Origin of the sequence: Corynebacterium sp. c25Ua_47 (assembly GCF_039907205.1) — a bacterium.
GTDB classification, from domain to species: Bacteria; Actinomycetota; Actinomycetes; order Mycobacteriales; family Mycobacteriaceae; genus Corynebacterium; species Corynebacterium hiratae.
Genome location: NZ_JASBOH010000009.1, coordinates 1 through 57,671, shown reverse-complemented (window position 1 = coordinate 57,671; position 57,671 = coordinate 1). Strand labels below are relative to the sequence as shown.

At 60.4% G+C, this 57,671-nt stretch carries 43 protein-coding genes and 2 pseudogenes (1 of these 45 running past the window's edge); 26 read left to right on the top strand and 19 right to left on the bottom strand.

The window, feature by feature from the left end:
• Positions 1-1,311, top strand: the 3' portion of a protein-coding gene (locus QKE52_RS09420; RefSeq protein WP_347948662.1) for an NAD-dependent succinate-semialdehyde dehydrogenase. The gene continues 66 nt to the left of window position 1, outside the view; 1,311 of the gene's 1,377 nt are visible here — the last part of the coding sequence; its start codon lies beyond the left edge, outside the window; it ends in the stop codon at positions 1,309-1,311.
• A 9-nt stretch (positions 1,312-1,320) separates the two neighbouring features.
• Positions 1,321-2,094, top strand: coding sequence for a nuclear transport factor 2 family protein (locus QKE52_RS09415; RefSeq protein ID WP_046647723.1), 774 nt, complete (start codon positions 1,321-1,323; stop codon positions 2,092-2,094).
• 224 nt (positions 2,095-2,318) lie between these two features.
• Here the strand turns inward: QKE52_RS09415 and QKE52_RS09410 are convergent, their stop codons facing one another.
• Positions 2,319-3,530, bottom strand: coding sequence for an amino acid permease (locus QKE52_RS09410; protein WP_328287802.1), 1,212 nt, complete (start codon positions 3,528-3,530; stop codon positions 2,319-2,321).
• Positions 3,531-3,621: 91 nt separating this feature from the next.
• A complete protein-coding gene (gene gabT, locus QKE52_RS09405; RefSeq protein WP_158397423.1) occupies positions 3,622-4,950 on the bottom strand; it encodes a 4-aminobutyrate--2-oxoglutarate transaminase in 1,329 nt (442 codons plus the stop codon).
• Between the two features lie 117 nt (positions 4,951-5,067).
• Between gabT (QKE52_RS09405) and QKE52_RS09400 the strand changes: the two genes are divergently transcribed.
• Complete coding sequence (locus tag QKE52_RS09400) at positions 5,068-6,513, top strand: PucR family transcriptional regulator (protein ID WP_347948661.1); 1,446 nt, start codon at positions 5,068-5,070, stop codon at positions 6,511-6,513.
• Positions 6,514-6,517: 4 nt separating this feature from the next.
• On the opposite strand, the gene QKE52_RS09395 is transcribed toward QKE52_RS09400, so the two are convergent.
• Positions 6,518-7,990 (bottom strand): PucR family transcriptional regulator ligand-binding domain-containing protein, encoded by a 1,473-nt coding sequence (locus QKE52_RS09395; RefSeq protein WP_347948660.1) that lies wholly within the window; start codon positions 7,988-7,990, stop codon positions 6,518-6,520.
• Positions 7,991-8,155: 165 nt separating this feature from the next.
• Here QKE52_RS09395 and gabT (QKE52_RS09390) point away from each other — a divergent pair, with 165 nt between their 5' ends.
• The 8 genes from gabT (QKE52_RS09390) to QKE52_RS09355 all read left to right on the top strand — a co-directional run bounded on the left by gabT (QKE52_RS09390) (position 8,156) and on the right by QKE52_RS09355 (position 19,294).
• Entirely contained in the window at positions 8,156-9,481 is a 1,326-nt protein-coding gene (gene gabT / locus QKE52_RS09390) for a 4-aminobutyrate--2-oxoglutarate transaminase (RefSeq protein ID WP_144013109.1), read from the top strand.
• A 36-nt stretch (positions 9,482-9,517) separates the two neighbouring features.
• On the top strand, positions 9,518-10,966 hold the full coding sequence (locus tag QKE52_RS09385) for an NAD(P)/FAD-dependent oxidoreductase (protein ID WP_070446241.1): 1,449 nt from the start codon (positions 9,518-9,520) through the stop codon (positions 10,964-10,966).
• Between the two features lie 13 nt (positions 10,967-10,979).
• Positions 10,980-11,960: an alpha/beta hydrolase gene (locus QKE52_RS09380; RefSeq protein ID WP_347948659.1), complete on the top strand. Its 981-nt coding sequence runs from the start codon at positions 10,980-10,982 to the stop codon at positions 11,958-11,960.
• A gap of 98 nt (positions 11,961-12,058) precedes the next feature.
• Entirely contained in the window at positions 12,059-13,369 is a 1,311-nt protein-coding gene (locus QKE52_RS09375) for a hypothetical protein (RefSeq protein ID WP_347948658.1), read from the top strand.
• A gap of 12 nt (positions 13,370-13,381) precedes the next feature.
• Positions 13,382-15,100: a GAF domain-containing protein gene (locus QKE52_RS09370; RefSeq protein WP_347948656.1), complete on the top strand. Its 1,719-nt coding sequence runs from the start codon at positions 13,382-13,384 to the stop codon at positions 15,098-15,100.
• A gap of 118 nt (positions 15,101-15,218) precedes the next feature.
• A complete protein-coding gene (locus QKE52_RS09365) occupies positions 15,219-16,337 on the top strand; it encodes an alcohol dehydrogenase catalytic domain-containing protein (protein ID WP_070517817.1) in 1,119 nt (372 codons plus the stop codon).
• Between the two features lie 306 nt (positions 16,338-16,643).
• Positions 16,644-17,750 carry an alcohol dehydrogenase catalytic domain-containing protein gene (locus QKE52_RS09360; protein WP_347948655.1) on the top strand — a complete coding sequence of 369 codons (1,107 nt, stop codon included), beginning with the start codon at positions 16,644-16,646 and terminating at the stop codon, positions 17,748-17,750.
• A gap of 47 nt (positions 17,751-17,797) precedes the next feature.
• A complete protein-coding gene (locus QKE52_RS09355; protein ID WP_347948654.1) occupies positions 17,798-19,294 on the top strand; it encodes a hypothetical protein in 1,497 nt (498 codons plus the stop codon).
• Between the two features lie 210 nt (positions 19,295-19,504).
• On the opposite strand, the gene QKE52_RS09350 is transcribed toward QKE52_RS09355, so the two are convergent.
• Complete coding sequence (locus tag QKE52_RS09350) at positions 19,505-20,686, bottom strand: acyl-CoA dehydrogenase family protein (RefSeq protein WP_347948653.1); 1,182 nt, start codon at positions 20,684-20,686, stop codon at positions 19,505-19,507.
• Between the two features lie 87 nt (positions 20,687-20,773).
• Between QKE52_RS09350 and QKE52_RS09345 the strand changes: the two genes are divergently transcribed.
• The 4 genes and pseudogenes from QKE52_RS09345 to QKE52_RS09330 all read left to right on the top strand — a co-directional run bounded on the left by QKE52_RS09345 (position 20,774) and on the right by QKE52_RS09330 (position 23,644).
• Complete coding sequence (locus tag QKE52_RS09345) at positions 20,774-21,184, top strand: thioesterase family protein (RefSeq protein ID WP_347948652.1); 411 nt, start codon at positions 20,774-20,776, stop codon at positions 21,182-21,184.
• A 48-nt stretch (positions 21,185-21,232) separates the two neighbouring features.
• Positions 21,233-22,219 (top strand): annotated as a pseudogene (locus QKE52_RS09340) (nitronate monooxygenase); the annotation flags it as partial.
• Positions 22,220-22,222: 3 nt separating this feature from the next.
• The gene (locus QKE52_RS09335) at positions 22,223-23,023 is read left to right on the top strand and encodes an enoyl-CoA hydratase-related protein (RefSeq protein ID WP_347948651.1); all 801 of its coding nucleotides are present in this window, start codon (positions 22,223-22,225) and stop codon (positions 23,021-23,023) included.
• Positions 23,024-23,254: 231 nt separating this feature from the next.
• Complete coding sequence (locus QKE52_RS09330; protein WP_070545262.1) at positions 23,255-23,644, top strand: MmcQ/YjbR family DNA-binding protein; 390 nt, start codon at positions 23,255-23,257, stop codon at positions 23,642-23,644.
• A gap of 342 nt (positions 23,645-23,986) precedes the next feature.
• Here QKE52_RS09330 and QKE52_RS09325 read toward each other — a convergent pair whose 3' ends face one another.
• The gene (locus QKE52_RS09325; RefSeq protein WP_347948650.1) at positions 23,987-24,676 is read right to left on the bottom strand and encodes a hypothetical protein; all 690 of its coding nucleotides are present in this window, start codon (positions 24,674-24,676) and stop codon (positions 23,987-23,989) included.
• A 325-nt stretch (positions 24,677-25,001) separates the two neighbouring features.
• On the opposite strand from QKE52_RS09325, the gene QKE52_RS09320 reads away from it, so the two are divergent.
• A complete protein-coding gene (locus tag QKE52_RS09320) occupies positions 25,002-25,448 on the top strand; it encodes a MarR family transcriptional regulator (protein WP_049156188.1) in 447 nt (148 codons plus the stop codon).
• A gap of 45 nt (positions 25,449-25,493) precedes the next feature.
• Here the strand turns inward: QKE52_RS09320 and QKE52_RS09315 are convergent, their stop codons facing one another.
• Both QKE52_RS09315 and QKE52_RS09310 read right to left on the bottom strand, forming a co-directional pair.
• Positions 25,494-26,729, bottom strand: coding sequence for a M20 family metallo-hydrolase (locus QKE52_RS09315; RefSeq protein ID WP_347948649.1), 1,236 nt, complete (start codon positions 26,727-26,729; stop codon positions 25,494-25,496).
• Between the two features lie 9 nt (positions 26,730-26,738).
• The gene (locus QKE52_RS09310; protein ID WP_347948648.1) at positions 26,739-28,331 is read right to left on the bottom strand and encodes an amidohydrolase; all 1,593 of its coding nucleotides are present in this window, start codon (positions 28,329-28,331) and stop codon (positions 26,739-26,741) included.
• A 131-nt stretch (positions 28,332-28,462) separates the two neighbouring features.
• On the opposite strand from QKE52_RS09310, the gene QKE52_RS09305 reads away from it, so the two are divergent.
• The 6 genes from QKE52_RS09305 (at position 28,463) to QKE52_RS09280 (ending at position 36,391) form a co-directional block, all read left to right on the top strand.
• On the top strand, positions 28,463-29,602 hold the full coding sequence (locus QKE52_RS09305; RefSeq protein ID WP_347948647.1) for a helix-turn-helix domain-containing protein: 1,140 nt from the start codon (positions 28,463-28,465) through the stop codon (positions 29,600-29,602).
• Positions 29,603-29,740: 138 nt separating this feature from the next.
• A complete protein-coding gene (locus QKE52_RS09300; protein ID WP_144013096.1) occupies positions 29,741-31,093 on the top strand; it encodes an MFS transporter in 1,353 nt (450 codons plus the stop codon).
• A gap of 65 nt (positions 31,094-31,158) precedes the next feature.
• Positions 31,159-31,767, top strand: coding sequence for a cation transporter (locus QKE52_RS09295; protein ID WP_046647695.1), 609 nt, complete (start codon positions 31,159-31,161; stop codon positions 31,765-31,767).
• Between the two features lie 411 nt (positions 31,768-32,178).
• Entirely contained in the window at positions 32,179-33,561 is a 1,383-nt protein-coding gene (locus tag QKE52_RS09290) for a hypothetical protein (protein ID WP_347948646.1), read from the top strand.
• 208 nt (positions 33,562-33,769) lie between these two features.
• Positions 33,770-34,945, top strand: coding sequence for an alpha/beta hydrolase family protein (locus QKE52_RS09285; protein WP_347948645.1), 1,176 nt, complete (start codon positions 33,770-33,772; stop codon positions 34,943-34,945).
• 51 nt (positions 34,946-34,996) lie between these two features.
• Positions 34,997-36,391 (top strand): GntP family permease, encoded by a 1,395-nt coding sequence (locus tag QKE52_RS09280; protein WP_347948694.1) that lies wholly within the window; start codon positions 34,997-34,999, stop codon positions 36,389-36,391.
• On the opposite strand, the gene QKE52_RS09275 is transcribed toward QKE52_RS09280, so the two are convergent.
• The 3 genes from QKE52_RS09275 to mmuM all read right to left on the bottom strand — a co-directional run bounded on the left by QKE52_RS09275 (position 36,388) and on the right by mmuM (position 38,328).
• Entirely contained in the window at positions 36,388-36,879 is a 492-nt protein-coding gene (locus QKE52_RS09275; RefSeq protein ID WP_347948644.1) for a gluconokinase, read from the bottom strand. The two genes, QKE52_RS09280 and QKE52_RS09275, sit on opposite strands and share 4 nt — an antisense overlap.
• A gap of 75 nt (positions 36,880-36,954) precedes the next feature.
• The gene (locus QKE52_RS09270; RefSeq protein ID WP_049155956.1) at positions 36,955-37,341 is read right to left on the bottom strand and encodes a hypothetical protein; all 387 of its coding nucleotides are present in this window, start codon (positions 37,339-37,341) and stop codon (positions 36,955-36,957) included.
• Between the two features lie 48 nt (positions 37,342-37,389).
• Positions 37,390-38,328, bottom strand: coding sequence for a homocysteine S-methyltransferase (gene mmuM, locus QKE52_RS09265; RefSeq protein WP_347948643.1), 939 nt, complete (start codon positions 38,326-38,328; stop codon positions 37,390-37,392).
• Positions 38,329-38,836: 508 nt separating this feature from the next.
• On the opposite strand from mmuM, the gene QKE52_RS09260 reads away from it, so the two are divergent.
• The 3 genes from QKE52_RS09260 to QKE52_RS09250 all read left to right on the top strand — a co-directional run bounded on the left by QKE52_RS09260 (position 38,837) and on the right by QKE52_RS09250 (position 41,274).
• Positions 38,837-39,391 (top strand): CAP domain-containing protein, encoded by a 555-nt coding sequence (locus QKE52_RS09260; RefSeq protein WP_070680778.1) that lies wholly within the window; start codon positions 38,837-38,839, stop codon positions 39,389-39,391.
• Positions 39,392-40,114: 723 nt separating this feature from the next.
• A complete protein-coding gene (locus tag QKE52_RS09255) occupies positions 40,115-40,783 on the top strand; it encodes an ImmA/IrrE family metallo-endopeptidase (protein WP_158013225.1) in 669 nt (222 codons plus the stop codon).
• Positions 40,780-41,274 (top strand): DUF4411 family protein, encoded by a 495-nt coding sequence (locus QKE52_RS09250; RefSeq protein WP_049155947.1) that lies wholly within the window; start codon positions 40,780-40,782, stop codon positions 41,272-41,274. Before QKE52_RS09255 ends, QKE52_RS09250 begins: the two co-directional genes overlap by 4 nt.
• Before the next feature lie 418 nt (positions 41,275-41,692).
• On the opposite strand, the gene QKE52_RS09245 is transcribed toward QKE52_RS09250, so the two are convergent.
• From QKE52_RS09245 to QKE52_RS09235, 3 genes are all read right to left on the bottom strand, one after another.
• Positions 41,693-42,124, bottom strand: coding sequence for a hypothetical protein (locus QKE52_RS09245; protein ID WP_070517245.1), 432 nt, complete (start codon positions 42,122-42,124; stop codon positions 41,693-41,695).
• A 27-nt stretch (positions 42,125-42,151) separates the two neighbouring features.
• On the bottom strand, positions 42,152-42,583 hold the full coding sequence (locus tag QKE52_RS09240) for a hypothetical protein (RefSeq protein ID WP_070517242.1): 432 nt from the start codon (positions 42,581-42,583) through the stop codon (positions 42,152-42,154).
• A gap of 66 nt (positions 42,584-42,649) precedes the next feature.
• On the bottom strand, positions 42,650-44,173 hold the full coding sequence (locus QKE52_RS09235) for a sodium:solute symporter (RefSeq protein WP_347948641.1): 1,524 nt from the start codon (positions 44,171-44,173) through the stop codon (positions 42,650-42,652).
• A 238-nt stretch (positions 44,174-44,411) separates the two neighbouring features.
• Here QKE52_RS09235 and QKE52_RS09230 point away from each other — a divergent pair, with 238 nt between their 5' ends.
• Positions 44,412-45,128: a FadR/GntR family transcriptional regulator gene (locus tag QKE52_RS09230; protein ID WP_347948640.1), complete on the top strand. Its 717-nt coding sequence runs from the start codon at positions 44,412-44,414 to the stop codon at positions 45,126-45,128.
• A gap of 9 nt (positions 45,129-45,137) precedes the next feature.
• Here QKE52_RS09230 and QKE52_RS09225 read toward each other — a convergent pair whose 3' ends face one another.
• From QKE52_RS09225 to QKE52_RS09200, 6 genes and pseudogenes are all read right to left on the bottom strand, one after another.
• Positions 45,138-45,848, bottom strand: coding sequence for an N-acetylmannosamine-6-phosphate 2-epimerase (locus QKE52_RS09225; protein WP_347948639.1), 711 nt, complete (start codon positions 45,846-45,848; stop codon positions 45,138-45,140).
• 41 nt (positions 45,849-45,889) lie between these two features.
• Positions 45,890-46,831, bottom strand: coding sequence for an ROK family protein (locus tag QKE52_RS09220; RefSeq protein WP_347948638.1), 942 nt, complete (start codon positions 46,829-46,831; stop codon positions 45,890-45,892).
• 31 nt (positions 46,832-46,862) lie between these two features.
• Positions 46,863-47,807 carry a dihydrodipicolinate synthase family protein gene (locus QKE52_RS09215; RefSeq protein ID WP_070754081.1) on the bottom strand — a complete coding sequence of 315 codons (945 nt, stop codon included), beginning with the start codon at positions 47,805-47,807 and terminating at the stop codon, positions 46,863-46,865.
• A 113-nt stretch (positions 47,808-47,920) separates the two neighbouring features.
• The gene (locus QKE52_RS09210; protein WP_347948637.1) at positions 47,921-50,269 is read right to left on the bottom strand and encodes a 3'-5' exonuclease; all 2,349 of its coding nucleotides are present in this window, start codon (positions 50,267-50,269) and stop codon (positions 47,921-47,923) included.
• Between the two features lie 28 nt (positions 50,270-50,297).
• Complete coding sequence (locus QKE52_RS09205; protein ID WP_347948636.1) at positions 50,298-57,047, bottom strand: DEAD/DEAH box helicase; 6,750 nt, start codon at positions 57,045-57,047, stop codon at positions 50,298-50,300.
• A 52-nt stretch (positions 57,048-57,099) separates the two neighbouring features.
• Positions 57,100-57,671 (bottom strand): annotated as a pseudogene (locus QKE52_RS09200) (class I SAM-dependent DNA methyltransferase); the annotation flags it as partial.

Genomic DNA, 57,671 nt, shown 5'->3' with positions numbered 1-57,671 from the left:
GACCAGGAGGTCCTAACCGCCGTCGACTCCGCGCACGAGGCATTCCTCAGCTGGCGCGAGACCCCGATCGAGGAGCGCGCAAAGGTAGTCACGCGCGTTGCCGAGCTCTTCGAAGAGCGCAAGGATGAGCTCGCAGAGATCATCGCTACCGAAATGGGCAAGCCGATCTCCGAGGGCGTCGAGGAGGCTGAGTTCAGCGGCGCTATCTTTAGCTACTACGCCGACAACGGCCCGAAGTTCGCCGCCGACGAGGAAATCCCCGTCGAGATGGACGGCAAGGGCTACATTCAGCGCCGCCCCATCGGCGCTCTGCTGGGCATCATGCCGTGGAACTTCCCCTACTACCAGGTCGCGCGCTTCGCCGCCCCGAATCTGATGCTCGGCAACACCATCGTCTTGAAGCACGCCACCATCTGCCCGCGCTCCGCGCTTGCCATCCAAAAGATCATGGATGATGCCGGTGTTCCCAAGGGCGTCTACACCAACGTCTTCGCTACTCACGAGCAGGCAGAGAAGATCATCGAGCACAAGGAGCTGCGCGGTGTGTCCCTCACCGGCTCCGAGCGCGCTGGTGCTGCGGTGGGCTCTCTGGCTGCGAAGAACCTCAAGAAGGCAGTTCTCGAGCTCGGTGGCTCCGACCCGTACGTCATCCTCGACACCGATGACGTCAAGCAGGCAGCCAAGGACGCGTGGGAGACCCGCATGTACAACACCGGCCAGGCGTGTAACTCCAACAAGCGCCTGATCGTGATGGACGATATCTACGACGAGTTCGTCGCTGAGCTGGTCGAGCTCGCAAAGGCTATGAAGCCTGGTACCCCGCAGGAGGCTTCCGAAACCGTCTACACCCCGTTGTCTTCGCGCAGCGCGGCAGAAAACCTCAAGGATCAGCTCGACCGCATCGTGGCCGCCGGCGCCACCCTGCACGTCGGCGGTGAGCTGGCGGATGAGAAGTCTTCCTACTTCAGCCCCGCCGTGCTGACCGATGTCCCGGTTGGCTCTGATGTCTACTACGAAGAACTCTTCGGCCCCGTGGCGACCGTGTTCAAGGTCAGCAGCGACGACGAGGCTCTCGAGCTGGCCAACGACACCCAGTACGGCCTGGGCGGTTGCGTCTTCTCCAAGGACGTCGAGCGCGCTGAGAAGATTGCCCAGCGCCTGGAGGTCGGCATGTCCAACGTCAACACCTACGCGGCGGAGGGCGCCGAGGTCCCCTTCGGTGGTGTGAAGAACTCCGGTTACGGCCGCGAGCTGGGCCCCTACGGCATGGATGAGTTTGTCAACAAGCGCACCTACTTCGTGGCCAACTAAGGAGATCCCATGACGTCACTAGGAAACTTCGTTCTCGAGGTCCACACCGCGCTTTTCGACGGCCACGATACCTCCGTCCTGGACAAGCACTTCGCCGACAACTTCGTGGAGCACTCTCCCCTCATCGCTAATGATGCAGAAGGTCTCAAGAAGTTTGTCACGGATCTGGGCGAGGGGCTGAAGTACACCAACGCCCGGGTGATTGCCGACGAAGCCAACGGCCTCGTCGCTTTACATGGTCGCTTCGACGGCATCGAGGATGAGCCGTTCGTTGGTTTCGATATCTACCGCGTCGAGGGCGACAAGATTGTCGAGCACTGGGACAACCTCGTTCCCCTTGCGGAACCGAACGCAAGCGGCCGCACGCAGCTCGATGGCGCTACCGAGATCGGTGATGAGAGCCTCACCGAGCAGAACCGAGAGTTCGTCATCGAGTTCTTCACCCGCTCGCTCATCGGCGCCGATTACTCCGGCTTCATCGACAACACCCGTGATGATCAGTTTGCCCAGCACTCCCCTGATATCGCCGATGGCGCCCAGAACTGCGTCGATTTCCTCACCAAGCTGCAGGAAGACGGCGAGGGGCTGGAGTATGAGCGCATCCACCGCACGGTTGCACAAGGACAGTTCGTTCTAACCCATTCCGAAGGCAGCATCGCTGGTGCGCGCCATTCCTATTGCGAGCTGTGGCGCGTCGAGGACGGCAAGCTCGTCGAAATGTGGGATGCCATTTCTGAGGTCCCGTCCGACGACGAGGCGCTTCATAAGCACGGCATCTTCTAGGCCATAGCCTCGGTTGCAAACCTAGGCAGCATGCCGAAAGGCTGGGCCGCTCCTTGATACGGGGAGCAGCCCAGCCTTTTCGTGTTTTCGGCGCGATCTGGAACCAGGTCCGGGCCGAAACTGCCCGTTCTGCCAAAACCCTCGCTCCTGACTCAAGATCTGGCCCGAACTTTGGCAACTAGGCGAGTTCGTCGCGTCTAAAAGTGCCGCATCTAAAGCTGGCTCTAAGCCCAGCCTGCCGGCACCAACCCGAGGATGGAAATGATCGAGTAGATGAAGGCCAAGACATAAACCACGATGATGGTTCCTTGGATTACCGGGTGAGCGAGTCCGCCCACGTTCCAACCCGGGTCGCGGTCGCCCTTCTTCCGGGAGGCGTGCAACAGCATCACCGGGATGACGGACATGATGGCACCCGCGAAACCACCGGCATAGGACAGCGCCGCAACGAAGCCACCGAGACCAGCAATGGAAATCACCAGTGGCGGAACAACCGTCAGCGCCACCGCCACGATGCGCTGTCCCTTCACACCTTCCCAGTGGAAGATGTCCAAGACGTTGCGCATGGTGGTAAAACCAATCGCCAAGAACGACGTCAGCATGGCCGCCAGCGCAAAGATATTGGCCAAGTAGTAGGCCACCGGGCCCAGTGCCTCACCCCAGGCAATGGTCACCACCTCGGTGACCTCCATGCCAAGCAGACCAAGGGCGGCAAAAGGAACCAACGCCAAGGTAAAGCCCGTCACCACCATGCCGAGCACAATTGCCCGCGCGGTCTGCTGTGGCTTGGCCGGGTCCATACCTTGCACCAGTTCCGGGACCACGTACTGCGCCAAGAAGGAGAAGACCGCGAGGTTCAGAATCGGGACGATGAAGAAGGGATGAAGAACCAGCAGGTTCTCAGCCTTGATACCCGGCCCCAGGATTGTCCATCCACACAGCACCGCGATAATGATCGCCATACCGGCAGTAATCGCTCCCTCAGCTGCACCCGTGGTGTGCAGGCCGCGGTACATCACCCACGAACCGAAGCCGAAGAAGATCAACGTGCCAAGAAGCGGCGGCAACCCGAAGATGTTGTTGATCAAGTCACCCGAACCAGCAGCATAGGCAATCAGCGCACCGATGCCGTTGACGATGATGGCCACGAAAACCAACCAGCGGCCCCACTGCCCCAGGTAATGCTCCGCCAATCCGGAAACCTGCAGCGGCGCCTTGGTGCGCATGGCTGTCTCCGCCACGTACAGCATGGAAATGGTCGTGAGGGTGCCTGCTATCAGCAAAGCGATAACGAGTGCGAGGAACCCTCCGTTGCGGGCAGCATAAGGAATAGAGAGGACTCCAGCACCGATGTTGGTGCCGAAGATAAGGGCGATGCCCTGCACGAAGGACAGCGCGGGTTTGAACTCCGCCGTGGACTCATCCTTCTGCGGCACAGAAAATTTGTTGGACAAAGACTTCTCCGATAACTAAGGACTAATAAAACAGGAGCTCACCCGGAAAGAACCGGGTGAGCGAAAGAGCGAACTACTTGTACTCGTTGAACTGCTTGACGACGACCTGCAGCGCCTCACGCCACAAGTCTTCCGGGATGGCCAGGGAGGGCAGGAAGCGGATGACGTTGTGGTCGAGGCCGCAGGTGAGGATGAGCACGCCCTCGGCCTTGGCGGCGTCGGCAATCTTGTGCACTAGCTCGGAATCCGGCTCGCCCTCAGCGGTGACGAATTCGAGGGCGAGCATGGCGCCGCGGCCGCGGAACTCTGCTACGCGCTCATCGCCCAGGATGGGTTCCAGCTCCTCGCGGGCAATCTTCTCCAGGTTCTGGGCACGTGCCCCGAAGTCCTTCTCCTCGAATTCCTTGAAGGTTGCCAGCGCAGCAGCACAAGCCACCGGGTTACCCGTGTAGGTACCGCCCAGGCCACCCGGCTGCGGAGCATCCATGATTTCTGCACGGCCGGTCACTGCGGACAGCGGCATGCCGGAGGCAATACCCTTCGCAATGGTCACCATGTCCGGAACGATGCCTTCATGGTCGGAGGCGAACCAGGTACCGGTGCGCATCATGCCTGCCTGGATCTCGTCGACGATGAAGACCACGTCGTTGTCGTTGCACCACTTCTGGATTGCTGCGAGGTAGCCCTCGGCCGGGACGACGAAGCCGCCCTCGCCCTGGATCGGCTCAGCGACAACGCAGGCCAGGTTGGCTGCGCCGACTTCCTGCTCAATCATGGTGATGGTCTTCTTGGCAGCCTCGGCGCCGCTCAGGCCGTCACGCAGCGGGTAGGACATCGATGCACGGTAAATCTCCGGCGCGAAGGGACCGAAGCCATTCTTGTAGGGCGACTGCTTGGCGGTCATCGCCATGGTCAGGTTGGTGCGTCCATGGAAGGCACGGTCCATGACGACAACACCGCGCTTGCCGGTGTAGTTACGGGCAATCTTCACGGCGTTCTCAACGGCCTCCGCACCGGAGTTAAACAGCGCGGTCTTCTTCGGGTGATCACCCGGGGTGACCTCGTTGAGTTTTTCTGCCACGGCCACGTAGGACTCGTACGGGGAAATGGTGAAGGAGGTGTGGGTGAAGTGCGCGACGGCTTCCTGCACCGCGGCCACGACGGCCGGGTTAGAAGCGCCGGCAGAAGTCACGGCGATACCGGAAGCGAGATCGATGAAGCGGTTGCCGTCGGCGTCGGCAAGAATGCCGCCATCCGCATCCACCACGTAGCCCGGTAGCGAGGGCGCCATGCCCGCGGGAAGGGCATTCTTGCGACGCTCATCCAGGGCGGCGCTCTTCGGACCCGGGACCTGCTGGCCCAGGTGGCGGGACTGCTCAATGTGGTACTGAAGTTCCTGCATGGTCTTCCTTTTGTGTTGGGATGAATAGGATGCCACTTAGTGTGGCCCCTACCACCCTTGCGGCACTATCGACAGGGTGTATAAATCTTGAGCCCACAACTGTGTAGCCTGTCCAGCATGAGTGAGATTTCCTTCCGCTGGCTCACCAACCAGCACTCGCTGAACCTGCGCCCACTCGTTGAGGGCAAACCCGCGTTCAGCACCATCCATGCGTCAGAGCTCGCGGACCCCACCGAGTTCACCTCCCCCGGCGCGCTCATGCTCACTCTGGGGCTCGTTTTCCGCGACGATCCGGAAGGCTTCGAGCACTATGCCGCCGCCCTCGCCGCAGCCGGGGTACACGGCATTGGTTTCGGTACCGGACTCGCCTTCGCCGAGGTACCACCCGTACTGACCCGTGCTTGTTCCCAGCACCACCTCACCCTTTTTGAGATCCCGCGCGCCACCCGCTTCGTGTCCATCACTACTGCGGTAGCCCAGGAACAAGCGCGCCTCGAAAACAATGCGCACTTCACCTTCCACCGCCAACAAGAGCGCCTCAATCACGCAGCTGTGTCGGGCATCCAAGCGCTCATCGATGAGGCGAGCAATCAACTCAGCGCCGCTGTAGCGGTAGCTAGTTCCTCCGGAGCGGTGCTCAGCCAGAGAGATGCGGAGCAGCTCAGCGCAGCCAGCGCCGCAGTGGAGGCCGCGGAGCAGACGGGGCGGGGCACGGGGACGTCGACAAGCACAGGTGCCACCATCACCAGCACCTTCGGCTCCGCGGGCCGGCGTTGGGCCGTCGCCGCCAGGCGCTCGGAGAAGTTCGATTCCTATTCGCGCGCGCTCATCCGGCATCTATCGGGTCTGGCCAGCCTGCTGCTTGATCACCCCGATGGCAACAACCACGCTATTCTCGGGGCGCTAGCGCTTGATGCCCAGCTCGCCGGCGTTGACTCCCCCGCCCTGCACGCGGCCTTTCACTTGATTGATAGCCACGATCTCGTGGATGTTCTCTATGTCACGGCCTCGACCCCGTCGCGCCTCGCGCGCACAGTGAGTGAGATCGGCAAGGCCGAGCCGCACAGCTTCGTCCGCCTGGAACAGGATTCTGCACTTCTCATGCTTCCTCCGGGAACCGCAACCTCACACCTGTTCAAGAAACAGTCGCGCTACCTTCGCGTCTCCGCCCTTCGGGGTGTTGCGTGGCAGGAGCTGAGCCCAGCACTGCTGTCTTCTCTTCAAAGCCATGCGCGCAGCCTGCCCCTTGGCACCGTAGCAGCCTTTGATTCTGCTGCGCCTACCTGGCTGGCGGAACCCGGCGTCTCGGAGGCCCTCGGCGCCCGGCGCGCGGCCACGGTCAGCCGCCTGGCCGCCCACGACGTGCAGCACAACACCGAGCTGGTCGCTACCTTGCGCGCCTTCCTCGTGGGCAACGCCAACTTGGCCACCGCTGCGGCGGAGCTGGGCGTTCACCGCCACACGGTGCGCGCCCGGCTAGACAAGGTAGAAAACCTCTGCGGGGTGGACCTGAGCAATCCCGTCACCCGTGCGGAACTCCTCTTACTCAGCATCGACTCTTAGGGCTTCAGTCCGTAACACTCACTCCGAGAATCAGTAGCTCCGCCGCCACGAGCGGGTCCTTGAGGTCCACCTCGAGGAGATCCTCCAAGTCCGCGATGCGCTTGCGCACGGTGTGCCGGTGTGATTGAAGCTCCTCAGCGGTTCGGCTCACGTGCCCGCCCGCACGCAGGTAGACCTCCAGGGTTTCCGCCAACTCGGTACCGTGCTCCGCGTCGTATGCGCGTACCTTGCCCCAGGTTTCTTCGGCGCGGTTGTGCACCGCGCCCTTGACCCTGGGATCCCTAGTCCAGCTCAACGTCCGCGATTCTGGCCCCGCCAACATCCCGGGCTGAAGCCCGAAGGCGAAGGACTCCAGTTCGCGGACAATGCCCACGCCCAGCTCGGCCCACGGCATGGGCTGGCCCACGACGATGCGCTTGCTACCGCGGATATCGCGCAACAAGTCCTGCAGGTTCTTCATCGTGCGGCTTCCTCTGAAAAGCAAGAGGCTGGAGGATTTATCCAGCGTGTATTCGAAAAGCAAGCGCCCGTGGTCCTGCAGGCGGGCGTCCAAGGCGTGGAGGAAGCGCTGGTGGGCACGCTCCCCCTCCGATTTCACCAAGACCGGACGCACGCGGCCCTGTGCATCGCCCACGAGCCGGAAGATGCGGCGCATGGGATCCTCCGGCTGGTCCATACCCAACTGAATGGCCATCGCCATGGAGTTGAGTTCGTTTTGGGTGCGCCGCAGCTCCTGCGGGCGCTTCACGGTGAGCTCCGCCAGGCCGGCGGCCTGTTTGAGCAGCGCACGCTCGTTCACACCGAAACTCTCACGCGCCACCGCCAGCAGCCCGAAGGAGCGCGCACCGTGGTCGGCCAAGCGCTGGGCCAAGACATTCCACCCGCCCACGCGGCGAGCGGCATAGAAGTTCTGGGCGCGGGTATCGGCAATCACCGGTGCCCACTCCACCGGCGGGAGCCCGGGGTGGCTCGACTGCGCGAAGACCCGCCCATCCTTATCTACGAGGCAGGTATGCGCGCCCAACAGTCGGCTGGTTTTGTCCACGAGGGCGTCGAGGCCGGACACGGCGGCGTCGTTGAGCGCGCCCTGCTGAGCAATGAAGAGCTCCAAGCCTTCCTCACGCTGGCGCTGCAACTCGTCGTGCAAACGCGCGAGCACGGAGACGAAAGGCACGCGCCGCGCCACCGTGAAGAGTGAAATATCGCAGTCCCGGGCGGCCTCCACCATGCCGGGTGGAACCTCAGCGAAGGCTAAACCAACGCCGAAGCCCACCCCCGTCACTCCCCCCGCGGCCACCCTGCGAACGTACTCCACCAGCTGATCGGGTTGCCCCTCAAAGGCCATACCAGTGAGCAGGATGACGGCCCCCGAGCCCACAAACTCGCGGGGATCGCGCAGCTCACATGGGTGCATCACAGAAAACGGCCGCTCGCAATCGTGCAGCACGTCAATCCCCAGATCGGGTTGGCTAGCCAACCATCTGAGAGAAACGTTTCCTTCTTCTAGTCCGGCAGCTACCCCCTTATCCAATGTGGACAATTTCTCACCATTCTTTCACCAGATTGTCTATGGCCCTTCTGAAGTCTAGCCGTCAGAATGACCTACGTCATAAAAAATCCCGAGTATTAAGGAGCAGACAGCATGCAGGATCTCAAGCACCGCCTCCCCCAGGAGCGGAATGTCTCCACCGCAATCCCTGGCCCCCGCAGCCAGGAGCTGAATGCCGCCCGTGAAGCCGACGTCGCCGCTGGCGTCATCCCGGGCTACCCCTCCTATATCACCGACGGTGACGGTGGCGTGCTTGTCGACGTCGACGGCAACACCATCGTCGACTTCGCTTCCGGTATCGCCGTGACTTCCGTGGGCGCCTCCAACCAGCGCGTTGCCAAGGCTGTCGCCGAGGCGGCCAGCCACCTCACCCACACCTGCTTCCTGAACGCTCCGTACCAGGGCTTCGTTGATGTCTGCAAGAAGCTCAACGAGCTGACCCCGGGCACCCACGAGAAGAAGACCTGTCTCTTCTCCACCGGTGCGGAGGCAGTGGAGAATGCCATCAAGATCGCTCGCCGCTACACCGGCAAGAACCGCGTTGTCGTCTTCGACGGCGCCTTCCACGGCCGCACCAACCTGACCATGACCATGACCGCCAAGAACAAGCCCTACAAGCAGGGTTTTGGCACCCTGGCCGCTGATATCTACCGCGCTCCGATGTCCTACCCGCTGCGCGACGGCCTCGACGGCAAGCAGGCTGCAGCGCGCACCCTGCGCTACATCGAGCAGTACGTCGGCACCGAAGAGCTGGCTGCCGTCATCATCGAGCCGGTTCAAGGCGAGGGCGGCTTCGTCGAGCCGGCCAAGGGCTTCCTCCCGGCACTGCAGGAATGGTGCACCGACAACGGCGTTGTCTTCATCGCCGATGAGATCCAGGCCGGCATCTGCCGCACCGGATCCTGGTTCGCCTGCGATGACGAGGGCATCATCCCGGACCTCATCACCACCGCCAAGGGTGTCGGTGGCGGCATGCCGCTGTCCGCTGTCACCGGCCGCGCCGAGATCATGGATGCCCCGGACCCGGGCTCCCTGGGCGGCACCTACGCCGGCAACCCGGTGGCCTGTGCTGCTTCGCTGGCAGCTTTCGAGGAGATGGAGGAGCTGGATCTGGCTTCCCGCGCCCGCGAGATCGAGGCCATCATCCGCGAGGAGCTAGAGCCGCTGCTCGAGCTCACCACCGTTGCCGAGGTCCGCGGCCGCGGCGCCATGATCGCCATCGAGCTGGTTGACGACAACAACCAGCCCAATGCTGACCTCACCGCCAAGGTGGCCAAGACCTGCCGCGAGCAGGGCGTACTCATCCTCACCTGTGGCCTCGACGGCAACGTCATCCGCCTCTTGCCGCCGCTGGTCATCAACGAGTCCACCCTGCGTGACGGCCTCCAGGTCCTGGCTGAAGCCATCCGCGCGAACTAACCCGAACCACCAACGTCTTAAAGGAGATACACCACTATGAAGATCTACGATTGCATCATCCTCGGCACCGGCTACGGCGGACTGGGCATGGGCGCCCAGCTGGTCCGCGACGAGCAGAAGGACTTCCTCATCCTCGAGGCTGCCGACGAGGTCGGCGGCGTCTGGCGCGACAACACCTACCCGGGCGCTGCCTGCGATACCCAGGCTCTGATCTACTGCTACTCCTACTTCCTCAACCTCGGCGTCTCCCGCATGTTCGCCGGCCAGGACGAGATGCAGGGCTACCTCAAGGCTCTTGCCGAGGAGTTCAACCTCTACGACCACATCAAGTTCAACCACCGCATCACCAACGCCGAGTGGAAGGAAGACCTCAAGGCATGGGAGATCGAGGCTAACGGCGAGACCTACTACGGCCGCGTCTTCGTCGGTGCCTGGGGCCAGCTCTCCAAGCCGAAGGTTCCGAACTTCCCGAACCGCGAGGCATTCCAGGGCGTACAGTTCCACTCCGCCGAGTGGAACCACGACGTTGATCTGGCCGGCAAGAAGGTCGCCGTCATCGGCAACGCCGCTTCTGCAGTTCAGCTGGTTCCGGAGGTAGCAAAGGTTGCGGAGAAGCTCTCCGTGTTCCAGCGCTCCGCAAACTACATCCTGCCGCGCAACCAGGTCATCTTCACCGATGAAGAGCTCAAGGAGTTCCAGGAGAACCCGGATTCCTACCGCGCTATCCGCCAGGAGATCCACGAGGTTCGCGAGGAGGGCTTCGACCGCACCCGCAAGGGCACCGATTCCGCTGCCGAGGGTGTCGAGCAGGCCATGGAGCACCTGCGCTCCCAGGTCAACGACCCGGAGCTGGTGGAGAAGCTCACCCCGACCTTCGCCTTCGGCTGCAAGCGCATTCTGCGCTCCGATGACTTCTACCCCACCTTCAACCGTGACAACGTAGAGCTCATCACCGCTGGCATCGAGAAGTTCACCGAGACCGGCATCCGCACCGATGACGGAGCAGAGCACGACTTCGACGTGGTCATCTACGCCACCGGCTTCCACTCCCAGGAGTTCCAGGGTGATTTGCCGATTGCTGGCCGCGATGGCGTCGACCTGCGCGAACGCTGGGGTAACTCCCCGGAGGCGTACCTGGGCATGACCGTGGACGGCTTCCCGAACTTCTTCATGCTCTATGGCCCGAACACCAACCTCAACCACCACTCCGTGGTGGCCATGCTCGAGGCACAGGACCGCTACATCTCCCAGGCCGTTGCTTACCTGCGCGAGAACCCGGAGGCAGCCCTCGACGTGAAGAAGAACGTCATCGACGAGTTCAACACCAAGATCCAGAAGGAGCTCGAGGCATCTGCGTTCTCCGCTGACTGCTCCTCCTGGTACAAGAACGAAGAAGGCCGCGTCATCAACAACTGGTCCGGCAACGTCGCTGAGTACTACGAGCTGACCGACAAGCTCGAGCTCAACGACTACGAGCTGGTCTAGGAGGTAGTTCACAATGCACACTCTGCACGACGATTTTTCCGGGCGTCCCGTCGCTGAGGATGCGTGGAAGGCGCTGAAACCTTTCCGCGATGGTGGGGCGAAGTCCTTCCATAACTTCCCCATCCCGCAGGTGCGTGAGAACTACGTAGCCTCGGCCCACGCCAACCCGCTCCACGACGAGAAGGAACCCGCGACCACGGATTTCCAGGTTGACCAGTTCCAAGTTCGCCTCTACGACCCCCGCCCGGAGGCGGAGCGCGGCCAGGAGACCCCAGCGGTGCTCTACATGCACGGCGGCGGCTGGCTCATGGGCAACCTGGAGACCCACCACTCCTCGGTACGCCGTATCGCGGTGCTGACCGGTCTCCCGGTCGTTGCGGTGGACTATCGCCTTGCCCCGGAGCACACCTACCCGGCGGCTATCGACGATTGCCGCGCTGCCTACCGCTGGTTGTCCAACCCTGAGGCCGAGCACGGGCTGACCGTGACCTCCATCGCGGTAGCGGGTGACTCGGCCGGCGGCCAGCTCGCCGCTACCCTGGCGAACGAGTTCGTGGGCGAAGAAGACGTCGCCAAGCTCAGCTGCCAGATCCTGCTCTACCCCATCACGGATTGCTCCCGCGAGCGAACCGAGAACGGTGCCTCCTACAAGCGCTTGGAGGAAGGCTTCCCGCTGGCATCTGACACCATGCGCTGGTTCATCGATACCTTCGTCACGGAGGAGGCACAGCGCACGGCAACGGATCTCTCCCCGCTGTTGCTAGAAGAGCTCCCGGAGGGCCTGCCCCCGTCACTCGTGATCACGGTGGATAACGATCCGCTCGCGGACGAGGGCATCGAGTACGCCGGCAAGCTGGCGAAGGCGGGCGTCGACGTCACGCACAAGCACCTTCTGGGCCACCACCACGGGCTGTTTACCTCAGCTGCGGTCATTGACCGTGGCGAGGAGGAGCTCGCTGGCATCGCCGAGTTCATCAAGGCGGCAGCGAACTAGAAGCTTCCGCTCCATCACGCACGGGGCAGGCACCTTCAAAGGCAGCCTGCCCCGTTTGCATAAGTAGAGATTTCTATCCACCTAAAGTTAGGTTCACCATGCTTAAACGCTCATTCGGCATCGCGATGGCCTTCATCGGCGTGCTCGCGGGTGCCTCCTTCGCGTCCGGCCGCGAGGCCCTCCAATACTTCGTTGCCTTCGGAAACATGGGCATCGTCGGCGCCATCGTTACTGCACTGGCCATGACCATCTCCGGTATCACTATTCTCCAACTAGGTTCTTATCACCGTGCCAAGGAGCACACTTCCGTGTTCAACGCGGTGTCCACCCCCATCGTGTCGAAGATCCTCGACTTCGCCACGCTGACCTGTCTCTTCTGCATCGGCTTCGCCATGTTTGCCGGTGCCGGCGCCAACCTTAACCAGCAGTGGGGCTGGCCGGTATGGATCGGCGCGGTCCTCATGCTCGTGCTCACCCTGCTAACCGGCCTGCTCGATGTGGACAAGGTGACCATCGCCATTGGAGTCATCACCCCGTTCATCATCATTCTGCTGACCATCGGCACCGTCTACACCGTGCTCACGGCCAACCCCGATTGGTCGCACCTCAACGAGCAAGCACAGCAGCTGCCGACGACGCTGCCCAACTGGTGGGTCTCCGCCATCAATAACCTGGGGCTGAACGTCATCGTGGTGGTCTCCATGATGATCGTCATCGGCGGTAACTTCCTCGATGCCAAGGAGGTGGGCTACGGCGGCATTCTCGGAGGCGTATGCTTCCTCTTCCTGCTGGCGGTCCTGGTCGGCGGCCTCTACGTCTCCGTGGGACCGATCACCGAGGCTGAAATGCCAACGCTGGCCATGATTGAGCAGATCCACCCATGGCTTGGTATCGCCATGTCCATTGCCATCTACGGCATGATTTATAACACCGCGATTGGTATGTTCTATGCCTTTGCCAAGCGCCTGACCCGCGGCAAGCCGCAGCACTTCTACAAGGTCTATGTCATCTCCGTGCTCATCGGCTTTGTCCTCTCCTTCATTGGCTTCTCCAACCTCATCGGTTGGGTCTACCCGATTCTGGGCTACATGGGCATCGCCATCATGTTCATCATCGGCTTCGCCTGGTTGAAGAACCGCGGGGAACTGCAGTCCGAGGCGGACCTGCGCCGCCGCGCACGCGAGCTCCTCAAGAAGCGTTTTGAGAATGACAACCACCTCTCCGATGAGGAGATGCGTGAACTCGTGGCCATTGCTCGCAACTCCTCCATCCCGGAGTCTGACTTCATCGAGGAGATCATGACCGAAGTCGATTCCGACGACCTACCCGAGGATATGCAGATCGGTGATGGCAAGCTCCACGCGCTCATTACCGGCAAGCCCATCCCGCGCACCAAGAAGAAGGTCTAATAAGCTAAGGCCATGTCTCTCCTCGGACCCGTCCTCTCCCACCTCGCCAGCGGCACCCGCGTCCCCGACGAGCTGCGAGAGAAACTGGCTGCCGAGGAGCTCAGCGCTCTTCGGGCCATCGAGGAAACCATGCGCGCCAACCACACGTGGCGGGTGATGTCGACCAAACTGCTCGATGTGTCCCACATGCTCAACTCGGGCCGCGAATCCACTGATATTTTCCGGGCCATCGTGCGCCACGCGCGCTCCACCATCGGCACCGACGTGGGCTATCTCAGCCTCAACGATGAGGACACCGGCTTTACCAAGGTGTTGGCCACCAGCGGTGTCGTGACGGAGGAATTCCGCACCATCAACATGCCGATGGGCTCCGGAGTCCTCGGCATCGTGGCCGCCACCAACCGCCCAGCGTGGACCTATGACCACTCCGTCGATCCCAACGTCACGCACGTGGATTACGTGGACCGTGCGGTAGAAGCCGAAGGAATCCGCGGGATCCTCGGCGCCCCGATCCGCATTTCTGGGCGCACCATCGGCGCGCTTCTCGTGGGGGATCGCCACCCGCGTCACTACACGCACGAGGAGATCGCCGCGCTCGAGGTGCTCGGCTCTATTACCTCCGTGGCGCTGGAGAATGCCCAAGTCATTGAGAGTCAGGGCGAATCCGTCGCGGAGCTTACCCGCTCCCAAATTGCGCTCAGCCGCCACGTAGACGAATTGCAGTGGCTCAATGACGTCAACACGCAGCTGCTCCACGTGCTGATGAACAATCCCAGCTTCGAAGAGCTCGAACGCGTGCTGGCTAAGAGCCTCGATGCGCCGGTCACGCTGTGGACCGCGGAGGATGCCCCGGACACTCCCCCAACCAGCACGTTCCCCGTGGAGTTTAACGGGCGGGCGCTGGGCACGATTGGTGTGGACAAGGAGCTCAGCGACGCCGAACTGCGCGTCATCAGCCACGCCTCCGCAGCCTTTACAGCGATTGCGCTTTTTGCTGAGGCGCTTGTCGACGCCACCGCGCGCAAAGTCGACGACCTCGTCTACGCCGTAGCACTAGGCAACGCCGGGCGCGAGGAGATCGCCCGCCTGCGCCACCTCACAGGCATCAGCCTGAACTCTTCGGCACAGCTGTATTTCGTAGGCCTGCACTCGGCCAAGAACTTGCCCACCCGCCCGCAGCTGGAGCATCTCCTGCCGGGTAACGCCGCCATTACGCACCACGACCAGCATGTGTGCGTGCTGTACCAACCGGATCGGGATATCGATAAGGCGCTGGCCCCACTGCTGTCTGAATTCCCTGAGTTGACGGTCTCTGCCATCGGCTTCGACGGCCTGAGCTCCGCGCGCAGCGCCCACGATTCCGCCATGGCCTACCTGGATTCAGCACTCGCTTTGGGCTTGCGCGGCCAGCTCGTCACCGAGGACTCCCTGGGCACGGTGGGCCTCATCCTGGGTGCGGACCCGCAGGCACTGAACGCGCTGTCTACGCGCACCATCGGCCCGCTGGTGCACTACGACGAGGAACACTCCACCGAGTTGACTGCTACCGCGCACCACTACTTGCTCTCCGGGCACAGCATCCCGCAGACCGCCCGGGCGATGTTCATCCACCCCAATACGGTGCGCCAGCGGCTCGACCGGATCGCGGAGCTCATGGGTGATGAGTGGGCGGTCGGCCAGCGCGGGCTCGATGTCTTCGTGGCGCTGCGCGCCCACACGCTCAGCAAGTAGAGAATTCCCCATCCATATAACGATCCGGTGTAGTTTTTCCTATACCGTTCCGGCCCTCCTTTACGCCCGGCGGCGTACATTGCGATGCATTAACCCCATCCGATGTCTGGAGGTATCCATGTCTGACACGATTACCATTCGAGGTGCCGTCCTGGAGCGTTCCGGCGACGAGCGCCCCTACGCCGATTCTCAGCCCATCACCGTGAGCGAGCTCGAGCTCTCCGCTCCTGGCGAGGGCGAGATCCTGGTCAAGATCACCGCTGCTGGCCTGTGCCACTCTGACCTTTCCGTGGTCAACAACAACCGCCCCCGTCCGCTGCCGATGCTGCTGGGCCACGAGTCCGCCGGCATCGTCGAAGAGATCGGCCCGGGTGTTACCAACGTCAAGGTCGGCGACCACGTGGTCATGACCTTCCTCCCGCGCTGCGGTGAGTGCGCCGGCTGCAAGACCGACGGCAAGATGCCGTGTGAGGTTGGCTCCAAGACCAACAACGAGGGCACCCTCATCCGCGGCACCCGCCACCTCACTCGCAACGGTGAGACGATCCAGCACCATCTTGGTGTCTCCGGCTTCGCCACCCACGCCGTGGTCTCCGAGCTCTCCGTCGTACCGGTGGGCTCCGATGTCCCGGCCGATATCGCCGCCATCCTCGGCTGCGCCATCCTCACTGGTGGCGGCGCCGTGCTCAACGAGATCGATCCAAAGCCGGAGGACAGCATCGCCGTCGTCGGCCTCGGTGGCGTGGGCATGGCCGCCATCATCACCGCCGCTGCGCTCGGCGTGAAGGAGATCGTGGGCATCGACATGCAGAAGGACAAGTGCGAGAAAGCCATCGAAATCGGTGCCACCTCCGCGATGACCCCACAGGAAGCTGAGGAGTCCGGCAAGAAGTTCACCGCTGTCGTAGAGGCCGCCGGCCATCCGAAGGCACTGGAAACCGCCTACAAGGTCACCGCACCGGGCGGCCTGACCGTCACCGTCGGCCTGCCGGCACCGGGCTCCACCATCACCATCGACCCGCTCGTAATGACCGCCGAAGCACGCCGCGTCCACGGCTGCTACCTGGGTTCCTCCGTCCCGTCGAAGGACATCCCGAAGTACGAGCAGCTGTGGCGCGAGGGCAAGCTCAACGCTGAGGCCCTCATCTCCGACCACATCAAGCTCGAGGACATCAACACCGCCATGGACCGCCTGTCCGACGGTGTAGCACTGCGCCAGATCATCGAGTTCGACTAACCAAGGTTCGACTAAACCTCAAGCACTAAACCTCAACGAACCTCTCACCTTTCCTCACCAAGCCCCGCGTCACTCAAGCGCGGGGCTTCACGCGTTTTCCTACAAGTAGCAATCGCCGCACAGGAGACACCTACCCCAATCTCGTCACCCGTCGAAATGGTTAAACATCTACTTCAAGAGTCACAATATAGAACTTTTTACATATTGTTACACATATCACGATATGGCAAAATGGTAACTTAGGCCTCACTCTGCCGGAGTGTGGAGTATTGCTCGCTGTTATACCCCCTGAGAGAGAGGCTCACCATGAAGATCAGAGGTGCTGTACTTGAACGACTAGGCGCGCCACGCCCCTACGCAAAATCACAGCCACTCACGGTCCAAGAGTTGGAACTTGATCCGCCTGGACCTGGCGAAGTTCTTGTCCGAATTACTGCTGCTGGTGTTTGTCATTCCGATTTGTCCGTGGTTAATAACAACCGTCCACGTCCTGTCCCGATGCTCTTGGGCCACGAGTCCGCCGGCATAGTCGAGCAGATCGGTGAGGGCGTGAATGACTTAGAGGTTGGGCAGCAAGTCGTATTCACTTTCCTCCCGCGCTGTGGAAAGTGCAAACAGTGCCAAACCAACGGCATGATGCCTTGCTCGGTCGGTTCTCAAACAAACGAAGAAGGAACACTCCTGGGCGGAACTCGACGACTGCATCGCGGCGACGAGATTGTCCAACACCATGTCGGTGTTTCGTGCTTCGCAACCCATGCTGTTGCAGCAAGAGAAACGCTCGTTCCCATCGGAAACGACGTTCCCTCAGATATCGCAGCGGTTTTCGGTTGCGCAATCCTAACCGGTGGTGGCGCCATCCTAAACGAGCTGAAGCCGTCCCCAGATACCACCGTTGCCGTAGTTGGAATCGGTGGCGTTGGAATGGCTGCAGTCATTACGGCCCTCGCCCTCGATGTAAAAAAAGTCGTCGGTATCGATATGCAGGCATCGAAACGCCAAGCTGCTCTCGATCTCGGCGCACACGAGGCATATTCACCTCAAGAGGCGGAAGACATGGGCCTCAAATTCGATGGTGTCGTCGAGGCAGCCGGTCACCCAAAGGCACTAGAAACCGCCTTTAAAGTAACGGCTCCCGGAGGAACGACAGTCACTGTCGGTCTTCCTGCACCAAACAGCTCGATCACCCTAGACCCGCTCACAATTACTGCTGAGGCCCGAAGAATACACGGAAGCTACCTTGGTTCCTCAGTTCCAAGCGTAGACATTCCCAAGTATGAGCAGCTTTGGAGAGACGGGAAACTCAAGGCAGAAGGACTGATTTCCTCCCATATCAAGCTTGATGAAATCAACGAGGCCATGGACTCCCTATCCGATGGAACTGTGCTTCGACAAATCATCACATTTGACTAACCCTTACCTCAAGAAATGACTTTGGAATTCGAGAAAGGGCCGTAAACATGACTACGACCACCCCTGGAATTGATGAAGGAATTGGTACTCCGACACCCAGTTGGAAACTTGGCCCCTTCGACGTCCGCATCCCTTTTCTTCACTATCGCTTTGAGTTCGCAGACTTCTCTCAAGGCTTGATTATGTGTGCAGTCGATCTAGCTGCAATTCCCCTTATTACCGAAGCCGTAGGAATGCCTTTTGAGATGGCGATTGCCATCGTCCTGATGAACGGCTTCCTCTACCTCCTACATGCGCTTCTTGGCGATCCCGTTGTTCCCGGTTGGATTACGCCTGCGATCCCTCTACTGCTCGTTTACCTCCACAGCTTTCCCGAGGATGAGCGCGTGTGGGCTCTCGTTGCCTTCCAGCTCCTCTTAGGCTTGTTCTCGATGACACTAGGCATAACAGGCTGGGCATCTAAGGTTGTACATTTTGTTCCCGGGTCGATTAGGGCCGGCGTTATCATGGGTGCCGGGCTGGCTGCAGTTATTCAGGTATTCGGCGAGGATGGCAAGTTCCACAGCTTCCCAATCACCATTTCAATACTCCTAGCCGTGGCCTTCTTTATCATGTATTCGAAGGCATTCGCCATGCTACGAGCCAAAAGAAAAGGCTGGCGCATAGTTGGGTCCCTGGGCATTATCCCTGCTATCTTCTTGGCTGTTATTGTTGCACCTCTTGTTGGCGAGTCCCCTTGGCCCAAGCTTGAATTTGGATTCTCCAGTCCAGACTTTATTGGTTTGTGGCAGAACTACACTGTTTTTGGTCTTGGATTCCCGCCATTGAGCATGTTCATTACAGCAATTCCTACGGTTCTCGCTGCATATATCGTTGTCTTTGGCGATGTCCTTCAAGCCAAGGCAGTCCTCCACGAAGCAGACCATGTGAGAACCGATGAGGCTGTCGTTTATGACCCGAACCGTGCCCACATGCTTTTCGGAGTTCGAAACACCATCATGAGTATCATCGGCCCTGATGCTTGCATGTGTGGACCACTATGGGCTGCAATGCACGTCGTGATGGTCGAGCGCTTCAAACAAGGCCGGAAGGCAATGCAGTCGATTTTTGGAGGAACCTTCTCGTTCCGAATTGGTTGCCAAACCGGCATCATGCTTCTCCCGATTGTGACACTAGTACAACCGATCTTGCCTGTAGCGCTAGCACTCACTCTCGTCATCCAAGGTTTCGTCAGTGTACGCGTCGGCATCATGGAAGCGAAGAATCAGCGAGACTTGGGAATTGCAGGTGTAGTCGCTGCAATTCTCGCCATTCAAGGAGCAACCTGGGGCTTCGCAGCCGGAATTATCCTCGTTGCAGTTATCTACGGACGGGATTTCTTCAAGGAACAGCGAGATGGAACCCTGCGTCAATTCGATGAGATCCCCGAGGAAGAGGCACGAGCACACCACCTTGCTTCCTCCCGCGTCAGTTTCTCATTCGAGGAGAAGAACCGAAATGATTCAATGATTGATTCGGATGAAGCGTCTCCTGATTCGAAATAGGATTTCTAGCTCAAGCTCTGTCCTATCCTCCGTTTGCTGGTGACTACACAGCGACTCTAGATGGTCTCCTTATTCAATTCCTTTACCAGAGCAAGGGGACCATCTTTTTCTGAGTTTTCGGCACGCAAATGGTCCCTGATCTGGGATGGAGGACCATCTACCGAATCCACGGGACCAGCTGCATGAGTTTAATAACTCTGGTCTGCGCGATTAGCTAAACGCCTGCTCCCCCGTCAGCACACGTCCCAGAATCAGCGTGTGGATCTCATCGGTGCCCTCATAGGTGCGCACTGATTCCAGGTTTGCGGCGTGGCGCAGCGGCGAGTAGTCCGCAGTGATACCGTTGCCGCCTAGGATGGTGCGCGCCTGGCGGCAAATGTCGATGGCGGTTCGGCAGTTGGCCAGCTTGCCCACCGAGATTTGGTAGGGCTCCAGCGTGCCCGCATCCTTGGCACGACCCAGGTTCAGCGCCAGCAGCTGCCCCTTATTAAGCTCCACCGCCATATCCACCAGCTTCTGCTGGGTGAGCTGGAAGGACGCCAGCGAGCGGTCGAATTGCTTGCGCTCCTTGGCGTACTCCAGCGCCGCCTCCAAAGAATCACGGGCCGCACCCAAAGCGCCGAAGCTAATGCCGAAGCGAGCCTCGTTCAAACACATAAACGGCCCCTTGAGTCCCGGATGCTTGGGCAGCAGAGCGTCGGCGGGCAAAGTAGCGCCTTCCAGTTCAATATCGCACTGGATAGAAGCGCGCATCGACAGCTTGCGGGTAATTGGCGTCGCCTTAAACCCCGGCGCAGACGTCGGCACGATGAAGCCGCGCACGCCCGCCTCCACCCCAGCGGCGGAGGCATCCTCCTCAGAAACCTTGGCCCAGATGATCGCCACCCCGGCCACGCTCGCCAGGCCAATCCAGCGCTTCGCACCGTCCAGGACCCATTCACCGGAGCGGTAGCGCGCCACCGTCACCATGCTGGCCGGGTCCGAACCGGCGGTCGGCTCCGTCAACCCGAAGCAGCCAATCATCTCACCGGCGGCCATCTTGGGAAGCCACTGTTGCTTCTGTTCCTCCGAGCCGTGCTTATAAATCGCCGACATCGCCAGCGAGCCCTGTACTGACACCACCGTGCGGATACCGGAGTCTCCTGCTTCCAGCTCCTGCATGGCCAGCCCGTATTCCACCGCGGAACGCCCAGCGCAGCCATAGCCTTCCAGATGCATCCCGAACAGGCCAGCCTCCGCCAGCACCGGGAGGATGGACTCTGGCAGCACCGCGTCCTCGTACCACTGCCCCACGTGCGGGCGGATGTGCTCATCCACCAGTGCGGCGACGCGGTCACGGGTAGCTTTTTCTTCTTCGCTCAGCAGAGCATCGATTCCCAGAAGATCTGTCATGGCGTTCTCCTCACGATTCGAGTGACGAACCACAATTCGTATGTATAGTAATACGCATCACTTTACCCGCTCTCCCCAGGAGGAACAATGCGCGCGCCCGCCAACGCCATCCCGATAACCCTTGCCTTGCGGTGGTCCGACCAGGACGCGAACGCCCACGTCAATAACGCCACGATGGTCACGCTTTTAGAGGAAGCGCGCGTCCGTGCGGCCGCCAAACTGAGCGGCCCCGTCGCCACCAATTCCTATGCTCACGTGGTGCGTTCCCTCGAAGTGCAGTACGACGCCGAGCTCACCTACACCGATTCCATCGAGGCGCGGGTGTGGATTTCGCGCATCGGAACCACCTCCTACCAGGTTTCCCACGAACTGGTTCAGGACGGAACGTCGTGCGTGTTCGCGACGGCGACGCTGGTGCTTATCGACGTCTCCGCGCGCCGCCCCATCGCCCTGCCCGATGACCTCAGGGACCGCCTGCACGCCCATTTTTCCGAATAGCCATTCACCTTTTCATTCACTCTCCTCCCCCACAACCTCGCACCACCAAGGAGCACAACACTCATGATTTCCACCCGCGTCACCGACATGCTCGGCATCGAGCACCCCATCATCCAAGGCGGAATGCAATGGGTCGGCCGTGCTGAACTCGCCGCCGCGGTATCCAACGCCGGCGGCCTCGGCGTCGTCACCGCGCTTACGCAGCCCACCCCGGAAGACTTGCGCCACGAGATTCGCCGCACGCGCGAGCTGACCGATAAGCCCTTCGGCGTCAACCTCACCATGCTCCCGGCAATTACCCCACCGCCCTATGCGGAATACCGCGACGTCATCATTGAGGAAGGCGTGAAGATTGCAGAGACCGCCGGCAACAACCCCAAGGACCACATGCCGGCTTTCAAGGATGCTGGCATCACTGTCATCCACAAGTGCACCTCCGTGCGGCATGCGCTGAGTGCACAGAAGGTGGGCGTCGACATCGTGAGCATCGACGGCTTCGAGTGCGCCGGCCACCCCGGCGAAGATGACATTCCGGGACTCGTGCTCATCCCCGCTGCCGCGGACCAGCTGGACATCCCCATCGTGGCCTCCGGCGGCTTCGCGGATGGCCGCGGGCTCGCTGCCGCCCTGGCACTGGGTGCCGAGGGCATCAACATGGGAACCCGCTTCGTGGCTTCCACGGAAGCCCCGGTGCACGAGAACGTCAAGCAAGCCATTGTGGAGCGCAGCGAGCTGGATACCCAGCTCATCCTCCGCGAGCTGCGCAATTCCACCCGCGTGGCCAGGAACGCGGTAAGCGATGAGGTAGCCGAGCGCCTAGCCCAGGGCGCCGAGTTTGGGGATATCCGCCACCTCGTTGCCGGCAAGCGCGGCCGTGCAGTCTACGAAACCGGTGATTTGGACGCGGGCGTGTGGACCTGCGGAACGTCGCAGGGTCTAATCCACGATGTGGCCCCCTGCTCCGAAATCGTCTCCCGCATCTCCGATGAGGCCGAGCGCATCATTTCCTCCCTCACCGAGCTTGTTAAGGACTAAACCATGACCGATGCCATCCTCACCCGCCGCGAAGGCTCCGTCCTCGTCGCACGCATCAATAACTCCGCGCGCCGCAACGCCATTGCCAAGGACCATTGCCTGGCTCTCTCCGCCGCGCTTGCCGACGCCTCCTCTGACCCCGCCATCCGCGCCCTCATCATCACCGGCGATGAGACCGCCTTCTGTGCTGGAGCGGATCTCGTCGCCGCCGCGCAAGAGGCAGCCACCGCGCAAGCTGCGGGCGAGACTCCCGACCCGGCCGAGTCCACCATGCTTCCCCAGCTCAACGCACTGGTGGCTGAGATTCAGGCCGCCGAGATTCCCGTCATCGCCGCGGTCGAAGGTGCGGCCGCTGGCGCGGGTGCTTCGCTGGCTTTTGCCTGCGATCTCATCGTGGCCGGGGAGGACTCCTACTTCACGCTGCCCTTCGGCAAGATTGGCCTTATCCCTGACGGCGGCGTGAGCCTCACCGCGCTGGCCTCCGTGGGGCGCCACCGCGCGCTCGCCTTGGCATTGCTACAAGACAAGCTCGGCGTCGCCGAGGCCGAGGCTGCAGGTCTCGTAACCACACGCGCACCCCAGGGCCACGCGCTGGCCACTGCACTGGGGGTATCAGAACGCCTGCACATCGCACCGCGCGATGCCCTGGCCAAAGCCAAGGAGGCCATCAACCGCACCGCCCTTGGCCAGCTCGATGAACAGCTCACCTGGGAAGAGCCGACGCAGTACGCGCAGATGGCCTCGGCTGGCCACAAGGAGGGAGTCACGGCATTTCTGGAGAAGCGTTCCGCGCGTTTTGATTAGCAAAAATCGACTAGCAGAAAACTGCCAGGCGGAGTTCATGGCGGTGCCAGCACTGGCCGCCATACTCTGTGTTGTGCGTTTGAGAGAGCGCATGCGAGAGAGAGAACCCCTCATCCTCCGGAGGGCGGCCAGTGGCTGATAATCGGAGGAACTTGATAGAGACGCTGCTGGGCCCTTCCCCGAGGAATCGCGGGAGGGGCCCAGCGGTGTTTTTCACCTAGCCTGGTTCACATGGATTCTTCTTCTCCACTGGATCTCCACGCCTGCGCTAGCGCCCGCGCTGCCGAACTCCCCGGCGCGACGTTGACGCACCCCTTCGGCCCTGACTGGGACGTGTTCAAGGTACGCGGCAAGGTCTTCCTCCTCCTCACCGCGGCTACTGGCCGCCCGCAGGCTATCCTCAAAGCTGAGCCCCTGGACGCCGAAGCGCTGCGCAGCGAGCACGCCTTCATCACACCCGGCTATCACATGAACAAGCGCCACTGGGTGTCCGTACACCCAGATCCCCGACTCACCCCGCAGCTTCTCAACGAACTTGTAACGGACTCCTACCGCCTTGTGGTGGAAAAGCTCCCCCGCTCACAACGCCCCATTAATCCGTCCGATTTTGGCTCTCCATAACCCCGATTATTAGCCCCGGGGGCAACTCCCCGCACAGACTCCATTGCGTCTTGGTGGCGATAACCAGCGGAATTCAACCAGCACAGCAGACTCACAGCTCACCTCTGCCTTTTAGGCGAGTCTAAGCTTCACATTGTCTGCCGATCAGTTGCATACTGTATGTCGTGCGTTGGAGAGAACGCACACAGAGAGAGATAGAGAGACTTCAGCGCCCTGTGGCCCTCAGTGTGAGCGGCCCGGGCGCTGAAGTTCTTATTACAGGAAACCGCGCCGGTTTAACCCAAGACAAAAGCCCCTGCCTCAACGAGGCAGGGGCAAAAAGAACCTAGAAGCTACTTAGCCTTAGAAAGGCAGCTTGATGTTGAGGTTCAGGGCCTTCGCGATAGCCGGGAAGGCAGCAGCAACGGCAGCGAGAACGCCGGCAACGATGCCGAAGATAGCCAGCGGAGTCGGCTTGCCGTCCTTGGAGGACAGCACACCCTCAGCGGAGCTCTTCTTGTCGCCTGGTTCGGCAGTCTTGGTCGGGGTCGGTTCTGCAGACTCAGACGAGGTTGCGGAGGTAGAGGTCTCACTCGAGCTCGTGGGAGATTCCGACGGCTCGGTGGTCTCGGAGGTTTCGCTTTCCTTCGGCTCCGTGCTCTCAGAAGCGGAGGGCTTGGAGGTGTCGCTTTCCTTCGGCTCAGTGCTCTCGGAAGCAGAGGTCTTGCCAGTCTCGGGAGCTTCGGCCTCGGAGCTAGAGGTCGCAGACCCAGAACCCTTCTCGTCGGATCCAGGAGCCTTGGCCTCACCGTTCTTGACGTGAGTCTCCATGTCCTTTCCAGAGATGATGTCCTTGACCTCCTCGCCAGACTCATCCTTGGAACCAGGGGCAGGGACAAAGTTTCCATCGGAATTCTTGTAGTAAGTCACACCGTTGTAGACCAAGGTGTTAGAAAGCGGAATGCCGTCGTATTCAGCGAAGGCAACGGTGGTGCCGCCGAGGAGCAGGGTACCGGACAGGGCTACTGCAGCAAGGGAACGGGAAATCTTCATGGATTCTCCTTAGGAGTCATACAAAATGTAGGGAGCCAAAGATTGACTGCACGTTAACAATAGTCACATTTGCGTCTCGTGTCACCAGTTTTTAAACTCACCCCCGCGGACGGGCAAAGAACACAGTCGCCTCTCGTATTCCTAACCCGATAAAAGTCCTTTTTATCTGCTATTTACCGCCGCTGTCGCTGAGTGGATCAAACACTTTCGACTAGCGGCATAAATTTCCTTTATATTACCCCCGCCTAACACCAATAAAGTGGCTAAAAGTGTGTTCTTGGAACTCGGTTGCAGATTCCCTCCCCGAACTTTTACGCTTGATTACGTGACAGATATTGATCCAATCGCTGAGACCATCGCGGAGTACCGCCGCTTCGAACGCGCCCGGGCTAGGTTCGACACAGAAGCGCGCCGCGAGTACGGAATCACCGGTTCCCATCTTTCGCTTCTGCGGCTCATCGATAAGAAGGGCCCCATCCCGATCCTTCAGCTGCGCAAGGAACTAGGATGGCAACCCGCCACCATCGGGCAGGCTGTCAAGCGCTTAGTGCGTGATGATCTCATTGCGCTCAACGACGATCCGGAGGACCTGCGCCGCCGTTTGTGCGACATCACCGAAGAAGGCCGTCGCTTCCTGCTCCATGTCCCGCTTACCGGCCCAGTGCGCTTACGCACCTACGAGTTCAGCGAGGAAGAGCTCACCGCGATGAAGCGCGGATTCGAGGTCGCACTACAGGCCTTTGGCTACGAGCCGTGGAGCGATAACGACTAAGGCAGATAGCAACTAGCGCGTCTTGCGCGGCGGCGCGCAGGGCACCTAGCCCTCCCCGCACCCGGATTCCACGAGGCGTTGCGCCACGTGCGTCAGCACGTCCAGGCCGGCCACGCAGTCCTCCGCCGTGGTGAATTCCTTTTCGTTGTGTGAGATGCCGTCGACGGACGGGATGAAGAGCATGACCGTCGGCACCACCTCCTTGAGGTTGGTCGAGTCATGGCCGGCCACCGTATAGATCTCCTGGTGCGAGTAACCCAGTTCCTCCACTACCTCCCGGGCCAGCGCGACGCCGGCCGACGGGTAGGGGTTGAGAGCCCACTCGTGCGTCGGGGATAGCTCGACTGAGGTGCGGGACTCCTCCTCTGCTTCGGCGATGATCTCCTGCAGGCGTGCTTGGGCCTTGTCCAGCACCTCCGTAGACGGCGAGCGCACATCCACGTTGAAGCGCACCTCGCGCGCGATGGTCACGGGCGAGTTCGGCTCCAGTGTTAGCTGCGAAACCGAAGCCTGCAGCTGCCCTTCATCGAACTCGTGGGTCAGGCGCTCCACTGAAGCAATAATGAGGGAGGCACCGAAGAGCGCATCCTTCCTATCGGCCATCAGAGTGGAGCCGGTATGCCCCTGTTCACCGGAGACCACCGCCTGGAATTTCTTCGCGCCCCACGTGGCGGTGACCAGGCCAATCGTGTTGCCGGCAGCTTCAAGTTCCTTGCCTTGCTCGACGTGGATCTCCGCATAGGCCGCGAGCTTCGGAGCTTCACCGCGCGGGGCCCAACCAGCTTCCTCCTGAGCCTGCGCCACGGTGACGCCGGCGAGGTCGGTGGCGGAGTGGGCGTCGTCAAGCGCCAACGTTCCCACAAACACGGAGCTGCCCATCATGGAAGGCGCAAAGCGCGAGCCCTCCTCGTTGAACCAGTTGATAACCGCCAGGTTATAGCGCGCCTTAGCACCCGATTGCGCCACGCGCCCGGCGGCATGAGCTGCCGCCAGCACGCCATAAGCACCGTCGAAGCGGCCGGCCAAGGGCTGCGAATCCAGGTGCGAGCCCACGCCCACGTACTCGGCGCCGCGGGCGAGCTCAAAGAGACCGTACTGGTTGCCAATCTCGTCGTAGATGACCCGTGCTCCCAGGGATTCCAGGACCTCATGGAACCAGGCGCGGTTGAGGTTATCGCCGGCACTCGCCGCTTGGCGTTCTACGCCACCACCCGGAGTGGCGCCGTTGGCGGACATGGCCTGGAAATCTGACAGGAATTGTTCGTTAGTGGTTGCTCGCATTTCTACTCCTTAAAAGCTTCCGTAGCGCAGCTCGCCGCCCACGATGGTGGCGGCCACGTCGATGGTGGATAGATCGTCAGTATTCAGCGGGTCCTGGGAAAGCAGCACGAAATCCGCCAGCTGCCCCGGCATCACCTGCCCCTTGCGCCCGGCCCAGCCCGTCGCCGCGGCCGAACCTGCGGTGTAGGCGTAGAGAGCCTCGGCTGGGGTCAAACGGTCCTCCGCCCCATAGTCCCGGCCCGAGGCGGTGCGCCGCTCCACGAAGGCCTGCATGACCTCCAGGGGCACCCCGGGTGCCACGGGCTGATCGGAACTGCCGGGGAGGATGAGGGAGGCGTCGAGAAGCCGCTTGCCTGGGTAGCTCCACACGGTGCGCTCCGGGCCGAGGGCATCCGTCATCGCGTCGCCGAAAGCCCGGATGAACAGCGGCTGCGGCACCACCACGATGGGCTGGCCGCGCAGGCGCTCAATCTGATCGGGACGCACCACGCCGCCGTGTTCGATGCGGTGTGGCATGGCGGGCACGCCATGCTTGTCGACGGCCTCCTCCAGCGTCTCTATCGCAAAATCCACCGCCGCATCGCCGATGGCGTGGATAGCCAAGGACCAGCCGGAATTCGCCGCCTGCAGCGCACGGGTGCGCATCTGTTCCGGGTCACCCTGGAAGTATCCGTGATGGGAGCAGCAGGCGTAATTCTCCGTCAGTGCGGCGGTGGTACCTAGCAGGGAGCCATCGCTGAAGATCTTGACGGGGCCGATCTGCAGCCACTCATCGCCAAAGCCGGTGCGCAGGCCACCATCCAGGCCCCAGCCGGGGCCGTCGGAGGCGTGCCCGGAAATCTCGTGGAGCACATCCATGGTCACCATCACCTGCATGCGGGTATGCAGGGTGGCGTTTTGGTAGGCGGCGATCTCGCGCGGGCTGTGCCCGATCCAGCCGCCGGCCACCCCGGCGTCCGTGACGGAGGTCAGTCCGCACTTCAGGTACCGGCGCGTAGCTAGCTCCAGGGCGCGGGCGATCTCCTCGCCCGATTCCGGCAGGGTTACCGCTTGAATCGCGCGCATGGCGTTTTCATCGAGCAGCCCGGTGCAGTGCCCGTCGGCATCGCGAACGAACTCGCCGCCTTCGACCTCGGGTGGGTTGGCGGGATCGACGCCCGCCGCGCGCAGGGCCGCGGTGTTGACAGTGTAAGCGTGGCCCGAGTTGTGCTTGATCAGCAGCGGAGCCCCGCCGGTGGCGTGGTCAAGCTGCGCAATCTCCACCGGCGCGTCCAGTCCGGAGGGGCGAAACCCTGCGGCCACTACCCAGCCGTCGGGGTTGGGCTCGGCCTCGTGCAATGCAGAGTAGACATCCTCTGGCGTTGTGGCCTGGGATAGATCCACCTCCAGCAGCGTTTGGCCAAACCACACGGTGTGGGAATGCGCGTCATTAAAGCCAGGAGTCAGCGTGCGCCCACCGGCATCCCACACCTGCTCAGCAGGCAGGGCACGGGCGGCCTCCCCCACCGCGAGGATGCGGCCGTTGGCAAAGGCCACCGCATCCGTGACCGGCCGCGCGGGATCCTGGGTCAGGATGTGGGCGTTGTCGATGCGCGTGATCATGCGTCCTCCTGCTTCTCTGACGAACTGCACGGGGACCGTGCTGTGTTTGTCACCACATGCTAGCCAGATCGGTGAGCCACCTCGCTACCTGCAGGGCAATCCACCATCGCTAAGCGTGTAGCGTTGTGCATATGCACGAAAAACGCTGGCGCGGCATCGTCGCGGAGGTCCACGGCACCATCCCCCGGCTGGTGGAGGATTTCCTCGCCGCTTTCACTCGTTCCGGCCGCTACGGCGACTCCCTAGTGAGCGAAGATGAGCTGCGCCTGACCGCCTTCGAGGTCTTCGCGCGCATCACCGACGTGCTGGTCTGCGCGATGGACGAGGAGGAGCTGCGTGCCCATGCGCAAAGCCTGGGCCGCCGGCGCGCGCACCAGGGGGTGGAACTAGCCACACTGATCGACGCCATCCAGCTCGACTTCACGGTCCTCTGGGAACACCTCCGCCGCGCGGCCGGCGTGGACCAGGAGGTGCTCATCGACCACGTGGCGCAGGTGCATTCGGTTGTGACGATGTACAACCTCGTGGTCCGCGATGCTTACCGCTTGGAGGAGGCGCGCGGGCAGCACGACGTGCACCGCGCTCACGCCCGACACCTGGAACGGCTTTTCGCTGCCGAGTCCCTCGGCACGCTGGGCATCGCGGAGATCGCCCGCGCACTCAACATCGATGCTGACACCCACTTCGACGTCGTGGTGGCCCACCCCACCGTGGCGGTGGAATTGCGCGCGCTTCTCGACGACCCCATCTCCTCCGGCGAGGCCTTCGGCCACCCTGTGCGCGGGATGTTCGTTACCTTCTGGCCTAGAGACCAAAGGCCCAGCGAACAGACCGCAAAGGACACCGGCGCAGGGCTGACGACGATCTCGGGCATACTTTTCCGCGACGTCATCGGCTTAGCCGGAGTTCGCGCGGCGGCGCAGCAAGCGCCGCGCATCTTCGACTCCACCGGCCCGCTGAGCCAACTCACCGAAGCGGCGGATGCACTCTGGGCTGTCGCAGGAGATGCCCTCGCAGACTTCACAGCCAGCGGCATGACGGAGCTGACGCAGACCATTGCCCAAATGCGCCTTGAGAACGCGCCGCTGTACCGAACCATCACCACCTACCTGGACTGCGGCTCCATCAAGGACTCCGCCGAAGCGCTGAACTGCCACCGCAACACCGTACTCAACCGCTTGCGACACGTTACTGAGCTCACCGGCCTTGATATCACCCGGCCCAAGGACGCGGCCCGAGTGCTGCTCGCACTGCACCGCGCGACACCTTAAGTCCTGTGCAACCGCACACTTCTGCCGCCCAGTCGATGGGGTGATGCATATAAATGCTGCCAGAACATCCCCCTTCAGGTGACCTACACCTATCGTTTCCAGGAAAGGTAACGCACTTCACACAAGGAGCACCTGGATATGACTACCAATCCACCCCCGGCTGCCCCGGTCCAATCTGACCCCGAGCAAATCAAGGTCGAGTCAAAAGATGTCTTCCGTATCGCCAGTTCCGCGTTCGTTGGCACAGCCCTCGAATGGTATGATTTCTTCCTCTTCGGCACCGCGGCCGCGCTCGTCTTCAACGATCTCTTCTTCTCGGGAATGTCAGGCACCGGCGCCACCCTAGCCTCCTTCGCCACCTTCGGCGTGGGCTTCCTTGCCCGCCCTCTCGGTGCAGTCATTTTCGGCCAGATTGGCGATAAGATGGGCCGCCGACCAGCACTCATCATCTCCATCGTTGTCATCGGTGTGGCCACCGGAATCATCGGCCTTCTGCCCACCTTTAACAGCATTGGCATCTGGGCACCCATCGCTCTCGTCATCTTGCGCCTGCTTCAAGGAATCGCCGTCGGCGGCGAATGGGGCGGTGCAACGACCATGGCTATCGAACACGCACCGGCTGAAAAGCGCGGCCGCTACGCGGCCTTCGTGCAGATCGGCTCCCCCGCCGGCACACTGCTCTCCTCCGGCGCCTTCGCGCTTGTGCTCATGCTTGATGATGACGCGGTGAGCTCCTGGGGCTGGCGTGTTCCCTTCCTCATCGCTTTCCCCTTCCTTGGAGTAGCACTGTGGATTCGCACAAAGGCTGAAGAATCTCCTGTCTACAAAGCCCTCGAAGAGGAAGCTGAGGCCGACGAGGCTGCGCACCAAGGCTCACTGAAGGAACTTTTCACGCAGCACTTCCCACAACTGTGCCTTGCTTCCGCGGCCGCCTTCCTCGGCATCGGCGGCTTCTTCGTCATGAGCACCTATGTCCTCTCCTACGCCACAACCACGCTGGACTTCGAACGCCAGACCGTCGTGAACGCCACCCTCCTCGGCGCTGTGTGCCAAATCTTCATCAACATCATCTTCGGACGCATCGGTGAAAAGATTGGCCCGGGTCGTGTTATCGGATACGGCGCGCTTGCCACCGCTATCATGGCGTGGCCGCTGTGGGCGATGATCGATACCGGCAATGCCGTTCTCCTCACGCTTGCGGTCTGCATTGGGCTGTCCCTGGTCACCATCACCTATTCCGTGTCAGGCGTCCTGCTCTCAGAGGTCTTCCCCGCCAACGTCCGCTATTCCGGCGTGGCCATCTCCGCCAATATCGCGTCAGCAGTATCGGGGCTGCTCCCCTTCCTTGCCACCGCGTTGAACGCTTCCAACGAGACCCCCAGTTCCACACCGGGAATCATCATCCTGGCCGCGACCGCCCTCATCACAGCCTTCGGCGGCTTCGCTGGCGAGAAACACCGCCGAGAAGACGACGTCGCCATCGTCGACTAATCCGAAACGGTTCACAAGAAAAACAAATTGGGACACGGCACCTCAGCCCACTAAGCTCAGGTGCCGTGTCTCAAGAACTCTCCTCCTCTACCCTGAACGCGCGCGCCCGGCACATTGTCGCCTGGGTCGCCGCGCTGAACCTCCTCGGATTCTTCGGCGAGTTCATCATCGCCTCCATCATCGGCTCGGCGGCACTGTTTGCTGACGCCGCCGACTTCCTCGAGGACTTTCTCATCAATGCGCTCGTCCTGCTCGCGCTGCGCTGGTCGGCGGAGGGGCGTCGCAAAGCAAGCTATGGCCTAGCCGGGCTGATCCTAATTCCGGCATTGGCGTCCTATGGCATGGCGATATGGAAGATCATCACCGGCGCTGTGCCTGAGCCACTTACGTTGTCGGGCACGGCCGTGGCGGCGATGCTCATCAACCTGCTCTGCGCGGTGTTGCTCATACAACTTCGCCACGGCAGCGCGCTCACGCGCGGCGCATGGCTGGCGGCACGCAATGATGTCGCCGCCAATATCCTCATTCTCGGCGCCGGCCTACTCATGCTGGTGTGGGCAAGCCCGTGGCCGGACATCGTGGTGGGCCTCATCATCGGCACCATTAACCTGCGCGCAGCGGCTGAGGTGTTCGAGCAAGCGCGCGCCGAAGATCCGGAAATTGAAGAGGATTAACGCGCCACCCCTAAGAATTTTTTAAGTAACCCGAAGACCTTCACACAATCACGCGCGCACCCCTGGGGCTAAAAATGGCCTGGCAATAAGCGCTGCGCGCAACCTTTTCCTACCCCGTATGGGGTCATTCTTTAGTTTGTGACCAAATGGTCAAAGAGACGTTTTCCCAGAATACGGTCTAGTTGGACAAAACCAAGGTCGGCGCAAATTTCTTAGCCAATTGTTCACCTTCACGTCACCCTATCGAAATATACTTCGCTATCCAAAAATATAAACAATCCTTAGGGTGCACGATCCTGAAAGTCACCTTATCGTTGCTTCACGTCACGCACTGAGCGCTACAGCGCATACGCAGCGCCACCACAGTGCGTCACCACATTGCCCCAAACTTTTTCATCCAGGAGAACAACCATGACCATGCGTCGTCGTACCGCCGGCCTCATCGCCGGCCTCGCGATTGCAGGCACCGCCCTCATCGCACCGGCTGCATCCGCAGCAACCCACACCGAGTCCTACCCGGAGACCCCGGCCGTTAACGCCAAGCTCCCCATCGTCCACACCAGCCACGGCTCCGACCACATGAAGGCCAACGTGCTCAACCCGCGCCCGGTGTGCAACCCGTGGGAGGACCACCGCACCGTGGTCTACAAGGTGACCGATAACTTCATGCCGGCAGGCACCATCTCCACCACCAACCAGACCAAGAAGGACATCCCGCTGCAGCAGGACCTGTCCAAGTCCCAGTCCATCACCCTGTCCGTCAACGGTGACCGCACCGAGACCACCTCCATGAACGCAGGTGGCAAGGGCTCCGGCAAGAACTCTGAGGGCTCCTTCGGCATCTCCCACCAGATCGCCACCAAGCTCGGCGCCTCCGCGTCCTACTCCCTGTCCTGGGAGGCTGGCCAGTCCATCGGCCCGTACGATGTTCCGCCGAACCACACCGGTGAGGCCACCTACGGCTTCCGCGTTCTGAACATGACCGGTACCCAGCAGTACTGCAAGCCGAACGGCACCTGGTCCACCCCGACCTTCTGGTCCGCAATGCAGCCGATGAAGAACGAGGTTCGCGTCAAGCTGTACGACGACATCGCGGATTCCTACGCTCCGAACAAGGACGCTCAGAACACCACCGACGTCAACGACCCGAAGGTTGTTGAGGAGGAGAAGTCCCCGGAGGCTGACGCTGAGGTCATCAAGGACAACGAGGTTGCTCCGGAGGAGAAGGTTGTCTCCGAGGCCGAAGGCAAGAAGGAAGAGGAAGCCGACAAGAAGGTCCAGGAGGACGTCGAGAACGGCAAGACCGATGAGGCTAAGCAGAAGCTGGACCTGAAGCCGGTTCTGACCACCTCTGGCGCTAAGCACGCAGGTTTCGCAGGCACCGTTGCTCTCCGCCTGGAGAACGTCGGCACCGAGCGCTACTACGGCAACTACCCGGCAGTTCAGTACCGCGTTGACGTCAAGACCGCTGAGGGCCCGAAGGGTGTTGACCGCCTGATCACCCCGCGTTCCTCCAATGGTGCGCACATCCGCGACCTTGGCTTCGACGAGAAGACCTCCACCCGCTCCTTCGAGGTCACCCTGGCCAACCCGATTAACGCTGGCGAGTCCGCGCGCGTTGCCAACCTGGACTTCGGCGACGGCAACACCAAGGAAGGCCGCCTGAAGAACTACATCGAGGTCACCCAGATTTCCCGCCTCGACGGTGACAAGTCCACCCACAACGACCAGAACGTTGATTCCCGCGAGATCACCGTCAAGGACACCGGCAAGAAGGCTGATGGCCTGTTCTAAGTAACAGCCCCCTCCTCTACATAACGAGTGTGCAGCCCGCCGGCGCTTAGTCCGGCTGCGAGAGAGTGCGTAAACCCCCGACCGCCCCCATGCGGTCGGGGGTTTACGTTTCTCCGGTGTGGAGTTTTCCGCGCCCAGCCCCACTAGCGCTGTTATGTACTAATGCACTAATGCAGGCGATGCAACGTTCGTTGGATATTCTGAGATAATGCTTTCCTCTCGCACCGCGCTCGCGGGCATTCTTTCGGTGGGGCTGATTCTTTCTCCTCCCCACACTCATCTCGCACACGCGCAGTCTTCAGTTGAATCCGCGCACTCAGCAGACTCGCTGAGCAGCGAGGTCACCAACATTGATCAGCACTCCTCTGCCCTCGATCCCATCGCGCTGGGTCCGTTGGCACCCGTGCTCTTCGCGGAGAACATCTTTGCCGTATGGGGACCGCTGCTCCAGCTGTTAAAGATTCCCGTCGTGGCGCCAGAAGCCACGCGCCCGCCAGCCACCGCCGCGCCGGCACAGCTGCGCGAGCTGCAGCACATCCAGGACAACGTGTGGCAGTTCAAGGCCTACTCACCATCCATGGACCGCGTCATCACCAACGACATTATTCTCCCGCCGGGTGGATTGGAGAATACTCAGCCCCGCCCGACCTATTACTTGCTCGGTGGTGCCGGAGGAGGCGAGGACGCACTGTGGTGGGACGGCGGAGGAGCCTCCGAGTTCTTCCAGGACAAGCAGGTCAATGTTGTCTCGCCGCGCGGTGCTTATGGCTCAATGATGTCCGATTGGGCCCAGCCGCACGACACGCACGGAAAGTACAAGTGGGCCACCTACCTGACCAAGGAGCTCCCGCAGCTTATCGACGCCGAGTTTCACGGCAACGGTACCGACGGCATCGCGGGCGTGAGCAACTCTGGCGGCCCAGCACTCGAACTTGCCACCTATGATCCGCGGTTCAAGGTGGCCGGTTCCATCTCCGGTTGCCCCTCGACCACGGGTGTTGTCGCGCAAGGCTTCGCGTGGGTCAGCGCGGCGTTCTACGGCACTGACCCGGCGCGCTCCTTTGGTGCACCGTGGGATCCGGCGTGGGCTCGGCATTCGCCGGTTCTCAACCTCGATAAGCAGCACGGCAGGAAGACGTTTGTCATCGTCTCACGCGGTGGCCCGGCAGACTTTGATGTCGACATTGAGGACTCACCGCTGCCGGCACTAGGCCTCAACGAGCGGTTAGATTATTGGTGCAGTTCCTATTACGCCAAGCAAGCCACCGCAGCTGGTGTGGACCTCGATTACTACGAGCTTCCGGAGGGGCGCCACACGTGGGGGCTGTTCCGACGTGAGCTGGCCACCAGTTGGGCCACGGTGGGCCCGGCTCTCGGGGTGTAGCCCCCTAGATCACCGCACGTTGCATTAGTAAAATCAGCATCCATGAATGTCATGGATACGTGGGAACCCACACTTACGACAGGACCCCTTCTCGGCATCGCCGCGGCTGCAATTGCGGTCATCTTGGTCCTTGTCATCTACTTCAAGGTGCACGCCTTCGTCACCCTCGTCACGGTCTCCGCGCTGACTGCGTTGGCCGCCGGCATCCCGCTGGATGGCGTGGTGCCCACCATGACGAGCGGCTTCGGATCGACGTTGGGTTCCGTGGCCTTGTTGGTGGGCCTGGGCGCCATGATCGGGCGGTTGGCGGAGACCTCCGGCGGTGCCAAGACGCTTGCCGACGCCCTCGTGAAACTCTTCGGCGAGGACAAAGCGCCCCTGGCGCTGGGCGTGGCCTCCCTCATCATGGGTTTTCCCATCTTCTTCGACGCGGGTCTCATGGTGATGCTGCCGGTCATCTTTGCCGTCGCCCGGCGCCTCGATGGCCCAGTGTTGGCCTACGGCATCCCCGCCGCTGGTGCCTTTTCCGTCATGCACGTCTTCGTCCCACCGCACCCGGGGCCTGTCGCGGCTGGTGAGTTCTTCGGCGCGAACATCGGCCTCATCCTTATCTTCGGTCTCCTCGTCGCGCTGCCCACGTGGTATCTCTCCGGCTACCGCTTCGGGCTCCACCTAGGAAAGAAGTACCCCTACCGCCTCGAGGAGGCGGTCACCGGCGCGCTGGTGAGCGACGCGGAACTGCCGGCGCGCCCGGCCTCCCCGTTCGCGGTTCTCAGCATCCTGTTCATCCCCATGGTGCTTATCTTTGGCAATACCGGGCTGACCACGCTGGGCACCGCTGGCCTCGTCGACCCCGCTGCTTCATGGGTGCGCTTCTTCATTTTCTTAGGCCAGACCCCGATCGCCCTGCTGATCACCACTCTTGCGGCGATGGTCGTGCTGGGTCTGCGCCGTGGGGAAAGCAAGAGCGCCATCGAAAAGACCGTGGAGTCTTCGCTCGGTCCGATTTGTTCCGTCATCCTCATCACCGGTGCCGGCGGCATGTTCGGCGGGGTGCTGCGTACCAGCGGCATCGGTGACGCGCTGGCGGATTCCATGTCCGGACTCGGCATCCCCGTTATCCTGGCCTGCTACCTCATCGCGGTTGCCTTGCGCCTGGCACAGGGCTCAGCCACCGTTGCCCTCACCACGGCCGCAGCCCTCATGGTGCCCGCCGTGGAGGCAGGCGGCTTCACGGAAATCCAGTTGGTCCTCATCACGCTCGCCACCGCAGCGGGCTCCGTCTTTGGCAGCCACGTCAATGACTCCGGCTTCTGGTTGGTCGGCCGGCTCATGGGCATGGACGTAGCCACCACCCTGCGGACATGGACCGTCAACCAGGCGCTGATTTCCGCGATCGGCTTCGGCGTCGTCCTTATCTTCTACGGCGCCGCCGCACTGCTTTAGACCTGCAGGTACTCGGCCGCCGCGGCGGCAAGGTCCTCCGGGGCAGCGCTGACATCCAGCACGATGCCTGCTTCCCCCGGCTGCAGTTCCTCGAGCGTCTCGAACTGTGAATCCAGCAGGGAGACCGGCATGAAGTGCCCAGAGCGCTGGCTCATGCGCTCCTTGAGCAAATCGTAGGAGCCGTGCAGGTGCACGAAGACCGTATCCGGTGCCGCGGCACGGATGATGTCACGGTAGGAGCGCTTGAGCGCGGAGCAGCCCACGATGGCCCCGGCGTCCTGGTCCGCGAGAAAGCGGCCGATGAACTCGAGCCAGGGCTTGCGGTCGGCGTCGTCAAGCGCCTGCCCCGAGGACATCTTCTCGATGTTCGCCTTCGGATGCATATCGTCCCCATCCCGAAAAGGCAGGCCGGTGCGCTGCGCCAGCAACTCCCCCACCGTGGACTTACCGCAGCTCGAGACTCCCATGATCACCACGTGCTTGCGCATCAATCCTCCTTAAGACAGCACCCGATCCTACGCGCTACGCACTACGTGCCGTAGCGCGGCTGACCACAGCGAGGCTTAGCCCAGTGGACCGTAGCCAAAGTCCCCGCGCTGCACCTCGCCGCGGGCATTCGGATCGAAGGTGGCGCACAGGGCGGCCGCCACGTAGCGAACGCCGCCCTCCGGCGCGGAGGAGCCGACGCGCTCAGCACAGTTCTCCAGTGCAGGCAGGCCGATGCTCTGCCCCGGCATAGTCATGGAGAAGAAGGACGCGGCCATCATGGTGTTACCATCGGCGCGAACATATTCCGAAGAGCCCTTGATGGCCTGCCAGGCAATCGCGCCAACGGGATCGGTGCGGAATTGATCCCGCTCAGTTTGAGTCAGCTCGGCGTTGGCGGCGGGGACGGACAGTGATGCAACGAGGAGCGCAGCGCATGCTGCGAGGAAAGAAGATTTTTTCATAGCAATACTGTATCCCCCGTGCCGTAGGGTTGTCCTGGTATTCCTTCGTTATTGCCCAAATGAGTCGCTTGTTGCGCGAAGGATGGAAGTGCGCAGCTGGCGTATCTCAGTAGGCCCCACGCGGCAGCACCCGCCCAGCAGGCTCGCGCCGGCGGCCACGAGATCCGTTGCGGCCTCAGCCAAACTCACCGCGCCAGCGGGGGCCGGCCGCCACTCATGGGCGCCGTGGTCCCAGAGTTCGCCGCTGTTGGGGCAAGCCAGCAGCCGCTTATCGGTGGCTGCGCGCAGCGTCTTCACCACATCAAGAGCTTGGGGCGCGCTCACGCAGTTCACGCCCACGGCGCCCAGCTGTGGTGCCTGGTTGACCAGGTCGATAACGCGCATGAGCTTGACCGGGTCAGCGGCGATGGCCCCTGTAATGCTCAGCGCGAAGGGCTTGGGTTGAGCCGACAGGAGCTCCAGCAGTACCGCAGCCTCGTCGACGTTGGGGATGGTCTCAGCAAGCAAAAAGTCAGCGTCCGTATCCGCGAGCACCGCTACCCTGCGGGCATGCCAGCGGTACAGTTCCTCGCGGCTAAGGCCGTAGGCCCCGTCGTAGTCGGTGCCCTCACCTGGGCCTGCACCATAAGGGCCGATGGACGCAGCAACTAAAAATTCCTCCAGGGCGCCGTGCTTGTCGACGGCCCCGCCCACCGCATCACGTGCCACCGCAACGCTGCGGCGCAGAAGTGTTTCCGCCTCCTCACCGAGGACGTCGAAGGTGACTTGATAGGAGGCTGTGGTGGCCACTTGGGCACCAGCGGCGAAGAAGTCAGCGTGGGCAGATTCGATGAGCGCTGGGTTCTCACGCAGCACTCGCGCCGACCACAACGGGCCGGAGATATCGTGTCCTTGGGCTTCGAGGTAGGTTCCCAGGCCGCCATCGAGAAGCAGCGGCGCGGCATGAAGGACCATGCGCATGAGCTTAGCAATGGCTTCCGCAGTCACCCCGCACCATCACGATAAGCTACCCCAATAGACATATTAGTTTTCTTAATCTTTAGGCGGTCCGTTCGTTCTCCCCGGGATTCATTCACGCCCGTCATCACCATTTCCGCGCACCGCGCCACAACAGCGCCCATTAGCACAAGCTATGCATTCACAGAAGCTACCCATGCTTTTGCCAAGAAATAGCCAAGGTTTCAGCTATATTTAGCCCCCTCTCCCCTAAAAGCCCTGGATATAGGAATGCAATTCTGAACGACCACCCCCGAACATCACCCCCACTGCGCGAAACTAAAGGCCCAACCTTTGCAAAGCCGGGCCAAAAGTAGGGGAAATCTAAAGAAGCCTAAGAGACGAGCCATAAAAGGTGACAAACATAAGGGCAAAGCTTAAAACTGCTGGTCAGCTGGCCTTTCCGCACTGAAGAGAGCTTTAATTTTAAGTGAAAGTACCCCTCGGTACGCGGCAGGAAAGCCGCCACTTAACCCTGAAGCAGAAAGAGGTGCCCGCCATGTTCCGCCTCCAGTTTGGACACACCGCCACAAAGATTATTGCCCCCGTTGCTGCTGCCGCAGCACTCTTCGCTGGCTCCGTTAACACCCCTGCTCAGGCTGTAAGTTCCTTCGGCACGTTCAACCCGGCCGCGTTCGGCTTCACCGTCCCCGCAGCGGCAGGTCCGGTTACCCCGGCACCGCAGACCTCCGCCAGCGTCCAGGGGATCATTAATCAAACCAATGCCCAGCGCGTGGCTAATGGCCTCGCACCGCTGCGCGTTGACCCGAACCTGACCAACCTGGCGCAGGACTGGGCCAACACCTTGAGCCGCGATGGCAACACCCGTCACCGCCCGAACTACTGGACGCACTACCCCGCCGGCCTGCCAGCGGGTGGCGAGAACGTCCTCCAGGCATGGAGCGACTACTCCGATGCTCGCATCGTGCAGCTATGGATGGACTCCCCCGGGCACCGCAAGAACCTGCTTGACCCGCGCGCCAAGTCCGTGGGTATTGGCATGGCCATCGGCGCAAACGGCAAGCTATATGCCGTCCAGAATTTTGGACGCTAAGCGTCGCGCTTTCTGCCATTAAGATGCGTCTGTGAGGTTGCTACTCCTTCTCACGGGCGCATCTACCGTTGTGAGTCCCAAGGGCATTCTTTGCATGTCCGCTTAGCCCAAGAACCAATCAAAGGAGCGACCAAACCTTTAGGAACCACTCATCGTTGAGCAGATCAAAACCATGCTGTACGTACTCGTATCTGGTCCTCTAAAATTGCCTTTAGCATTCGATAACCAACATGGAGCGCAACGATAGGAAAGGCTATGACCGTACGTGTCCCGATGTCCCCTCCTGTCCTCGAATGGGCGGTTAAGAGGACCCGGCTGCCTGTCGACGAATTGGAGAAGAAGTCTGACTTCCATTGTTTGCGCTCTTGGTTAGGCGGCGAAAGCACGCCAACGTTCCGACAAGCTCAGAAGCTGGCCAAGCTGGCTGGAATACCTTTTGGATACCTGCTCCTCGAAGAGCCCGTACAACGAACCCCTCACCTTCCTGATTTCAGGACTCCGGGAAGCACCCCGTTATCCGACTACAGCCCTGCGCTCGAGCAGACGATTTATGCCTGTGAACGGCGCTTAGAGTGGTATGCCGAAGATGCACTAGCTAGCGGTATTGCAGGGCCTAGTTTTATCGGCCGGTTCTCTACGGATACGTCCGTGGGAAAAGCTACTGACTGGGCATGCGCCTTATTGGACTGGGTTCCAGGTAAGCGAGAACGTAGCCGAGACCGCGTGGCAACCCTCGCCGATGCCATTGAGCACACAGGAATTCTGGTCATGCGTAGCTCCGTCGTGGGCAATAACACTCAAAACAAGCTTGACCCTGATGAATTCCGAGGTTTTACGTTGATTCGGCATTCTTTCGGTCTTATCTTCATAAACAGTGCTGATTCTGGAGTGGGAAAGCTATTCAGCTTGGCCCACGAGTTCGGACACATTCTCATCGGCGAGCAAGGGATTTCCGGTGGCCCGCTTAACCAGCGCGCCGTTGAACGCTGGTGCAATCAGTTCGCTACTGCGCTACTTGTTTCCACCAAGGACATCCTCAACCGTTGGTCCGAAACTAGAGATCTAGAGTCAGTTTGCCAATGGTCATTCAAAACTTTCGGCGTAAGCCGCGACGTCACTGTATGGCTCCTCGTAGATAACGGTGTACTCCCCCGAGAAGCTGGTCAGCGCTTCCTCCAAGAGGCCCCTTCCTCCCCTCCGACGGCACAGCGCAATCGAGGTGGCGACTTCACAGTTGGACTGCGTTCCCGTTTGGGTGGGCTTTTCCTAGAGGCCGTGACCGGAGCACTCGTCGAAGGAAGAATTGACGAGCGCGAGGCATCCCGTCAGCTCGGTGTCAAGAAGATCAGCGCTATTGAAGCTTTGGTTGACCAGTATCAGGGACTACCATGACTCGGTATCTGCTCGATTCCAACATCATCATCAATGCGGTTCGGCTCTATCCTCGTGACGTGTTCCCAAGCTATTGGACCTCTCTGGAGAACTTCGTGACCGCCAAAACGTTTTTCTTCCATTATTCTGTTCAAGAGGAACTAGAGCGCAGAAAGGACTCCGTCTCAGCGTGGTTCCGGAGCTTCGTACCTCAAGACCAAATTCTGCACGTGGACAACGACGAAATTGAGTCATACCGTCGCCTTTCCACATGGGTAGCCTTCGATCGTGTGCCTCGCTTTGATGAAGCGGCGGTACGAGAGTTTCTCGATGATGCTGCCGACTCATGGCTAGTCGCCTCAGCTCATGCACGGAACATGTCAATCATCACCGATGAGAAATCCCAACCGCGCAGAATCAACAGAGTCAAGCTCCCCGACGCCGCTGCTGCATTAGGAGTTCAGTGCTCCACCTACTTAGACTTCCTCCGCTCGCGGGGAATCACATATTAAGGGACACTATCGTTCTCGGTGGATTTACATGATTCCGGCATTTCCACATCTACGCAGATCGAAACAAGCGCACTAATCTCCAATTAGTCTTCCGCCTTCGTCCTCCTCCACGGAGCATTCGGGTCTTGAAAGGTCGAAAGCATCAAATCAATCCACTGGCTTCTTCGCGGGCAACACAAGTCCACGGATAAGCCTATTTCTATTTGGCTCTTAAACCCTCTACCGCGGCTCCCGCTTGTTTGGTTTCGGCCTCAACCGACCAAGACACCCACGGGCACGAAACCAAGAAGCGGCAGAGTGCAGCGCTTCATAGGGCCCCTTAGTGATGCTCACGCGTTACTTCCAATCGGGCAAGCATCCGAGATGGGTCGGCGTTGCCGGGGCGATACCAATGCTGAAACGGGTCCTGTGGTCGCGGTTATTCGGCGTGAAAGGCCGGGTTCAGGGTTTCGATCGTGGCCATTGGGGTGTCATAGCCAAGGACGTTAAAGCCTTCGTCCTCTCCGGGCCACAAGAATGTGTGGTCGAAGCTATCGGAGCCGAGATCGTACCGCGCGATCCAGGTCTGCCACTTACCGCGTTCCGGATCGGCGGTGAGCTGTCGCAACCATTCCAGCAGGTCGGGGTCGAGTGCCGGATTGCGTATGCCCACCGGCGTGGGCAGAGTCTCCTTGCCGACAAAGCGCCATGCTTGCGATGCACCTTGTACTTCGTTGAGGCCGGTCACGACCACAAAGCCGTCCCACGGTTTCTCCTCATTGAGCTCCTCATCTAAACGCAGACACTCGCTCATTGCTTCAAGGACCGAATCCGCGGAGTCCATGTCGACGGTGAAATCAGAAATAGTCATTGCGTTCCCTCCAGTTGCGCCATGGGTTTATTCAGCGTGATGGGCTGGGTTCAGGGTTTCGATCGTGGACATCGGAGTGTCATAGGCGAGAACGTTAAAGCCTTCGTCCTCTCCGGGCCACAGGAATGTGTGGTCGAAGCTATCGGAGGCGAGATCGTACCGCGCGATCCACGTCTGCCACTCACCGCGTTCCGGATCGGCGGTGAGCTGTCGCAACCGTGCGATCAGCGTACGGTTGAACGCTGGGTTGAGTGCGGACACCGTGGTGATCAGAGTCTTATCACCGACAAACCGCCATGCCTGGCGCGCCGCGTGCCCCTGCTCGTAACCGGACACGACCACAAAGCCATCCCACGGTGTACGCTGATTGAGTTTGCGGTCCACGCGTAGGCATCGACCGATTACATCCAGAATCGAATCGACGGAGTCGTAGTCAACCTCGATATCGGGTGTGGTCATTGTGTTTCCTTCAGTTGCTTTCGGGGTACACACGAACCAAGCCTAGCGGCAGCCTATTCGTATTGCTTACTCACTTTGCGCAACGGGTATTTGATTGACACTGCGCCGCGTGTATTCAAGGTCCTTTCCGTAAATAGTCAAGCCCGTGATGTCGTGATGGTCAGATTTCCTGAAGATGAAGGATGCCAGGTAGCCGATAACGAGAGTTCCTACGAAGGCGACAATCGAGACCAAGAATGGGCCTTGGTCCAGCTTTCCAGCGAAATACGCAGCAATCGCACCGCACAGGAGCCCGATGAGAACACCATTGGAATTTGCGGACTTCGTAAAGATACCCAAGACAAATACCGCAGTGAGCGGAACTCCAAAAAGACCAGTAATCGCGAGGAACAGGTCCCACAGGTCCGACTGGTTGGTAATGATGAGATACAGTGCAACGGCCAATCCGAAGGTTCCGGCAACGATGATGACCAGGCGAGAGAAAGTAACCGACGCTTCCTTCGGGGAGAAGCGGTTATAGATATCCACGGCAACGCACGCGGAAATCGAGTTGAGCGAAGAAGAAATTGTCGATTGCGCAGCCGCCAAGATGGCAGCAATCAAGAGTCCAGCAATGCCTGCAGGCAGCTCCGAAAGAATGAAATACGGCACTACAGCAGAAGTGTTGACTCCTTCAGGCAGACCACCCTTCGCTTCGTAGAAGTTATACAAAGCCGTTCCCATCCCGTAGAACAGCGGAATAGTTATCAGCGCCAGAATTCCGTTGACGATGAGAGACTTCTTCGTCGCTTGAATCGTGGGAGTCGTTTGGTAGCGCTGAACGACGTCCTGAGAAGAGGTGTACTGGTGCAAGCTGTTCAGTACATTTCCGATAAAGATGAATGGGATCGAGGAGAAGACTGCATTCGTGGTGAAGTTGTCCGCTGAGTAGAACTTTCCTTCTTCAGCGGCGTTAACCACCGCACCGCTAAAGCCATCAGGAGTCATGGCCATGGCCGTCAGCACTACCGCCGCAGCGCCAGCCAACAGCAGGATGCCCTGAATCACATCAGACCAAATCACGCCTTCCATACCTCCCAGGAAGGTGTACACAATACAAAGAGCGCCTACAAACGCGGCGACGACCAGCGGGTTGATATCTGCCACCGACGTAATCGCCAATGTTGGCAAATAGATAACGATAGCTATGCGCCCAACGTGATACAGGACGAAGAGGAGCGAGCCTAGAACTCGGAGGACAACGGAGAATCTCTCCTCAAGGTACTCGTAGGCCGTCGTGACATCCAGCTTCCTAAAGAACGGAACATAGTAACCAATCAGAATTGGAACAATGGCAAAAATAGCGAGGTTACCGGCCGAGTAGGCCCAGTCAGTCAGATATGCCTTTTCCGGCGTCGACATGAATGTGATGGCAGACAGCGTCGTGGCATAGATAGAAAATCCTGCCGCCCAGCCAGGAATCCTGCCGCCTGCTTTGAAGAATTCTTCCTGGTCACTGCCGGCCCTACGCGCAAAATAGGCGCCGACCAGAAGCATTCCTAACAGGTAGAGGATCAGAACTATCCAGTTGAGTGTTCCGAACGATTGCATTTGACCTTCCCTTCAGGGCATTCGATATAGAGAGATAAATCACTCTCCGATTCACCTGTGCAACAAAGCATGTTGAAAGCTACAATACATCAGACGTCTGATGTGTGAAGGGATTTAAGATAAAGCACTTACACCCTTCCTGTCAGATAAGAGGCTTCCTCCCTCGGCAGCGTTTATTCTTGAAATCCAGCCGCGGTGGGAGACTTAAGATAGATGGAAAGAAAAGAGGGAGTAGCCAGTGGATACCGGAACGTGGGGTTTCAGCGAAGCCGAGCATCGCCCTGCCTCAACCACACAGCAGGCCGTAGAAGGCATAAAAAAATTCATTCGGGATAACGCTCTCAAGCCTGGGGACACTTTGCCAACCGAATCCGAGCTCTGTGAAGAACTCGGTTTCTCTCGTTCCTCCGTCCGGGAGGCCATCAGAATCCTAACGACGTTAGATATCGTCGAAGTCAGGCACGGAACAGGAACGTTTGTCTCTGGTACATCACTCAAAGCCTTAGTTCAGGGCCTCATCTTTCGAGCGACTCTCGACGCTGATGACAACCTTGAAACTCTTCGTAATGTGGTGGAAATCCGGCAGGCAATTGATCTTGCTATCGGGCAAGAAATCACTACCGATCCCGATCCCTCCAAGCTAGAGCAGTTGAGTGCCATCGTTGAAAAGATGTCAGCCAAGCGGGAGCAAGGTCTCAACTTTGCCGAGGAGGATCGGGAGTTTCATCAGGTATTGCTGTCCGAAATCGATAACCCGATTATCCGTGAGCTCAACGATGCCTTTTGGCAAGTGCACATGAACGTCATTCCGCTTCGCAAATTGGAAGAACCACAGGACTTCAGCAGAACGGTACGCGCGCACCAAGACATCGTCGATGCTCTACAGAATAATGACCTAAAAAAGTACCAAGAGTCTGTGCTCAGACATTATGAGCCCCTGCTGACATCGCTGTGACACTCCGTGTCAGCTGTTAAAGCTCCGCGTTATCCATGCAGGATCTGTGATGGCAGTGCCAATGATGATTGCGTCGGCACCTGCACGGTTTCCTGCAGCCACATCATCGCGCGAGGCAAACCTTCCTTCGCCGATCACAAAGGCATCCTTACCGCAGAGCCGTCGCCCCTCTGCCAGGCATTCAAGATCCGGACCTTCAGTCTTATTTCGAAACTCTGTGTAGCCGGCCAGTGTCGTTGAAATGATATCTGCCCCCGCTTGGTGTGCCCGCTGCATTTCTTCCGGGGTAGAACAGTCGGCCATCGACAAAACATTCAGCCGGTGGCACTCGGCGACGAGATCGGAAAAACTCGATCCATCAGGCCTAGGGCGATCCGTAGCATCCGCACAGATAACGGCAGCCCCGGCCTCAGCCAACTGGCGTACGGACTCAACGGTCGGGGTGATATAAACCCCCTCACTCCCCTCTTTTGTCAGACCGAAAACTGGTACATCTACCGCGGCTGCGATTGCTTCGACATCCTTGATGCCTCCATATCCGCCGCACCGGATTGCGCGGCTTCCGCCCTCAACACACGCACGGGCGACATGCGTCAAGGTGTGAGTATCGCGCATTGGGTGACCATCTGGCGCTTGCACCGAGACAATCACCGAGTTCCGAATCATGTCGTGAACTTCTTCTCGGCGTTCCGCCAGTTCACTACTCTTAAAACTAAACATATACGTGAGCCTTCTTCTGGATATACCGCAGATAAACGGTGCTAAAAAGCGTTATCTCGAGCAAAAGCCGCTGCACCTACTAACGGTGCTGTCGCCGGAGATTCAGTAACCCGAACTGCAACGGAGCGATTCGGCTTCAATGCGAAATCCTCTATGGCCTGACGGAATGGTTCTTCCACAGCGGCCCCAATCTGGCACACACCGCCGCCCAAGACAACGGCATCAAGATCAAGAGCCGAAACAAGACCAGCCACCGCGCGGCCAAGGCCATAGGAATTCCCTCGAATAATCCGGGAAGCGAGTTCGTCGCCCTGGTTCATTCTTTCTACGACTTTTTCGAGTGGAAGCGCTAACTGGGCCCGTTCCTTCCATTGCACCCGCTCGCTCGCCGGGTTCGTAGAAAATTCTTCATAATACGCAGCCAAGCTATTGCCACTCATAATGTTTTCGGCGCGGTCCGCAAAGCCCCGGAAATCAGCGCACAACAGTTCCGAAAACTCTCCGGCCGATCCGGTAGGTCCGCTGAGCAGACTCCCGCTATCACTTACCGCGCCACCGACACCAGTCCCCAACGAAAGATACAGGACCCTGCCTGACTGAAAATCTCTCGCTGCGCCAAGCATTAGTTCTCCGTACGCCCAGACTCTTACGTCGTTATGAACAGCGCACGGTAGGTCAACAACCTCTTTCGCGACCGCACGAAGATTGGTGCCAGCCCAATTCTTAATGGTGTCCCCGTTGTAGGTGACGAGTCCCTCAGGTGCCTGAATCACTCCTGGCGAGCCAATGCCGATTCGCGCCGGGGCAATGCCCAATTCCTCCAACGCCAGCTGAACGGCTTTCTTAATCTGCTCCTGTGGCGAAGCCCCGGCCGGCTGGGTAGGAATCTTTCCCAACGCAACTGCCTGCGTTGGGTCTTCATCAGACACGAAGCCCCAACCAATCTTTGTTGCACCGACATCAAGCGCAAGGGTACTAGTCACTCTTCACTCGTTTCGTCGTAGTTCAGCGAAATTAGGGCTCGATCACCTGAGCGGCATCGACGATCTCATGAATCTTAGCCAGCTCCTCATCATTCAGAGCGACATGCGGACGGGACATCAGCCCCGACGGGAATACGCCCAGATGGTGAAGCGCTGCCTTGAAGCTGCCGAGGCCTTGCGAGCTTCCGCCCATGCGCGTGCCATCACCAACACCAACGATGGTGAAAAGGTCACAAATCTTAGACTGCAATTCCGCAGCCTCTGCATACGCGCCGTCAACCAGGAGCTCATGCAACTTCACGTAGGAAACCGGATCCACGTTGCCCAGACCAGGTACGACGCCATCGGCACCTGCCAGGTAAGCAAAGTCGACCGTAGTTTCCGAGCCAGTCAACACCACAAAGTCTTTCACCCCAGCCTTGTTGCGGGCACTAACCAGAGCACGCGTGTATCCATCATTGCCGCCAGAATCCTTGACACCGGCAATCACGCCTTCCTTGGCCAGAGAAATAAGAGTAGCGATATCCAGCACGGAGTGAACGCTGACCGGAATGTTGTACGCGTAGATAGGAGTCTCTGGCGCGGCTTCATGAAGAAGCCGGAAGTGCTCTGCGATTTCTACATCGTGAGTACGAACATAAAAAGGCGCAGTGGCAACTAGCCCTTGCACCCCGAGCGCGACAGCATCTTCAATGTGCTCGATTACTCGCGGAGCCGTCATATCAATCACGCCGGCAATGACTGGAACGCGCCCTTGAGCCTGTTCCACCACCGTTGCAATGACTTCCTTGCGCTGCTCTCGAGTGAGGAAAGCTACCTCACCTGAAGAACCGAGAACGAACAGTCCATGAACGCCAGCTTTGATAAGCCGCTCAGCCTGGCGCTTGAGGGTATCGGTGTCAACGGAGTAGTCCTCATTAAACGGGGTCAGCAGCGGTGGCACCACGCCGCGCAAAAGCTGTGTATTTGCAGTCATGTTCAGGAACCTTCCATTCGCCTTTGTATTGGAGTCATAAGACATCATACGTCCCCTAGGATTGTGATGCAGTTCCTTCTAGCGAAAAGAAGCGGAGCAAAACGCCGACTAACCTACCCCGGCAACAACTCCGAGGCCTCCCCCACCACGCTCACCACGAGCACATCGCGGGCACGGGAGGCCGCCACGTAAAGCAACGCGCGTTCCCGCTGCAGAGCCTCATCAGCCTCGGCCGGCGCTAGGCCCTTCATGAGGTAGCGCTGCGGCAGCGCCTCGCGGCTTACATCCAGCAAGATGACGTGTGTGAACTCCAGGCCCTTGGCGTTGTGCATCGTCATCACCGCCACCGGGCGCTCCCGGGAGGTGCGCCGCCCAGTACTCACGGCCACGCCCAACTCACCGAGCTGCGTGGCAATCTCATCCTTACGGGGATTGGTGCGGGTCAGCACACCAATGGAGACGTCTTCCTCCCCGGAGGTCCAGTCCCGGATATGCGCGGCCAAAGCCTCGGCTTCCTCCGCCTTGCTGGCAGAACTCAGCACCACCGGTGCCGGGCCCTGGCGCACCGAACGATAGCCGTGCAGATCATCGATATCCTCTTCCGAGTCAATCCACTCGGTGCCCTCCAAAATCGCCGTGGCATAGCCCAGGTTCTGCCGGGTCGTGCGGTAATTCACGCGCAGCTTCGTGGTGGCACGTCCACGCGTTTCAATCCCGTAATCACGCAGCACCAAACGCTGACCATAAATGCGTTGGTGCGAATCCTCCGCAATGAAGATGTCATTCGGCCCGCGCTTGGCCACCGCCCGCAGGAACTTCCAGTGGCCGGCGTGGAAGTCTTGGGCCTCATCAATGAGCACGTGGTCAAACATGCCCTCCGTACCGGTGCGGTGCTCCACGATGTGCGCGGCCACCGCCGCCGCGGCCGCGTAGGTCAGCTTCCCAATGGACGCGCACGCCGCGTGGAAGTACTCCACAATCGCCCACACCGCCTTGCGCTCAGCACGAGTCAGCGGCGTGCCGCGCCCGGTACGCCGCGCGCGGAGATAGGTCTTCTCATCGGTAATCCCCTGCGTGAGGATCACCGCCGAGTACTCCTGCGCCAAGAACGTCGGGTGGGATTTCTCCCGCGGCAGGGAGCTGCCTTTCAGCTCCGCGGACTCCTGCCATTGCCGCTTTTCCTCCACCCCGTCCAAGCCGCGGGGTACAAAGTCCGCATCGATATTAAGTACCTCAGCCATCGCGGCAGCGCGCTCCGTTGCCTGTGCGTTCGCCAGCACGTCGAAGACGAGCGCATCAACGCCACTGATCCACAGCCCCGGCGCGCCATGCACGGAGGCCTCCGGGAAGGCCGGGTACAGCTCGTTCATCTGTGTCTTCAGCGCATTGGCCAACTCACGCGTATATGTGGTCAAAAAGACGCGCGCCTTCGGATTCTTCTGCAGAAGATGCTTCGTGCGGTGCACCACCACCACGGTCTTGCCGGTACCGGCACCACCAGTGATGCGCGCGGAGCCAGTGTGCTCCGCTTCCACCGCGCGGCGCTGGCTCGGGTGGAGGAAGACGCGCCACTCGGCAAAAGAGCCCTTGAGGATCGCTGCCAGCTCCTCTTCGCCTGGGTCGATGGCAAAGTCCATCCGAGCAGCCGGGGACTTGATACCTTCCACCAGCGCCTTATCGGAACTGGCATCAGCCACCGCCGCGGGCTCCACCAGGTCCAAGCCCAGTTCCTCGCGCACCTCAGCAATGCTCATCCCTGACAGCAGTCCAACCACCGCATGGTGTTCCCAATCCGGCGCACTCTCCGACTTCTCCAGAGCCTCATCGACTGTGGCGGCCTGTTCCAGCACCGCTACCGTCTGCGATGACAAGCCCAGGTCATCGGTGAGCTCATGCTTGGCGACGCCCACCACATCCCACGGCCGCACGCCCTCACCGTCATCAGTGGTATCCGCCGAAGGCTCTCCCAATGACTCCGCTTCCGAAGAACCCGCAGCATCCCCCGCCGGCGCAGCCGAAGACTCTGCTGCAGAGCCCTCTGCAGAATCTGCCTCGGCGGCGAGCTGCTCGGCCGCCAAGCGCTTGGCGCGTGATTCAATCTCCGCCTGCGACATCGCCGCCGAAGCTCCCGGCGCGGTGGCATCCACGAGCGTCGGCACGCCGGAGACCTCATTGACCACCAGCGTCTTCGACGTGGCGAGCGCATAAGCATCATCGTGGTTGAGGATGTCAATGAGCACGAACATGGTGTCGTTGCCGTCATGCAGCTCAAAGAGCACCGCGCGGTACTTGCGGTTCACTCGCGCGGTCCGCACGCGCTTATCCGCTGCGTCCTTAATGGGCTCCACGTGCAGCGAAGGGTTCGTGGGATCCTCCACCAATTTGTTGCAGAACTCAAAGATCTGGTTACCCAGGTTGTAGCGGTCCTCAATGCGGCGGTAGAAGGACAGGCTCGTTGCCATTGCTTTCCTCTCTTTTAAAGTCAGCGGATCAGGAGGCGCTCAGCGCCGCGGTCAAGGGATCAGGAACAGATTCGAAATCAGCGCCGAAGACGGCATAGCCCTCAGCCTCGAAGTCCTCACGCAGGTCATCAACATCCTCAGCAAAGAGCAACAGGACTTTCTGCTGCGGCCACTGCGCCACCACCGGGATGCCGGAAACCTCACCACCGATGGAATCAGCATCCGGCTCGCTAAGACCTGCCGCGGCCATTACACGCAGCGCTGCGTGTACCTCCGGTTCGTCGACGAAGGCCTCCAGTGCCTCGGCCCAGCCAGGTGAAATCGCCGTCTCAGCCGCAGAACCTGCCGGCACCGAAGGAGTACTCGGAGACGAAATCTCACTAGGAGCCACGGGCTCGCCCACAGTCGACGGCACACCCTCAAGTGCATCTTCCGAGGTCTGCGGAGCAGTCGGCTGCGCATCGCGCGCCACCACGTCCTCCAGCACGGAGTCCTCAACCTCGACCTGTGCGAGGTCAGGGTCCAGATAGGCTAAGTTGCTCAAGCCCAAGAACAGCCGCCAACCATCCAAATCTTCAGAGGCATTCCTGGCATCGAAACGCAGGCGGCGATAAGTATCGCCTACACGGACGGCTACCGTGCCGAGGTACGTGTTCTCGAAGCCATCAGGCAGCTGTTTACCACCCATGGATGCTTCCACTAGGGCGGACGTGCTTAGAATCGCCCAATTCTCCAACGGCTTCATAAGCAGCGTGAGCAGCAGAGTGATGGGATCCTCGTCCACGCGGTTCAATAATTCTTGCGATGCATTGTGTTTCTTCGCCAACGGCGGCCGCAGCTGCGGGCTCACCCACACCGGCGGATCCACCGGCTCGTTGCGCACTGTTGCCTGCCGGGCATCGATGTCCTGCCACGTCAGCGACCACGGAAGATAGCCCATCTCATAGAGCCCATTGCGCTTATCAAAGTCATCCTTCACGCGGTTATGCACCGCACTCGCATGGTAGGCGGCGCCATCAAGGTACACGGCGACGTCACGGATGGCGTTATCGCGGGTGGAGAAGACGAAGTCCGGGATGGTGCCGCCAATCTGCTTCTGTTCTTCCATAACCCAATCGTGGCGCGAGCCTTCAAAGCTGATGTCCCACTGCGCATGGTTGCCCTTCATGGATTCCACCACCGTGGCACCACACTCCTTCAAGTCTGCGCGCAGCTGCTCCACAAAGCGCTGCTCCAGCTTGGACTGCTCACTGCGCTCGGGGCGTTCCTCCGTCAAATGCCCCTCCCACGTAAAGGACGCCGGATCAGCATCAGTGGAGACGTGGAGGTCATCGGCCAAAATCTTGCGCAGTGCCACCACCGCGGCCTCCCGGGAGGTCTGCGGGATGTGGCTGCTGCGCGCAAAAGGCAGCAGGCAGGACGGGCAGCACTGCCGCACTTCCTCAGCGCAATGGCAGGAGGCCAAGCGGCGATAAGCCACGAGCAGCATGGCACGCACATGCGCCGGTTCGGTGAACTGCGCCAAGTAGCCAGTACCACCCGGCACAGTGTCATGGATAAGCAACATATCCACTGGGCTGCCATCAGAATCCACACGCACCGGCTCCACATCCAAGTGATCTGGGTTGCCGCCCAGGTACTCCTTGAAGCCGAGCTTGAGTGCTGCCACCAACGAGGGCAGCGTGGTGGACTCCACCATGCCCAGCAGTGCCGGCAGGTGCACGAGGACCGCCTGCGTGCCCAGACTGCGGCCCAGCGCAAAGCTAATGGAGTGCTCCTCAGCCGCATTGCGGTACTCGCACCACGGCGCGTGGTCCTGCCAGCGGTTGGCACCCACATCGGAATCCAAGTGCCCACAACGCTCGCACACGCGGAACAACGGCGCTTCGCGTTCTACTGCCGCAAAGGTGCGCTGGCTACCGCCACCCATGCGGCCCAGGTTCAGCCAGCGCATCTCTACGTGGGCCAAATACTCCATACCGAAGCCGGAATCAGACAGGTACCACGCCTTGCCGCGCCCACCCTCGGGCACATCAAAACTCAACTGTGTGTGGAAGCGCAACGAGGTGCGGTCATCAGAGATGTCATTGATGGCGGAGCGCGCGGCGTCCACGGTGGCATAGACCTTGGTCATCTCCACCACATCAATAAGCTGGTCCCTATCCGCAAAGCCCTTGGACCCACACTCCGGGCACGCGCCCACCCGCGGGGCGGCCACGGCCACGTCCTCATCGCTAGAGAGCACCGCACCAGTGGCCTCCGAGTAGGAGCACTCCGGGCACAGGCGCCACTGTGTCAGCGCCGAGTGGTGCTCCCCCAACTCCACCGAGTCCACTTTCGCGCCCACGCCCTGCACGTAGAAGGTATTGCCGGGCGCCAGCTCGGTGAGCGCTGAGGACACCCCACGGCTATAGCTATAGGTTTCCGTCTCAAACTTCTGCACCTCCTCATTGAAGGAGGAGACAGCCAAGTTGAACTCCACGGCATCATCCAACAACGTGAAGTTCGGCAGCAGCCCGAAGCGCTCCAAAGCGCTAATCCAGTACTCATCGGCGTGGTCCTCCAGCTGCTTGCGCACAAACCTCTGGGAGGCCACCGTGGCGTCATACTGGTTCTTCAGCTCCTCATCCTCGACCGCGGAGGCCTCCACGCGTGCCTTCAACTCCGTCACGCGCTTGCTCAGTACCTCCCGGCGGGACAACAGCAGCTTCTGCGTAGTACCCCAACGCTCACGTGCGGACTGCAGGTCCACCACCATGCCGGACGAAGCACCGTCCTCCCCCGGCAGGCACCAACCGCGCAGCTCTTCCAGAACTTCCGCCGAAGCATGCTGTGCCACCGTAGCCGCAAAACGTTCATAGGCCGCCAACACCACCGAGGGTGAGAGCTCCACCAGCGCATCAATCACGGAGTAGCTGGCATACGTAAACACATCACGCGCACTGCGCAGCTGCTCCACCGAACCCGCCACATCAGTGCTATCCAGCAGGTAGGCCACGAACTGGCGGTGCATAATATCGCGCGCGGACAGATACGCCGCGGGTGCTGTCACCGAACCAGCGATGGTCTCCAACGGATGCTCCAACGTGGTCAGGGCACGCCCGCGCCCGCGCACCAGCGCCACGATGAGCGAGTTACCCGTCAAACGCCCGGCACGTCCCACGCGCTGCACGTAACTGGCCACCGTGTGTGGCATGGAGGAGAGCATCACCGTGGTCAGGTCACCAATGTCGATACCCATCTCCAGCGTCGGCGTAGCCACCAGCACGTTCGGCGCCGAGGCCGACTGCTCAGCAAAGGGACGCTTGAACTCATCCTCCAGCTCCTTGCGCCTAGGCGTGGGCACCAGGCCCGTGTGCTCTTCCGCCACCACTGTGCGGGTATTCGCACTGCGGTAGAGCTGCTGGTAGTAGTTATCCTCCACGCCCACTTGGGCAAAGTGTCCGGTGCAGGACAAGGTAAAGCACGCCACCGAAGACATTGCCTCACGCGCCGCGGCATCCACGCCCACACGCAGGTGACACACCGGGCACTCCAACAGCCCAGGCTGAGCTTCCTCGCGCACGACGATGTTCTCCGGAGATAACGTATACACGCGCCCGCCCGTTGCGGTAGGGACGGAGGAGACCACTTCTTGAAATTCGAGCTGCTTGAACAACTCCGCCACCTGGTTGGCGGCATCGAAGGTGCTGCCTGTCGAAGCCCCCAGCGCCGCCTTCGTCCACCGCGCATACCAGCCCTTCTGGGAATCCAGCGGCATCGTCGCATTATTATCGCGCTTGCCCAACGCCCCCTTGAGCGCCGCACCCGCACGGGGGAACTTCGGCGCACCACCACGCACGAAGGCAGGTATTCCCTTGGCACGCGCCTGACGGCGATTGAGCAACCACGGGTTGCAGTCCTGGCGCAGGTACTCCTTGAGCCACGGGTGGGCAATGCCACCGGCAATGCGCATGTACTCCACCACGCCGCGCGCCCAGGCCAAGAGCTCCGCATCCGAGGCCAGTGTTCCTGCCACCGAACGCGCCGCCGCCAGCAGCACCGCATCATCCACGTCCACAGACACCGACAGCGTCCCCGTCGTCACCAACGAGCGCGGCAGGTCCACCCTGTCACCGAACTGCAACGCCAAGTCCAAATCCAACCGCGAATGCAGCGCCGACAACGCACGCCGCTGCTCCGCAGCACCAGCGCCCTTTTCCCACGCCGCCCGGTAGCGCGGTGACTCTTTCAACTGCGGCGGCAACAACTCATAGAGCGCTCGTGACCTCACCGCCGCATCCGCCTCGGAGCGCGCGTGCTCCACCATGCGCGAAGCCACCGAAGACAACGGCACGCCTGCGGACAGCGAGGACTGTGTGGACCGTGAGGTCTGTGCGGACCGTGAGGACAGTGCCGCGCTTGACGACGAATCCGCATCCGCTGAATCTGATTCAGCAGACGCGACAGGGTCACCAAACGAACGCACAGCTCGCCAAATACGCGCACGCAGGGCGAAGGCCCGCGCACGGCTTTGCACGAAACCCGCACGGTGCGCGGCATCTTGCACAGAGTCAGCGAAGACCAACGTCTTCTTCTCGGAGGAATCCAAATCATCCATACCGAAGAGATTGCTCAATGCCACTGAGAGCAACGTGGCCACCGAGGAACCCAAAAAGCGCATCGCATCGTCTTCACCACAAGACGGGCACTGCTGCGCTTTCGCGCGCTCTTCTGCATCCTCGCCGGAATAGACCAGAACCGGCACCACGGGGGACTCCTCCATCGTCTCCGCATCGGGTGCCTGCGGTGTCAGGCCAGGTAGGTCCAGGTTCAACCACGCCACGCGGGAGCTCTCACCCTCTTCGCGCGTAACCCCTTGCGCTACCTCACTCGTGGCATCAATGAGCGGGCGCTGACGCTCCGGTGCGCTGATGGCAATGCGGCGAATCTCCTGCGGTGCGGTGACATACGTGTCACCACCGGGTTGCTCCGCCAGCATCCATCCGGAACGCCCGCAATGACGGCAGTAGATCGCCGGCAACCACGCCTTGGGCGCATCACCTGCAGCCTGCACCGTGTGCGGGCCCATGCCTCCATCATCAGACCACCTAAACACCGAGGTGCGTGATGATGACGCCACTGCCCTGTCGATGCGGGAGATCTCGCGCACCCACAGGTGCAGCTCCACGCCGGGGAACTTCTTTCCATCCCAGCCCAACGCTGCACCAAGCTCCGCGCGCACATACGCGATGAAGGACAACATCAGGGATAAGAATTCCACGGCCAACTCACGGTGGCTGCGCAGCACACTGGCAGGGAAAACGCGCGATACCAGCGGTTCCACCGCAGCAACATCCGTGCCCGGAACACCGGCTTCACCGTGTTCCATCGGCACCGGCGTTGCCGCCTCCCGAAGAATCGCGCACACCAACTCATTGCCCGCCATTGCCAGAACAGAGTCAGCCAAGTCAGGCGAAGAATCGAAGACGTGCCGGCTCATCGCTTCAAACACCGCCACATCAAATGACGATGACCCGTCAGCGTCTTCACTATCAGCAGAAGGAGAACCGGAAGCAGAGCTGGAAGCAGCAACCGCAGTCGTAACCTCATCAACGACTTTCTGCATCACCTCCACCGAAGGTGTCGGCGTCGATGGCGGAATAACTTCAGCAAAATCGGAGCCCGACGTGTCTTCGTCGTGTGAAACGACGGCCCGCAGCTTCGCCACCAATGGCCTGACCGTGGCCTGCCACTCCTCCACGGTCATGAGCGTCTCCCCGACCACAGCGTCCGGAGGCATCTGCTCGCCGAAGACCGTGTAAGCAAACGACAACATATCGCCATGTGGTGCTTCAGGCTCAGCACCGGAGGAACCACTCTCGGTCGCGCCTTCGCTTCGGGTGTCTTCGGCACTCTTGTCCCCCAACGTTGCGGAGGTCGCCACCGGTGTTACCTTGCCCAAAGGACGCTGTTCATCCTCAGGCGAAAGGAAACCTTCGGGCTGATACTTCTTGAGCATCAACCCGAGGCGGCGCAGCAACATCGCCACGTCAGTGCCCTGTGCTGCATCATAAGTGTGGAACTCATCGAGCACCAAGTACTGCAAAGACCGCGCGGACTTCTCCCACAGCTCACGGTCTTGCTCACGCAGCAGCAACTGGTCCAACATCTTGTAGTTCGTCAGCAAGATATCCGGCGGGGTATCCCGCAACACCGAACGGTCAGAAATCAGACCGTCCTTCGATACCTTCCTGCGTCCGCCGGAGACCACCTCGCCGGTGTAGATTCCTGCCGTCACCCCGGCTAGCTCGGCCTCCACATGCAGCAACTTGGCCAATCGGCGCTCCTGATCGGATGCCAGCGCGTTCATCGGGTACAGAATCAATGCCTTGATTCCGCTCCCGTTAGAACGACGGCAATGATCCAGAATCGGATAAAGGAAGGACTCCGTCTTACCGGAACCCGTACCCGTCACCACCAGTGTGGGCGACGGCCGACGTGTCTTACCTGTGTCGTAATCAAAAGACGATAACCGTGAAAACGCCTCCGCCTGGTGACGATAAGGCTTAAAGCCTGACGGCAGCCAACCCAGAATCCCATCCCACGACCTTGCCGGCGCATACGGCAAACGCGTGCGCACATACGGCCCGTAGAACATGCCACTCTGCGGATCATTAAGGAATTCCCGCAGTTGCTGGGAAGTCAGGTCCTCTGCCAGCGAAAACGTGGTGGTGAGGTACTCTGACAACCCATCAACGATGTGGTTTGAGGCGTAGGTAGGGATGAGACTCGACATTAGGTGTTACTTCAATACTTTCGGTCTTCTGCTTCGCTTCTGGCTTTCCGAACTACTGCTGGTCCATCATCGCAGCATACTTTTCATACGCTGCCGCCAAGTCCGCTTCACGGTCCAATGGCGCAAACGGATATTCAAAGACGTACTCCACACCGGACTGCGGATGCGTCCACGTACGGTCCGACTCCGAAAGCTGCTGCCCATCCTTGAGCTTCTTCTCCAGCTTGAGGACTTCCTTCGGCACTAGACGTCCGTTAGCGTCATAGAAGTCTTCTCTATCTGCGGATCGCAGAACTGGGAATTGAGTTTGATAGATTTCTCGAAGCTCCTCGCTGGTAACTCCCCACGATATTGCAGCTATAACGTCAAGCGCGTTTTGCGCTTTCCACCTTTCAAGTGCGTTGCGATAAGGAAATTCATTCGACCATACCCCGTACCCTAGCTTCTCCAACAAAGGACTGTAGGCGCTTGTCAAGCAATTGAGACGCAAGAAGATTTCCAATGCCTCGTCTTTCAGAGAGTCGCTAACCACCGAAGGAACGAGACCAATCGAGGAGACATAAATATGTCCTGCGCCTAGCGAACGAACTAGGAAGTCAGCCAACAAACTCGAACAAAGCATCC

What these genes read in the sequence shown, in the direction of transcription:
- QKE52_RS09415 (WP_046647723.1), top strand. Translation starts at nt 1,321, where the DNA reads ATGACGTCACTAGGAAACTTCGTTCTCGAGGTCCACACCGCGCTTTTC.
- gabT (WP_158397423.1), bottom strand. Translation starts at nt 4,950, where the DNA reads ATGCAGGAACTTCAGTACCACATTGAGCAGTCCCGCCACCTGGGCCAG.
- QKE52_RS09400 (WP_347948661.1), top strand. Translation starts at nt 5,068, where the DNA reads ATGAGTGAGATTTCCTTCCGCTGGCTCACCAACCAGCACTCGCTGAAC.
- gabT (WP_144013109.1), top strand. Translation starts at nt 8,156, where the DNA reads ATGCAGGATCTCAAGCACCGCCTCCCCCAGGAGCGGAATGTCTCCACC.
- QKE52_RS09385 (WP_070446241.1), top strand. Translation starts at nt 9,518, where the DNA reads ATGAAGATCTACGATTGCATCATCCTCGGCACCGGCTACGGCGGACTG.
- QKE52_RS09380 (WP_347948659.1), top strand. Translation starts at nt 10,980, where the DNA reads ATGCACACTCTGCACGACGATTTTTCCGGGCGTCCCGTCGCTGAGGAT.
- QKE52_RS09375 (WP_347948658.1), top strand. Translation starts at nt 12,059, where the DNA reads ATGCTTAAACGCTCATTCGGCATCGCGATGGCCTTCATCGGCGTGCTC.
- QKE52_RS09370 (WP_347948656.1), top strand. Translation starts at nt 13,382, where the DNA reads ATGTCTCTCCTCGGACCCGTCCTCTCCCACCTCGCCAGCGGCACCCGC.
- QKE52_RS09365 (WP_070517817.1), top strand. Translation starts at nt 15,219, where the DNA reads ATGTCTGACACGATTACCATTCGAGGTGCCGTCCTGGAGCGTTCCGGC.
- QKE52_RS09360 (WP_347948655.1), top strand. Translation starts at nt 16,644, where the DNA reads ATGAAGATCAGAGGTGCTGTACTTGAACGACTAGGCGCGCCACGCCCC.
- QKE52_RS09355 (WP_347948654.1), top strand. Translation starts at nt 17,798, where the DNA reads ATGACTACGACCACCCCTGGAATTGATGAAGGAATTGGTACTCCGACA.
- QKE52_RS09350 (WP_347948653.1), bottom strand. Translation starts at nt 20,686, where the DNA reads ATGACAGATCTTCTGGGAATCGATGCTCTGCTGAGCGAAGAAGAAAAA.
- QKE52_RS09345 (WP_347948652.1), top strand. Translation starts at nt 20,774, where the DNA reads ATGCGCGCGCCCGCCAACGCCATCCCGATAACCCTTGCCTTGCGGTGG.
- QKE52_RS09335 (WP_347948651.1), top strand. Translation starts at nt 22,223, where the DNA reads ATGACCGATGCCATCCTCACCCGCCGCGAAGGCTCCGTCCTCGTCGCA.
- QKE52_RS09330 (WP_070545262.1), top strand. Translation starts at nt 23,255, where the DNA reads ATGGATTCTTCTTCTCCACTGGATCTCCACGCCTGCGCTAGCGCCCGC.
- QKE52_RS09325 (WP_347948650.1), bottom strand. Translation starts at nt 24,676, where the DNA reads ATGAAGATTTCCCGTTCCCTTGCTGCAGTAGCCCTGTCCGGTACCCTG.
- QKE52_RS09315 (WP_347948649.1), bottom strand. Translation starts at nt 26,729, where the DNA reads ATGCGAGCAACCACTAACGAACAATTCCTGTCAGATTTCCAGGCCATG.
- QKE52_RS09310 (WP_347948648.1), bottom strand. Translation starts at nt 28,331, where the DNA reads ATGATCACGCGCATCGACAACGCCCACATCCTGACCCAGGATCCCGCG.
- QKE52_RS09305 (WP_347948647.1), top strand. Translation starts at nt 28,463, where the DNA reads ATGCACGAAAAACGCTGGCGCGGCATCGTCGCGGAGGTCCACGGCACC.
- QKE52_RS09300 (WP_144013096.1), top strand. Translation starts at nt 29,741, where the DNA reads ATGACTACCAATCCACCCCCGGCTGCCCCGGTCCAATCTGACCCCGAG.
- QKE52_RS09290 (WP_347948646.1), top strand. Translation starts at nt 32,179, where the DNA reads ATGACCATGCGTCGTCGTACCGCCGGCCTCATCGCCGGCCTCGCGATT.
- QKE52_RS09285 (WP_347948645.1), top strand. Translation starts at nt 33,770, where the DNA reads ATGCTTTCCTCTCGCACCGCGCTCGCGGGCATTCTTTCGGTGGGGCTG.
- QKE52_RS09280 (WP_347948694.1), top strand. Translation starts at nt 34,997, where the DNA reads ATGGATACGTGGGAACCCACACTTACGACAGGACCCCTTCTCGGCATC.
- QKE52_RS09275 (WP_347948644.1), bottom strand. Translation starts at nt 36,879, where the DNA reads ATGCGCAAGCACGTGGTGATCATGGGAGTCTCGAGCTGCGGTAAGTCC.
- QKE52_RS09270 (WP_049155956.1), bottom strand. Translation starts at nt 37,341, where the DNA reads ATGAAAAAATCTTCTTTCCTCGCAGCATGCGCTGCGCTCCTCGTTGCA.
- QKE52_RS09260 (WP_070680778.1), top strand. Translation starts at nt 38,837, where the DNA reads ATGTTCCGCCTCCAGTTTGGACACACCGCCACAAAGATTATTGCCCCC.
- QKE52_RS09250 (WP_049155947.1), top strand. Translation starts at nt 40,780, where the DNA reads ATGACTCGGTATCTGCTCGATTCCAACATCATCATCAATGCGGTTCGG.
- QKE52_RS09245 (WP_070517245.1), bottom strand. Translation starts at nt 42,124, where the DNA reads ATGACTATTTCTGATTTCACCGTCGACATGGACTCCGCGGATTCGGTC.
- QKE52_RS09240 (WP_070517242.1), bottom strand. Translation starts at nt 42,583, where the DNA reads ATGACCACACCCGATATCGAGGTTGACTACGACTCCGTCGATTCGATT.
- QKE52_RS09235 (WP_347948641.1), bottom strand. Translation starts at nt 44,173, where the DNA reads ATGCAATCGTTCGGAACACTCAACTGGATAGTTCTGATCCTCTACCTG.
- QKE52_RS09225 (WP_347948639.1), bottom strand. Translation starts at nt 45,848, where the DNA reads ATGTTTAGTTTTAAGAGTAGTGAACTGGCGGAACGCCGAGAAGAAGTT.
- QKE52_RS09215 (WP_070754081.1), bottom strand. Translation starts at nt 47,807, where the DNA reads ATGACTGCAAATACACAGCTTTTGCGCGGCGTGGTGCCACCGCTGCTG.
- QKE52_RS09210 (WP_347948637.1), bottom strand. Translation starts at nt 50,269, where the DNA reads ATGGCAACGAGCCTGTCCTTCTACCGCCGCATTGAGGACCGCTACAAC.
- QKE52_RS09205 (WP_347948636.1), bottom strand. Translation starts at nt 57,047, where the DNA reads ATGTCGAGTCTCATCCCTACCTACGCCTCAAACCACATCGTTGATGGG.